The organism is Rhizobium sp. WYCCWR 11146 (genome assembly GCF_013591995.1).
GTDB lineage: Bacteria > Pseudomonadota > Alphaproteobacteria > Rhizobiales > Rhizobiaceae > Rhizobium > Rhizobium indicum.
In genome coordinates this window covers 222916-280586 of the sequence record NZ_JACCEY010000037.1, presented here as the reverse complement: position 1 = coordinate 280586, position 57671 = coordinate 222916, and the positions used below count along the sequence as shown (strand labels likewise).

Below are 57671 nucleotides of genomic sequence, written 5' to 3'. Positions count from 1 at the left end.
CAGGCTGGCGACCAGATCGAGTTGCTCGTAAGGCAGATCCTCCTTCATCAGCGATGCGGTATAATCGCGAATGTCACGGCTGAGGATATCGGTGGCAAGATAGTGTTCGCCCGGATCTGATGGCGCCGACTTGGCGGATCGGGCAATATCCAGGAACATTGCGCCGGCCTGCAGATGACGCGCGGTCTCCTGCTGGACGGCCGGAACGGCCCGCGCGAAGTCGCTTGTGAGCCTGCGATCGAGGAATTTCGGGGTCGAATAATCTTCCACATCCTCGGCGTCGATACGGCCGATGCGCGACAAGACACGTTCGAAGACGCTGACGAAGGGAAACAGCAGCGCCGTGTTGAAGACGTTGAAGAAGGTCGAATAGAGACCGACAGCGACCGGAACCAGCGGAAATGTCTCCTTGCCCTCGACCACGACCGGAACGCCGGGATCGCCGCCGAACCACTGCATCGCCCATGCCAGAACGTCGATCGAGACGAAGAACAAGGGCACAGTGATGCAGACGCCGATAATATTGAAGGACATATGGGCATAGGCAGCGCGTTTGGCGTTCTTCGACAGATTGAGCGAGGCAATCCAGGAGGTGATCGTGGTTCCGAGATCCGCACCCAGCGAGAAGGCAACCGCCGTCGTCCAGTCAAGGACACCGGCCGCTCCGAGCCCCATGACGATACCGATCGTCGCCGACGAGGAGTGGATCATCGCAGTGACGCCGGCGGCGATCAGCACGCATTTGATCAGGTTATAATAGGAGTCGGCGGTCAGCGTCGACAGAACGTCCATGACCTCCGGAATGTTGCGCAGCGGCCGAAGGCCGCCGGTCATCAAATTGAGACCGTAGAAAATCAGCGCGAAGCCCATGCAGGCAAGTGCGACGTTGCGGATTCGCTCGCTCTTGGCAAAGCAGTAGACCAGCGAAAAAACGCCCGCAAAGATCAGGCCAAGAGGACCGAGCGGCAAGGCGATCAGGCCGTTTCCGAGCGTCGTCCCGATGTTGGCACCCATGATGACGCTGATCGCCGGACGCAATCCGACAACGCCGGCATTGACGAGGCCGACGACCATGACCGTCATTGCCGTCGATGACTGGATGACACCGGTGATGAGCGTTCCCGCGATGACGCCCTTGATCGGCGTGCCTGCGGCTCTCGCGAGAAATGCGCGCATCTTGTTGACGGAGAGTGCCTGGATGCCGTTCGACATGAACTCCAGACCGAGCATGAATATCCCCAGCCCGCCGATAACAGGCACAAGAATATCCTTGAAAATGTCGATGTTCATTACGCCTTACCCCCTTGGCGCCAAAATGGCGCGCTTTCAACGACGCCCCCGCGTCTCACATGTCCGATTTCATACGGTCGGGGATGTCCCGACCGCGTATGCGCGCGAAGGAATTACTGGCTCGCGGATGCATCCTGCTTCAGCCAGTATTTGACGATCTGACTGACGAGCTGCGGCGGCAAAGGCACATAGCCCAGCACCTCGGCATCCTTGCTGCCTGTCTCGAACGCCAGACGGAAAAAATCATGCACGCGGCGATAGCGATTGGGCGCCTGTCCCGTCATTGGAACGACAGCATATGTCGCCCCGCTGATCGGATAGGCCGCCTCTCCCGGTTGATCCGTGAGCGACACCGAAAAATCTTTCGCTTCATCCCATGAGGCGGTGCTGGCCGCAGCCCGCACGCCATCCGGTCCCGGTTTTACGAACTGGCCGGATTTGTTCTGAACAGCGGCATAGGGCAGGTTTGCACGCTCGACCTGGCCAAAATCGGCATAGGCGATCGCCCCCTTCGTTGCCTGCACCGCGCGAATGAGATCCCCGGTTCCCTCGACACTGGTCCCCACCGGCCAGGCCATCAACGTATCCGCTCCATGTGTCGCCTTCCATTCCGGGCTTGCCGAGGACAGGAATTCGGTGAACATGAAGGTGGTGCCTGATCCGTCCTTGCGGGTAACCGGGCTGATTTTCTGATCGGGAAGGCTGATCTCCGGGTTGATCGCCTTGATGGCAGGATCGGCCCATGACTGGATCTTGCCAAGATAGATATTCGCAAGCAGCGGGCCAGTCAGGTTGATACGGCCCTTGTCGATACCGTCAAGGTTGACGGCAATCGCCACGCTGCCGAGCACGATCGGAAACTGCTGGCGGCCATGCTTTAAAAGCTCGTCGTGGGAGACAGGCACATCGGTCGCAGCGAAATCCAGCTCCGGCTGATCAAGGCGCATCAGACCTGCGAGCGAACCAACGAGCTCGTAGTCGACCGTCCAGTCGGGTGAGCTGAAGTCGCCGTCATCCATCCGCGCCTTCTCGTAGATTTCCGCCCACTTCGCGATGATGGGTGCCGCGAAAGTGGAGCCGGCGCCGCGAATGGGCTCGGCCCTGGCTGCAGGAGCGTTGAAGAGTGATGCCACAACTGCCGCAAGTCCGGCAAAGCCGGCGGCGGCGGTCGTCACTCTGTGGACTTGCCGAAAAAAACGTTCCATCGGCGCTTCCCCTCGCAACCGTTGACTGCGCACTTCGATCAGAATTCAAACCAGATCGGCTCAGGACCCGCTGTACGAACCCGTGGTCCAGCCGACAGGAATTCCTGCCACCACTAAGTATTTCCATTCATTAACATTTTAATGACAGTTTAGTTTTGCGGGTTTCTGATTCTCGCCGCAGGACATTCTTTGGTTGATCGATGTCGCTCTAAAAATTCCAAATAAAACCGTCACTCAACTGACACATCGGCAGCATTTACAATGGTAAAACAACGCAGCGCGCGCCACGGCCAGACCGACGGTGCGGATTGCTTCTGCGTTCGAGGTGAAAGAGGATGCGGCGGCGCTAAAGCGGCAATACCTCGGCTGCGAGTTCCTCCGCCGTCAGCCCTTTGCCGGCGCGTTGGCCGGCCTCTCCGTGCAGCCAGACGCCGGCAGCCGCGGCCTCGAAGGCTGGCAGGCCTTGGGCGAGCAAGCCGCCGATGATGCCGGCAAGCACGTCGCCGGAACCGGCGGTGGCAAGCCAGACGGGAGCGTTGGTATTGATGAGCGCACGCCCATCAGGCGCGGCGATGACGGTATCGGCCCCCTTGTAGATAATCGCGGCATTGGCGCGGCGGGCGGCGGCCACAGCCTTGTCCACCTTGCCGAGCCCATCGTCGCCGCCGATATCGGGAAAGAGCCGCGCGAATTCGCCCTCGTGCGGTGTCAGCACCAGACGCGGCTCCCCCCGGAAAAGATCAAACAGCTGTTGCGGATCGTCCTTGAACGAGGAGATGCCGTCGGCATCGAGCACCAGATGGCGATCGGCAAGGGCCGAGACGAAGCTGCGCGCTTTGGCGCTAATGCCGAAACCGGGGCCGAGGACGAAGGTCTGCAGCCGCTTGTCGGATAGCCAGTCGCCGAGGCCGGCCTCGTCGTCGATGGCATGTAGCATGACGGCGGTCAGATGCGCGGCATTGGCGGCCATCGCCGCGCGGGGGGCGGCGATCGTCACCAGGCCGGCGCCGGCCTTCAGGCCCGAGATCGCCGACATGCGCGCCGCACCCGTCTTGTCGGCCTCACCTGAGAAGACGACCAGATGACCGCGCTTGTATTTGTGGGTTTCCAGTTGCTCGGCCGGCAGCGCACCCTTCCAGGCATCCGGCGTGTTCTCGGCGATGACGCCGCTTGCCTCAGCCCTGACGATGCGGGCGGGGATACCGATGTCGAAGACCTCCAATTCACCGCAAAGCTCCCTGCCCGGCATCAGCAGATGGCCGGGCTTGCGAGTCATGAAGGTGATGGTGTTGCAGGCCCGGAAGGCGGCACCCAGCACCTTGCCGGTGCGACCATCAAGACCGGAGGGCAGATCGATGGCAAGCACGGGGATACCGGCCTCGGTGACGCGCTCGATCAGCGCGTGCACATCGGCCGACACCGCGCGGCCAAGCCCCGCCCCGAACAAGCCATCGATGACGACGTCGCCGGGTTCCGGCCGATAGAAATCAAGTTCCTGTCCCTTGAGCGCGCAGCCCATGCGGGCGCGGGCGGCATCACCCTTCAGCCGCATGGGATCGCCGAGGTGGAAGAGCGCCACCCTCGCCCCGCTCTGCTGCAGATGACGTGCGGCGACATAGGCGTCGCCGCCATTGTTGCCGGGTCCACAGAAGACGACGAAGCGCAATGCTCCGGGATGAAGGCGCAGCGCAGCGGCCGCGACCGCGGCACCTGCCCTCTCCATCAGGCCGAAGGAGTCGATGCCGCATGCGGCCGCAGCCGCGTCGACGGCGGCCATTTCGGCAGGCGTGAGAAGAAGATCGGACAGATGTTTGATCATCACGCTATTCAATCAAAAAACGCCTAAAAAACAACCGCCTGAAACACCAAAGAGAAGGACGCAATTTAGGCATTTGCCTATATTTTCATCCTCACGAGATGTGTATTCGCACTTGCGAAAATACATGAGTTTTTCGGTTTCGGATGTGATTTTGATCGGAGACAATGTTTTTCCAGCTGTTCCGCCACCAAAACCACATAGAATTCCCCGCAAACGCGCCGGTTTTGGCAGAATCGGCGCCTTTTTTCGATAAGATGGATTTCAAACTGGCACGATATCTGCATCATATCCGGCGAGCGGGAAAATTCCTGCCATAACAAGAGAAGCGGAGAGACATTTTCTCATGAAAAAGATCGAAGCGATCATTAAGCCTTTCAAGCTGGACGAAGTGAAGGAAGCCCTTCAGGAAGTTGGCCTGCAGGGTATCACGGTCACGGAAGCCAAGGGTTTCGGCCGTCAGAAGGGCCACACGGAACTCTACCGCGGAGCTGAATACGTCGTCGATTTCCTGCCGAAGGTCAAAGTCGAGGTCGTACTGGCCGACGAGAACGCGGAGGCCGTTATCGATGCGATCCGCAAGGCGGCGCAGACCGGCCGCATCGGCGATGGAAAGATCTTCGTCTCCAACGTCGAAGAGGTTATCCGCATCCGCACCGGCGAGACCGGCATCGATGCCATCTGACCACTTTGCCAATCGCGCAAAGTCCGTTACCGTCACCGCCGACCTACACCGTCATCGCAAATCGGAGGAAACTCATTAATGGCGACCGCAAGCGAAATTCTGAAGCAGATCAAGGAGAACGACGTAAAGTTCGTCGATCTGCGTTTCACCGACCCGAAGGGCAAGCTGCAGCATGTGACGATGGACGTTGTCTGCGTCGACGAAGACATGTTCGCTGACGGCGTGATGTTCGACGGCTCCTCGATCGGCGGCTGGAAGGCCATCAACGAGTCCGACATGGTGCTGATGCCCGATACCGAAACGGTGCATATGGACCCGTTTTTCGCCCAGTCGACCATGGTCATCGTCTGCGACATCCTCGATCCGGTCTCCGGCGAGGCCTATAACCGCGATCCGCGCGGCACCGCCAAGAAGGCCGAAGCCTACCTCAAGGCATCCGGCATCGGCGATACGGTCTTCGTCGGCCCCGAAGCCGAATTCTTCGTCTTCGACGACGTCAAGTACAAGGCCGATCCCTACAATACCGGCTTCAAGCTCGATTCGACCGAACTGCCGTCGAACGACGATACCGATTACGAGACCGGCAACCTCGGCCATCGCCCGCGCGTCAAGGGCGGCTATTTCCCGGTTCCCCCCGTCGACAGCGCCCAGGACATGCGTTCGGAAATGCTGACGGTGCTCTCCGAAATGGGCGTCGTCGTCGAAAAGCATCACCATGAAGTCGCCGCCGCCCAGCACGAACTCGGAATCAAGTTCGATACGCTGGTGCGCAACGCCGACAAGATGCAGATCTACAAATATGTCGTGCACCAGGTGGCCAACGCCTACGGCAAGACGGCGACCTTCATGCCGAAGCCGATCTTCGGCGACAACGGCTCGGGCATGCATGTGCACCAGTCGATCTGGAAGGGCGGCAAGCCGACCTTTGCCGGCGACGAATATGCCGGCCTTTCCGAGAGCTGCCTGTTCTACATCGGCGGCATCATCAAGCATGCCAAGGCGATCAACGCCTTCACCAATCCGTCGACGAACTCCTACAAGCGCCTCGTCCCGGGTTACGAAGCCCCTGTGCTGCTTGCCTATTCGGCCCGCAACCGTTCGGCTTCCTGCCGCATTCCGTTCGGCTCCAACCCGAAGGCCAAGCGCGTCGAAGTCCGCTTCCCGGATCCGACCGCCAATCCCTATCTCGCCTTTGCCGCCATGCTGATGGCCGGTCTCGACGGCATCAAGAACAAGATCCATCCCGGCAAGGCCATGGACAAGGACCTCTACGACCTGCCGCCGAAGGAATTGAAGAAGATCCCGACCGTCTGCGGCTCGTTGCGCGAAGCGCTCGAAAGCCTCGACAAGGACCGCAAGTTCCTGACAGCCGGCGGCGTCTTCGACGACGACCAGATCGATGCGTTCATCGAGCTGAAGATGGCTGAGGTAATGCGTTTCGAAATGACGCCGCATCCGGTCGAATACGACATGTACTATTCGGCCTGATCGGGCTCAGAACACAGAAAGTCCCGGCCCGCCGGGGCTTTCGCCTCCCAGGTCATGAACGGCAAATGGCGAGGATATGACGTTCATGTGACGAACGGCGTGCAAAATCTTGATTTGCGCGGCACCAATCACCAAATTTGGTGATGAAAGGAAGTCGTACCATGAAAGAAAGAGTAGCAAAGTTCAGTATCGGCGAAGTGGTTCGGCACAAGGTTTTTCCGTTTCGCGGCGTCATCTTCGACGTTGATCCGGAGTTCGCGAATACGGAGGAATGGTGGAATTCCATTCCCGCCGAGGTGCGCCCGAGCAGGGACCAGCCCTTCTATCACCTGCTCGCCGAGAATGACGAAAGCGAATATGTCGCCTACGTTTCCGAGCAGAACCTGATGAACGACGAAAGCGGCACGCCGCTTCGCAACCCACAGATCTACCAGATTTTCGATCAGGCCCCGTCAGGACAGTTCAAACCCAAGATGAGCTTCGCCCACTAAGTCACTCGTGCCGATCGTTGAATCAAGGCCTCGCTTCTCCCGGCGAGGCCTTTTCTTTGTGCAACAAAAAACCCGGCGCGAAGCCGGGTTTTGTTTCAAAGAAGGTGGCAGGATTACTGCGCCTTGGCTGCCTTCTGGGCATCTTCCAGCTTCTTGCGGGCTTCCTCGGCCTTCTTCTGCATGCTGTCCTGCAGGCTGCGCTGGCTTTCAGCGAGCTTGGATTCGGAAACCGGTTCGCCGTCATAAGCGCCGGTGAAGCCTTCAAGCGAAATCTTGATCGGGTTCGGGGCGCGGCGGAAGTTGATCGACGTGAAGATCACGTCGCTGCCCTTCTTGAGGCTGGCGATCATCGCGTCGGTCAGCGGAATTTCGGCGGTGCACTTGTCCGGCAGGCAGACGGCGTAGTCGAGCTTCTGGCCCTTGCCGCCATCGATCTGCATGATGACGCCGGGAGGAACGAGGCGTGCCGTGGGAACCGAGACCTGCAGGAGCTTGCGGTTGATCTTGCCGGAAACCGAGATCAGGCCGACGGCCGTGACGAGCTGACCGCCATTGGCGAGGATCAGGTTCTGGACAACACAGATGTCGTTGTCTTCCTGCTTGCTGCAGGTCTTGTACCAGCCGAGCTTCGGCGCTCCTGCGGCCTGTGCCGGGGCATCGGCCGGAGCCTGTGCCGCCGCATCCTGTGCGAAGGCGGAGACCGGAGCCGAAGCGCCGAACACCAATGCCAGAACGGACAGCGCTGCCCGCATTTTCTTTTCAGACTTGAACATCATAACGAATTCCGTCTCCTGATATCCGTTCGGGGCAGCGGTTTGCCGCCCCAACCATCGGGTCGTTCGGCACTCCACCTCTTAAAAAAATAAGGCAAATGCATGACCCCGAAACTTCGGGTTCACCTGTTACATCGCAGCGTTCAAGATATCCAGCATTTCTTTGGCAATTTGAGGTGCATTTCGTCGCGATGCCAAAGAAATCGCCGCTCCGTGTTGGAATCGGTCGACCCCATGATAATCTCCGCGGTGAATCATGCCCGTTTTCGCGGATCAAGGATTGCCGAATGCTCCGGATTGTCGTCCCCCTCGTTCTCTCGCTGCTGTGTGGCACTGTTGCCGCAGAGGCGTTGCACGGCATCGCGATGCACGGCGAGCCGGCCTTGCCGGCGGACTACAAACACTTCCCTTACGTCAATCCCGACGTGAAAAAGGGCGGCAAGATCACCTATGGCGTCGTCGGCACCTTCGACAGCCTCAACCCGTTCATCCTGAAGAGCATGCGCACGACGGCGCGCGGCATGTGGGATCCGGATTATGGCAATCTCGTCTACGAATCGCTGATGCAGCGCTCCAGGGACGAGCCCTTCACACTCTACGGCCTGCTTGCCGAAACGGTGGAATGGGACGATGATCGGAGCTTCATCCAGTTCAACCTCAATCCGAAGGCGAAATGGGCCGATGGCCAGTCGGTGACGCCCGAGGATGTGATGTTCACCTTCGAGCTGATGCGCGACAAGGGCCGCGTGCCCTTCGCCAACCGCCTCAACGTCGTCGCCAAGATGGAAAAGGTCGGCGAGCGCAGTGTGCGTTTCACCTTTAACGACAAGGCCGACCGTGAGACGCCGCTGATCTTCGGTCTTTTCCCGGTGCTGCCGAAACATGCGATCGATCCCGAGACTTTCGACCGTTCTTCGCTGATGCCGCCGGTCGGCTCCGGTCCCTACAAGGTGAAGACGGTGAAGCCCGGCGAGAGCATCACCTATGAGCGCGATCCGAACTACTGGGGCAAGGACATTCCCGCCAAGGTCGGCACCGACAATTACGACCAGATCACCGTCCAGTATTTCCTGCAGGATACGACGCTGTTCGAGGCCTTCAAGAAGGGCGATGTCGACATCTATCCCGACGGCAATCCCGGTCATTGGGCCAATGCCTATAATTTCCCCGCCGTCACCTCGGGGGCTGTGGTCAAGGACGTGTTCACACCGAAACTGCCGAGCGGCATGCTCGGCTTCGTGTTCAACACGCGCCGGCCGATCTTTGCCGATCCCAAGGTGCGCGAAGGCCTGTCGCTGGTGTTCGATTTCGAATGGGCGAACAAGAACCTTTATTCCGGCGCCTACAAACGCACCCAGAGCTTCTGGCAGAATTCCGAGCTGTCGAGTTTCGGGGTTCCCGCCAATGCCGCCGAGCTTGCCCTGCTCGGGCCGATCAAGGACAAGATCGCGCCGGAGATTCTCGACGGCACCTACAAGCTGCCGGTCACCGACGGCTCCGGCCGCGACCGCAATGTTCTGAAGCAGGCCGTCGAGCAATTGAAACAGGGCGGCTATACGATCCAGGGCGGCAAGATGCTCGATGGCTCCGGCCGCCAACTCGCCTTCGAGATCATGACGCAGAATGCCGACCAGGAGAAGCTAGCCGTCGCCTATCAGCGCTCGCTGCAGACGATCGGCATTGCCGCCTCGATCCGCACTGTCGACGATTCGCAGTACCAGAGCCGGACGAACAGCTTCGACTACGACATGATCATGAAGTCCTACACCTCCTCGCTATCGCCTGGAAACGAACAGCTTGGCCGCTGGTCTTCAGCCGCGAAGACCCGCGAGGGCAGCGACAGCTTCGCGGGCGCTGCCGACCCCGATCTCGATGCCTTGATCGATCACCTGCTCCGGGCGCGCTCGGCCGAGGATTTCACCGCGGCGGTGCGCTCCTACGACCGGCTGCTGCTGTCCAGCCATTACGTGCTGCCGCTCTATCATATGGGCCAGCAATGGGTGGCGCGCAGCAAACGCATCGGCCATCCCGACGCGGTGCCGCTCTATGGCTATCAGCTGCCGCTATGGTGGGATACGAGCGCCCAATAAGAGCAGCCGAACCGCCTCGGCTTAAATGTCTCCCTTGGAGACGCACAGAATAAGGAAAATCATCATGGAGCGTATCACCATCGACGTCGTCTCGGATGTCGTCTGCCCCTGGTGCTATCTCGGCAAGGCGCGGCTGGAACTCGCCATCGCCGAGGTGCAGGACCAAATCGGCGTCGACATCAACTGGCGGCCGTACCAGCTCAATCCCGACTATCCCAAGGAAGGCGTCGACCAGAAGAAGGCGCTGGCGGAAAAGCTCGGCGGCGAGGAGCGCGTGGCGCAGGCGCACAAGATGCTCAGCGATTACGGCCGCGAGGTCGGCATTGCCTTCAATTTCGAGGCGATCAAGATCGGCCCGAACACGCTCGATGCGCATCGGCTGATCCACTGGGCGATGATCGAAGGCCGCGAGAAGCAGGACAAGGTCGTTGCCGCGCTGTTCAAGGCGAATTTCGAGGAAGGCCACAATGTCGGGGACCATGCGGTGCTGCTCGATATCGCCGAAAAATCAGGCCTCGACCGCTCTGTCATCGCCTCGCTGCTTGCCTCCGATGCCGATAGCAACCTGATCGTCGCCGAGATCAAAGCGGCCCAGGAGATGGGCGTCAACGGCGTGCCGTTCTTCATCTTCGATCAGCAATACGCCGTCAGCGGCGCACAGACGCCTGACGTGCTGGCAAACGCGCTGCGCGATATCGCCAAGGCGAAGGCCGAGGCGCGGTCGGGCCTCAACTGAGGCTACCTATGCGAATCGAGATCGAACAGCAGCGGCAAAGCCGTCCGCGTGAGCCAACTATACCGTCTATATTTTCAAGCATGACTTGGAACGAAGCATGAGTGGCGCCAGAGCGAAGCCTAAAGGAATTTATATGCTTCATTCACAAGGGACTCACGGCTGGGAGTTCGCAAACTGGGATAGGCTACAGCCCGATGGTGAAGGCATCGGCCTCCATTTTCGTGAGAGCCCGTGGCCGGATAGCATGCTCGATTTGCCTCGCGGCCCGTGGCGAATACCGGACTATGCCGAAACGCCAAAGCTGATCTTTGATTCAAAGCGGAAAGTGCAAGACATTTATGCGGTAGAGTACTTCCTTTTCACCTCCGACAAAATGAAGAGCTTGCTTGAGGAGTTCGCTCCAAAGTCATGTGAATACTTGCTTTGCGAGACCGAGTTTTCGAACGGAAAACCCGGACCGAAAATCTGGCTGTGCAGCGTTGTCGATTCATACCGCAAGGCAGTGGATGTCGAGAATTCCCCCTTAATTCGCGTCACTCAATGGGGCGGCTATATGATATCGGGCGGAGCTGACTGGTGTTTTCTGCCTGCTGTCCTCAAGGACGCGCAGCTCTTCCGCTTGGTTGAGTATGCGGTGGCAATTTTTTGCGATCAATCGTTCAAGGACATATGCAAAGACAGGGGTATTAAAGGTACTTCTTTCCAACAAGTTGGCTTTTTACCGAAATAGTAAGAGACGTTTCGATGAGCAGCGCATTCCAACTTCGTTGTAGAGCGAAGCTGCAGGAATCTAGCCCGGAACCGGAACGCAGCGCACCTCGGTCTTCACCGAATTGGCGATGAAACATTCGTCGTGGGCGCGATGATGCAGGGCTTCGAGTTCGCTGAGTGAGGGCTGTTTTTCGCCGCTGAAGACGACATGCGGACGCAGCGTCACGACGGTCATGGCAAAGCGGCCCTCGGCATTCTTCTCCATGGTGCCCTCGGCGGCATCGGTGTAGCTGTCGACGCAAAGGCGCTGTTTGGCGGCGAGCGACAGGAACCAGAGCATGTGGCAGCTGGAGAGCGAGGCGACGAAAGCCTCTTCCGGATCAACGGCATCCTCGGCCGAATAGGGCAGCGGGACGACATGCGCGGACGAGGACGCCCTCACCTCGATGCCGCCGTCGAAGGTCCAGCGGTGAGCGCGGCTATAGCGGTTGTCGGTGAAGGTCTCACCGTTGCGCTGCCAGGCAATCGTTGCGCCGTATGTCGCCATCTCCATCTCCCTTTTCCACGCAATTCCGGACGCAAAACCGCGGTACACTTTTGCTGGAATTGCTCTATTTCGCGAACTCCGCCAGTTGCGTCATGATGACCGCCGCACCCTGCAGGCGTTTTTCCGGCGTCGGCAGGTCGCGGGTCAGGAACAGGCTGTGATCGGGGCGGATCTTCGCCATGGTACCCTGCTTGCCGATATAACCGACGAGGTTTGCCGGATTGGGGAATTCCTTGTTGCGGAACTGCACGACGACACCCTTCGGGCCGGCATCGAGCTTTTCGACATTGGCGGTGCGGCAGAGCGACTTGATGTAAACGATCTTCAAGAGATGCTGGACTTCGATCGGCATCGGCCCGAAGCGGTCGATCATCTCGGCGCCGAAGCCGTCGATCTCCTTGAGCTCTGTGATTTCGCCGAGACGGCGGTAGAGCGCCATGCGCAGGTGCAGGTCGGGAACGTAGCCTTCCGGGATCATCACCGTCGTGCCGACCGAGATCTGCGGTGACCAGCCGGTATCGTGGATCTCGTCGACACCCTTGACCTCGGCGACCGCCTCTTCCAGCATCTGCTGGTAAAGCTCGAAGCCGACCTCCTTGATATGGCCGGACTGCTCCTCGCCGAGCAGGTTTCCGGCGCCGCGAATATCGAGATCGTGGCTCGCCAGCTGGAAACCGGCGCCAAGCGTATCCAGCGACTGCAGCACCTTGAGACGACGCTCAGCGGTTGCCGTCAGCACCTTGTTGACCGGCAGGGTGAAGAGCGCGAAGGCGCGCACCTTCGAGCGGCCGACGCGGCCGCGCAGCTGATAGAGCTGGGCAAGGCCGAACATATCAGCACGGTGGACGATCAGCGTATTGGCCGTGGGCACGTCGAGGCCGGATTCGACAATGGTGGTCGACAACAGCACGTCGTAGCGGCCTTCATAAAAGGCGTTCATGATGTCTTCGAGTTCGCCGGCCGGCATCTGGCCATGGGCGACGGCGACCTTCAGCTCCGGCACATCCGACTGCAGGAAGGCATGCACGTCCTCGAGATCGGCAAGCCTGGGGCAGACATAGAAGCTCTGGCCGCCGCGATAATGCTCGCGCATCAGCGTCTCGCGGATCACCAGGCTGTCGAAGGGCGAGATGAAAGTGCGCACCGCCATGCGGTCGACCGGCGGCGTGGTGATCAGCGACAGTTCGCGCACGCCGGTCATGGCAAGCTGCAGCGTGCGCGGGATCGGTGTCGCCGACAGCGTCAGAACGTGCACGTCGCTTTTCAGCTCCTTCAGCCGCTCCTTGTGCTTGACGCCGAAATGCTGTTCCTCGTCGATGACGAGCAGGCCGAGATTGGCGAATTTGATGCCGGCGCCGAGCAGCGCATGGGTGCCGACGACGATATCGGTCTTGCCTTCCGCCACTTCCTTCTTGGTCAGCGCCAGCTCCTTGGCGCCCACGAGGCGCGAGGCCTGCTGGATGCGCACCGGCAAACCACGGAAGCGATCGGAAAAGGTCTTGAAATGCTGGCGGGAAAGCAGTGTCGTCGGCACGACGATGGCGACCTGGGCGCCGTTCATCGCGGCGACGAAGGCGGCGCGCAGCGCCACTTCCGTCTTGCCGAAACCGACGTCGCCGCAGACGAGGCGGTCCATCGGCCGGCCGGCGCCGAGGTCGGAGCGCACCGCCTCGATGGCGTTTTCCTGGTCCTCGGTCTCGTCATAGGGGAAGCGGGCGGCGAATTCGTCGTAGAGACCTTCCGGCGTCGTCAGCATCGGCGCATGGCGCGTCAGGCGCTCGGCGGCGATGCGGATCAGCGCATCGGCCATGTCGAGCAGGCGCTTCTTGAGCTTGGCCTTGCGCATCTGCCAGGCGCCGCCGCCGAGCTTGTCGAGCTGCGCTTCGGTCCCCTCGCCGCCATAGCGCGAAAGCAGATCGATGTTTTCGACCGGCAGGAACAGCTTGGCCTCGTCGGCATATTGCAGTTCGAGGCAGGCATGCGGGGCGCCTGCCGCCTCGATGGTCCTCAGCCCGATGAAGCGCCCGATGCCGTGTTCAGCGTGGACGACGATCGAGCCCTCGTCGAGGCCCGCGACTTCCGAGATGAAATCGGCTGCGCGCTTGCGACGCTTGGAGCGGCGCACCATGCGGTCGCCGAGGATGTCCTGCTCGCCGATGACGACGAGGTCACCGGCCTCGAAGCCGGCTTCGAGACTGAGCACGGCAGCCGCCGCCTCGCCTCTCGCCAGCGAACCGACATCCTTCAGCGCCTCGATCGACTTGACCTTTTCCAGGCCATGCTCGTTCAGCACCTGCAGCAGGCGTTCCAGCGAACCTTCGGTCCAGGCTGTGACGAGCACTTTCGCGCCGGCGGCGCGGCGGTCGGCAATATGCTTGACGACGACGTCGAAGATGTTGATGCGTTCGGCATCGCCGCCACCTTCGGCGTTCGAACGGGCCCAGCGCTGGCCCTGGCGGGCGTCGACATTGACGACCCGGCGCGCCTCGCCCTCATGCTCGTTGAAGGGGCTGATACGGATCGCGCCGAGTGCGTCGAGGGTTTTGACGAAAAGCTTGCTGTCGAGATAGAGCTGGCCCGGTGTCACCGGCTTGTAGGGCGTGCCCTGCGTCATCCCCTTGGCCGGCTGGCCGGAATTCAGGCGGGCGTCGTAATAGTCGAAAACGAGCTTGGAGCGCTCTTCGGCTGCTTCACGCACAGTATGGTCGATGACAATACGGAAGCCGCTCAAATAATCGAAGACGGTATCGAGCTTCTCGTAGAAAAGCGGCAGCCAGTGCTCCATGCCGGGGTAACGGCGGCCTTCGGAGACAGCGAGATAGAGCGCGTCGTCGCGTGTAGTCGCGCCGAAAGCGGAGAGGTAATTCTTGCGGAAGCGGCTGATCGTATCCGGGGTCAGCGTCACTTCGCTCATCGGGTTGAGATCGAGGGAGCGCACCTGCCCTGTCGTGCGCTGGCTGGCCGGATCGAAGCTGCGGATGCTCTCCAGCGTGTCGCCGAAGAAATCGAGGCGGACCGGCTCTTCGGAACCGGGCACGAAGACGTCGAGAATGCCGCCGCGCACGGCATATTCGCCGACCTCGCGAACGGTCGCGACGCGCTCGAAGCCATTGCGCTCCAGGCGACCGGCAAGATCGTCCATGCGCAGCTGGTTGCCGGGACGGGCCGAAAAAGTCAGGCTTTCGATGACATCCTGCGGCGCCACCTTCTGCAGCATGGCATTGGCGGTCACGAGCACGATTGCCGCATGCGGCTTCTTGCGATGGGCGATGAGGCCGCCGAGTGCCGCCAGCCGGCGGGCCGAGGTGTCGGCACTGGGCGAGACGCGGTCATAGGGCAGACAGTCCCAGGCCGGCAAGGTGAGAACCGGAATGTCGGGGGCGACGAAGCCCAGCATCTGCTCCAGATCGGCCATGCGGTGGCCGTCGGACATGACATAGGCGACCGGCTCTCCCGTTCGGGCGAGCTCGGCGAGCAGCAGCGTTTCAAGACCTGCTGGCACATTGCCGATCGTCAGCGGCTCGGCAATGGCCGCAAGCTTCTTCGCATCGAAACCAGGGATCATTCCGGCGTCCTGAGGGGCTTGTCAAAATCGGGCTTGTAGGCGGCGATGCGGGCAAACATCGGTGTCTGGAAACGCTCAGGCACCGGCCATGTTCCCATGACCCAGCGAACGAGATCATTGTCCTCTTCCGCCATGATCGTCTCGAACTCGTCGAGCTCGGCTTCCGACAGCCTGGCGATCTCAGATTCGGCGAACTGGCCGAAGACCAGATCCATTTCGCGGATGCCGCGATGCCAGCAGCGGAAAAGGATCCGGCGGCGGCGCGGGTCGAGACCGGCACTGGTGAGCGTGACACCTGTCATGGCATACCTTCCTGTTGATGCGCCTCTATAGACCCTGGAAAGCGCCTTGTCAGCCTTGCCAAGGCCGCATTGTTCATCGCATTTTGGCCGCATGCGCCCCGCCATTCTCGATCCTCTGTTTTCCCCTATTTCGGGCCTTCCGGGCGTCGGCCCGAAGATCGCCGACCTGCTGGTCAAGCTGCTCGGGCGCGAGACGCTGGAAGATTGCCGGGTCATCGACCTGCTCTTCCACGCGCCCTTCTCGCTGATCGACCGGCGCAACCAGCCAGGCATCGCCCGCGCGCCGCAAGGCGCGATCGTGACGATCACGGCGCGCGTCGACCGCCATCAGGTGCCGCCGGGCGGCAAAAGCAATATCCCCTACCGCGTCTTCCTGCATGACGAGACCGGCGAACTGACGCTGGTCTTCTTCCGCGGACAGGCGGCGTGGCTGGAAAAGCAGCTGCCTGTTGACGCGGAGGTGACGGTCAGCGGCAAGATCGACTGGTTCAACGGCCGCGCCTCGATGGTGCATCCCGACTATATCGTCAGGGCCGACGAGGCGGAGAGCCTGCCGCTCGTCGAGCCAATCTATCCGCTGACGGCGGGGCTTTCGCCGAAGACGCTCCGCAAGATCATCGACGCCGGCCTGCCGCGTTTTCCCGAACTGCCGGAATGGATCGACCTGGCGCTGACGGAGAAGCAAGGCCTGCCGTCGATCCGCGACAGTTTCCACATGCTGCATGAGCCGCGCGATCCCAGCGATATCGACCCGCAGGCCCCTGCCCGGCGGCGGCTTGCCTATGACGAGTTCCTCGCCGGCCAGCTGTCGCTGAGCCTGGTGCGGCAGAGGCTGCGCAAGGTGGCGGGCCAGCCGGTGCATGCCACCGGCGCCATCAGCGGCAAGATCCTGAAGACCTTGCCCTTCTCGCTTACCGGCAGCCAGAACGAGGCGATCGCCGAGGTTTTGAAGGATATGGCCGGCAACGAGCGCATGCTGCGGCTGCTGCAAGGCGATGTCGGTTCCGGCAAGACGCTGGTGGCACTGATGGCGATGGCGGCGGTGATCGAGAGCGGCGGCCAGGCCGTGCTGATGGCGCCGACCGAAATCCTGGCGCGGCAGCACCACGCGACGATTTCGAAATTCGCTGCTTCCGCCGGGCTCAGCATCGAGGTGCTGACCGGGCGCACAAAGGGGCGCGAAAGGGAGGAGATCCTGGAGCGCATCGCCTCGGGTGCTGCCCAGATTATCATCGGCACGCATGCGCTGTTCCAGGACAGCGTCGCCTACGCCAATCTGATGCTTGCCGTCGTCGACGAGCAGCACCGTTTCGGTGTGCATCAGCGCCTGCGGCTGACCGCCAAGGGCCTCTCGCCGCATATGCTGGTCATGACGGCGACGCCGATCCCGCGCACCCTGGTGCTCGCCGCCTTCGGCGACATGGACGTCTCCAAGCTCACCGAGAAACCGGCCGGCCGCAAACCGATCCAGACGATCACCGTGCCGATGGAACGGACCGGCGAAATCGTCGGCCGGCTGCAAAGCGCAATCGCCGAGGGCAAGAAGGCCTACTGGATCTGCCCGCTGGTCGAGGAGTCCGAGGAACTCGACCTGATGTCGGCCGAGGAGCGGCATGCGACGCTGGTCTCAGCACTCGGTCCGGGCATCGGCCTCATCCACGGCCGCATGAGCGGACCGGAGAAGGACGCGGCGATGATGGCGTTCAAGAACGGCGAGACCCGGCTGCTCGTCGCCACGACCGTCGTCGAGGTCGGCGTCGACGTGCCGGATGCGACGATCATGGTGATCGAACATGCCGAACGCTTCGGCCTGGCGCAATTGCATCAGCTGCGCGGCCGCGTCGGGCGTGGCGACGAGGCATCGACCTGCATCCTGCTCTATAAGGGGCCGCTCGGCGAGACCGGCCATGCCAGGCTTTCGATCATGCGGGAGACGGAAGACGGTTTCCGCATTGCCGAGGAGGATCTGAAGCTGCGCGGCGAAGGCGAATTGCTCGGCACAAGGCAATCCGGCACGCCGGGCTTTCGCATCGCCAGCCTCGAGGCGCATGCCGACCTGCTGGAGATCGCCCGCAAGGATGCCGCTTACCTCATCGAGCGGGATCCGGAGCTGACCAGCGAAAGGGGAGCGGCGATCCGCACCCTGCTCTATCTCTTCCGCCGCGACGAGGCGATCCGTTTTCTTAGAGCGGGTTAAAGCGCACCGAGGCGCGCTTTAAGTCTTTGTTCTATGCATGTCGTTACCCCAAAACCGCTGAACACTTTTGGGCGACATGCATCATTCAGCCTTGGAAACCGCCACCGGCTTCGGCCGCGGCAAATGCTTCTGCTTCGGATCGGCCGGCTTGTGTTCGGGCGCCACAAGCCCGCCTGAAATCAGGAACTTGGCGGCGTCTTCCGGCGACATATCGAGCATGACGATCTTCTCGCGCGGCACGAAGATGAGGAAGCCGGCTGTCGGCACCGGCGTCGGCGGCAGGAAGACGGCGACCATGTCCTGGCCCATGGCATTGAACTTCGAAGCGATTTCGCCCTTGGCGTCGGTGGCGATGAAGATCAGTGCCCAGAGGCCGGGACCCGGATATTCGATGAGGCCGACCTTCTTGAAGGAGTTCGCCTGTTCCTTCAGCACGGTTTCGAAAATCTGCTTCACGCTTCTGTAGATCGTGCGCACCAGCGGCATGCGCTGGACGATCGATTCGCCGAAACGGACGATGCTCTGGCCGATGAGGTTCTTGCCGAGAAAGCCGACGACGGTGATCAGAACGACGGCGATCAGCAGGCCGAAACCGGGAATGGCGAAATTGAGATAGCTTTCCGGATTCCAGCGCGCCGGAATATAGGGCCGGACCCAGCTGTCCGACCAATGGATGAAGGTCCAGGTCAGCCAGATGGTAATCGCGATCGGCGCGCAGATGATCAGCCCTGCGAGAAAATTATTTCTCAGCCGGGTCGCGACCGGCATTCTGGGGATGTTGTCGGTCATCGTTTCCTGATGATCTCCATCTCAGTCGTGGACAGGCCGGAACGCCGGCCCTTCCCCCTTGTCCGCAGACCAAAATTGCCAGAATTCGGGGTCCCGCACAATATGTTTCGAAGCGAAGGTCGCAGCGTTACAGGCTTACTCCACGGTCACGGATTTCGCCAGGTTGCGCGGCTGGTCGACATCGGTGCCCATGAAGACGGCGGTGTGATAGGCGAGCAGTTGGATCGGCAGCGAGAAGATCATCGGCGCGATGATTTCGTCGACCACAGGCAGGGTGATCGTCGCCATGGTCGGCAGTTTCGAGGCCGCCGCGCCGGCCTCGTCGGTGATGAAGATGATGCGGCCGCCGCGGGCTGCGACCTCCTGCATGTTCGAGATGGTCTTTTCGAAGAACCGGTCGTAAGGGGCGATGACGATGACAGGCATGTTCTCGTCGATCAGCGCGATCGGTCCGTGCTTCAATTCGCCGGCGGCGTAACCTTCGGCGTGGATATAGGAAATTTCCTTGAGCTTCAGCGCGCCTTCCATGGCGAGCGGGAAGCTGGTGCCGCGGCCGAGATAGAGCACGTCCTTGCACTTCGACAGCTCGCGCGACAGGCTTTCCATCTGCGGCTGGATGAGGTTCAACACCCGGCTCATGATGCGCGGCATTTCGGCGAGATGGCGCACCAGCGCCCTCTCCTCGTCTGCACTCACCGTGCCGCGCGCCTTGCCGGCGCCGATCGCCAGCGCTGCCAGCACGGCAAGCTGGCAGGTGAAGGCCTTGGTCGAGGCGACGCCGATTTCGGGGCCGGCCATGATCGGGAAGACGGCGTCGGATTCGCGGGCAATCGTCGATTCGCGGACATTGACGACGGCGCCGATCTTCAACCCGTTATCGCGGCAATAGCGCAGCGATGCCAGCGTATCGGCAGTCTCGCCTGACTGCGAGATGAAGAGGGCGGCCTGCGACGGCGACAGCGGCATTTCGCGGTAGCGGAATTCGGAGGCGACGTCGATCTCGACCGGCAGGCGGGCATAACGCTCGAACCAGTATTTGCCGACGAGGCCGGCGAGATAGGCGGTGCCGCAGGCCGAGATCGCCAGGCCGGTCGCCGCCTTGAAGTCGATCGCGGCGGCATTGGCGCCGATCGTATTCTCGGCGAAATCGACATAGTGGCTGAGCGCGTGAGAGATCACCTCCGGCTGCTCGTAGATTTCCTTTTCCATGAAGTGGCGGTGGTTGCCCTTGTCGACGACATAGGCGGTCGCCTGCGAGATCTGCCGGGCGCGTTTGACCGGCTTGCCGGCGAAATCGAGCACCGCGACGCTGTCGCGGGTCAGGATGGCGCAATCGCCGTCGACGAGATAGGTGATCTCGTTGGTGAAGGGCGAGAGCGCGATCGCGTCCGAGCCGAGGAACATCTCGCCGCGGCCGTAGCCGACGGCGAGCGGCGGGCCGGAACGGGCGGCCATGATCGTGCCGGGATCGGCCTTGAGCATGATGGCCAGCGCATAAGCGCCGGTTACCCGGTTCAGCATCTTCAGCATCGCAGCGCGCGGCTCCAGGCCTTCGCGCAGGTATTTCGCCATCAGATGGGCGACCACCTCGGTGTCGGTCTGGGTTTGGAAGACCGAACCCTCTTCGGTTAGTTCGTCGCGAAGCTCGGAGAAATTCTCGATGATGCCGTTGTGGACGACGGCGACGCCTTCGACGAAATGCGGATGGGCATTGGTCTCGTTCGGAATGCCGTGGGTCGCCCAGCGCGTGTGGGCGATGCCGACGGTGCCAGGCAGCGGTTCGCTGTCCAGGCGCTTTTCCAAATTGAACAGCTTGCCCTCGGCGCGGCGGCGATCCATCACGCCGTCATGAATAGTGGCGACACCGGCGGAATCGTAACCGCGATATTCGAGACGCTTCAGCGCATCGACCAGGCGCCCGGCAACAGGCGCAGTCCCGACGATCCCCACAATTCCACACATGCAACATTCCCCACTAGGCCTCAACAATGAGGCCAGTCCTAACGATTCCTGCTTATTTCTCAATCACCTCGGCGGTCACTTTCAATTTCCGCCGGTTACGCACGGCCTGTCAGGCTTTCGCCTTCTTCGCCGTCTTGATGGCGAGCGCACGCTCGCGAAGCAGCGTCGCGCGGCCGGGCTTGATCTCCTGCCGGGCACGGCCGAGCGCCAGCGCGTCGGCCGGCACGTTGACGGTGATCACGCTGCCGGAGGCGATATAGGCGCCGTCGCCGATCGTCACCGGCGCGACCAGCGAGGAATTGGAACCGATGAAGGCGTTTTCGCCGATCACCGTCTCGCTCTTGTTGACGCCATCATAGTTGCAGGTGATCGTGCCGGCGCCAATATTGCTGCCGGCGCCGATGACGGCATCGCCGATATAGGTGAGGTGATTGACCTTGGCGCCTTCGCCCAGCCGGCCGTTCTTGACCTCGCAGAAATTGCCGACCTTCGAACCGGTACCGAGATCCGCACCCGGCCGCAGCCGCGCAAAGGGGCCGACCGTCGCGCCCTGACTGACATGGGCGCCTTCGATATGCGAGAAGGCATGAATGACGGCGCCGCTGTCGATCACCGCGCCGGGACCGAAGACGACGTTCGGCTCGATCAGCGCATCCTGGCCGATGGTGGTATCGTAGGACAGAAAGACCGTTTCCGGCGCGATCATGGTGACGCCTGAAAGCATCATCTGGTGACGGCGACGCTCCTGCCAGAAGCGCTCGATGACGGCGAGTTCGGCACGGGTGTTGCAGCCGGTCATCTCGATCTCAGGAGCATCGACCGCGGTCACGCGTCCGCCGAGCGAACGGGCGATCTCGACGAGATCGGTCAGATAGAATTCACCCTTGGCATTGGCATTGCCGATGCGCGTGAGAAGATCGAGCGCCTTGCGGCCATTGACCGCCATCAGCCCGCTGTTGCACCAGGTGACGGTGCGCTCGGCATCGGTCGCATCTTTCTCCTCGCGGATGGCGATGAGTTCGCCGTCCTTGACGAGCAGGCGGCCATAGCCGGTCGGGCGGTCGGTGTGGAAGCCGATGACGACGACATCGCTGCCATCGGCAAGGCCCTGGCGGGCGGCTTTGAGCGGCCCGTCGGTCTGGAGCGGCACGTCGCCATAGGTGACGAGGATATCGTCATAACCCTTGGAGATCGCGTCGCGGGCCGCCAACACTGCGTGGCCGGTGCCGAGGCGTTCCTTCTGCAGACAGGATTCGATGCTGACGCCGCCGATGCTCGCCGCCTTTGCCACATCCTCAGCATCGCGGCCGACGACAAGGGCGACGGACGAGATGCCGGCGGAGGCAACCGCCTCGACCACATGGGCGATCATCGGCCGTCCGGCGACAGGATGCAGCACCTTCGATTTCGAGGATTTCATCCGCGTGCTGTCACCGGCGGCAAGGATGACGGCAAGACAAGTGCGTTCCATGATTAGCTCCGCGAATCCGCGCCACGAGGCGGCTTTATCGCCTCATACTGCAAAATTCCCCAAATCGGAATCGATTTGAGGATAAATTATACAGCCATTCAAAGTGCTGCAGCGTCCTTTGCGGCTCCGAAAAGACGCGTGGCGCTGTCGATAAGCAAAGCCTTCACAAAGGTGAAATTGCGGCCGAAATCGACCCTATTACCGCCTCGGAACCGCGGGCCACGAAGGCTTCGTGCACATGATGGCGGCCGTCCAGGATGACGTCCTCCATCGCGCGGCGCGCAGCACTGCTATCGCCGGAAACGATCGCGTCGACGATGCGCATATGGGTGTCGGCGATATTGGCGAAGCCGTTTTCGGATGGCGGCGTGCTGATGCGGAACATGCCGACGAGAGCCGCTTCGATGAGGCTGCCCAGCGTCCGCATGAAGGGATTGTGCGAGGCTTCGGCGATCGCCAGGTGAAAACGAAGGTCGGCGAGTGCGAGGCTGTCGGCCGTATGACCAGCCGCTGCCATTTCGAGCGCCAGCCCACGCAGCATCTCGATATCCTCGGCATTCGCCCGCTCGGTGACGAGACCGGCGGCGAAGGGTTCGAAGGCGAGGCGAATATCGTAGAGCTGCAGCAGAAACTCTTCCGTCACACCGTTGTCGAAGTGCCAGGCGATGATCTCGCTGTCGAACATGTTCCAGAGGTTCTTTTCGGTCACACGCGTGCCGACCCGCGCCTTGGCGACGACCATGCCCTTGGCGGCGAGCGTCTTCATCGTCTCGCGCAAAACGGTTCGGGACACTTTGAAACGCTGCGCCAGTTCCGTATCGCCTGGCAGGATCGAGCCAACGGGATAGGTGCCGGCGACGATCGCCTTGCCGAGTTCGTCGACGACCTGGGCATGGCTCGTACGGGTTCTGCGCCCCGTCTTGCGTGTCTCGTCCAATTTGTAGCGCAAGCGATCCGTCTCCCCCTCAGGCGTACCTCTTGTTCAGACTGGAAACGAACAGGATGGCTTTCTGCATCAGGATGAATGCAAATAGCAGAAGGCCAATCAGGATCTTGGTCCACCAGCTCGACAGCGTGCCGTCGAAGGTGATGTAGGTCTGAATGAGCCCCTGGATCAGGATACCGATCAAGGTTCCCGCCACGAATCCCGCTCCTCCGGTCAGCAGCGTCCCCCCAATGACCACCGCCGCGATGGCATCGAGTTCGACGCCGACTGCTGCAAGAGAATATCCGGCAGAGGTGTACAGCGAAAAAACGATCCCGGATAGGCCCGCCAGAAAGCCCGACAGCGCATAGATCTGGATTGTCGTGCGGCCGACCGGCACGCCCATCAGCCGCGCCGTCTGCGTGCCGCCCCCGAGTGCATAGACGTTGGTGCCGAAGCGGGTGCGCTGGGCGATGAAGATGCCGACGGCAAAGACCAGAAGCATGATGCCGCCGATCAACGTCAGCCGCCCGCCGCCCGGCAGACGATAATAGAGGCTTGTCAGCGTCGAATAATATTCATGGTTGATCGGGATGCTGTCGATCGAGAGCACGAAAGCCATGCCGCGCGCCAGGAACATGCCTGCAAGGGTGACGATGAAGGCCGGCATTTCGAGATAGTGGATGATCGCGCCCATGATACCGCCAAAGGCAGTGGTGATGACGAGCACGATCGCGAAGGCGAGCAGCGGATGGATCGAGGTGTTCTGCAGGATCACCGCAAGGAAGACGCCGGTAAAGGCGATGACCGAGCCGATCGACAGATCGATGCCGCCCGAAATGATGACGAAGGTCATGCCGACGGCAGCGATGCCGAGAAAGGCATTGTCGGTCAAAAGATTGCCGATGACGCGCGTCGACAGAATGTTCGGATATTGCAACGCGCAGCCGGCATAGGCGAGCACGAAGATGACGATGGTCGCAAGCAGCGGCAGGTATTTGGAGTTCATTTCGGCTGCTCCCTACCGCCCTGCCGGCGGCTGGCGAAGATGGCGAGCGATTGTACCGCCGGCGACTGGATGACGAGGATTATGATAATGATGACGGCCTTGATGATCAGGTTGAATTCAGGCGGGAAGCCGGCGGACAGGATGCCGGTATTCACCGCCTGGATGATCATCGCGCCGATCAGCGACCCGAGAATGCTGAACCGGCCGCCAAGCAGCGAATTGCCGCCGACGACGACGGCCAGGATCGCGTCCAATTCCAGCCATAGGCCGGCATTGTTGGCATCGGCGCCCTTGATGTCGGCTGCGACGATGATGCCCGCGATCGAGGCGCAGATCCCGCTCAGCATATAGACCGCCATCAGCAGCACCGGCGTTTGAATGCCGGAGAGCGTGCTGGCGCGGCGATTGATGCCGACGGCCTCGATCAGCATGCCGAGCGCCGTGCGGCGGACGAGCAGGATGACCAGCAGGCCGACGAGAAGCCAGATGACGACAGGCATCGGCAGGAGAGCCAGCGAACCGCTGCCGAAGAAGGTCAGCCCATCATCGTTGAAGGTCAGGATGGCGCCTTCGGTGATCAGCTGGGCGATGCCGCGGCCGGCCACCATCAGCACCAGTGTGGCGATGATCGGCTGGATATTGAGGACTGCCACCAGGAACCCGTTCCAGACGCCGCAGGCAAGCCCGATAGCAAGCGTTAAGATAATGGTGTAGGTAACTGAATTTCCTGAAACAATCGACGATGCTGCGATGGCGCCGCAGATGGCGATGACCGCACCGACGGACAGGTCGATACCCTTGGTGGCGATGACCAGCGTCATGCCGATCGCCAGCAGCGCCACCGGCGCGCCGCGGTTCAGCACGTCGATCAGGCTGCCATAGAGGCGGTCATTCTGAACCACGACATTAAAAAACTGCGGCGACGTGATGAAATTCAACAAAAGAATGACAACGAGCGCGATCAATTGCGGCGCCAGGCGATATGCCAGCGCTTTCAGCGAGGACCTCATGCATCCTCCATCTTGTGTTCGGCCGCAGCGATGGCTTCGACGATGCCGGCAGCGGTGATACGCTCGCCTGTCAGTTCGGCGATATGCTGTCTGTCGCGCAGTACGATGACACGTGAACTATAGGCGACAAGCTCTTCAAGTTCCGAGGAAATCACGATCAGCGACATGCCGCCGGCACAGAGCTCTTCGATCAGCCGGATGATCTCGGCATGGGCGCCGACATCGATGCCGCGGGTCGGCTCGTCGAGGATCAGAAACTTCGGATTGGTCGCCAGCCAGCGGGCGAGAATCGCCTTCTGCTGATTGCCGCCTGACAGTAGCCGGATCGGTTTTTCGCGATCGGTGGTGCGGATATCGAGCGCCTTGATGTAGCGGTCGGCAAGCGTGTTCTGCTCGGCGCGCGACAGCGGCCGCGTCCAGCCGCGGCGGGCCTGCAGCGCCAGTGCGATGTTCTCCCTGATCGACAGGTCGCCGATGATGCCATCGGTCTTGCGGTCCTCGGGGCAGAAGCCGAAGCCCTTTGCGATCGCCGCGCGCGGGCTCGAAAGCGTCACCGGCTGGCCGTCGATCGTGGCGCTGCCGCTATCGGCATGCTCGATACCGAAGAGCAGTTCGGCGGTTTCGGTGCGGCCGGAACCGAGCAGCCCGGCGACGCCGACCACTTCTCCGGCGCGCACCTCAAGATCGAAAGGCTTGACCTTGCCGCGTTTGCCGTAGCCTGAAAAACGGTATCGGACGTCGCCGGCTGCAAGGCTGCGTTCCCGCACCGTCTCTTCGACATGGGCCAGTTCGCGGCCGAGCATCATGGCGATCAGGCCCTGGCGCGGCAGATCGGCGACGTCGCGGGTACCGACGAGCTTGCCGTTGCGCAGCACGGTAATGCGGTCGCTGATCGCATAGACCTGTTCGAGAAAATGGGTGATGAAGACGATGCCCAGGCCGCGCTTCTTGAGGTCTTCGATGATGCGGAAGAGCAGCGCCACTTCCTGATTGTCGAGACTTGCGGTGGGCTCGTCGAGGATCAGCACCTTTCCGGAGAGATCGACGGCACGGGCGATGGCAACCACCTGCTGGACGGCGACGGAGAAACGGCCGAGCTCGGCGGTGACGTCGATATCGACGCCGTAGCCGGTGAGCAGGTCGCGCGCCTTGCGGTTCATCGCACGCACGTCGGTCATGCCGAAGCGCCGTGGCTGGCGGCCGAGAAAGAGATTTTCGGCAACGCTCAGATTGGAAAGGAGGTTGACCTCCTGGTAGACCGTGCCGATGCCGAGCTTCTGGGCGGCGAGCGTATTGGCCGGATTGATTTCCTGGCCGTCCAGCATCAGGCTGCCCTCGTCACGATGATAGGCGCCGGTGATGCACTTGATCAGCGTCGACTTGCCAGCACCGTTCTCGCCCAGCAATGCATGCACCTCGCCTCTGCGGAGCGTGAAATCGACCTTATCCAGCGCCACTGCGCCGGGAAAGAATTTCGATATTCCGGAGGCCGCGAGAACGTTCTCGAAATCGTGAATCATAAGGGTTTGTTTTCCTGATATTGACGGCAAAAGCCGCGCCGCGGCCGGACATGACGTCCCAAGGCGGCAAAGGCAGTTCCGCACCGGCCCATGACGGGCCGGTGCGGTTCTACAGCGCCGCCTGGTCTTTTCAGACGCGTAGAGGACGCTGTAGCGCTTTGAATTGCTGCATGATTTTGTCCGGAAATCGAATTCCGATTTCAGGAATTATGCAGCGGCGTCACATCAGATCAGTAGCCCTGACCCTTCTTCTCTTCGTAGACCTTCATCGGTTCGTCGGCCGGCGTGTAGAGCTTCGATTCGGTCTGGATCCACTTGGCCGGAGCCTTCTTGTCCTTCAGATAGGCTTCGAGCGCATCGAAGGCCGGACCTGCCATATTCGGCGTCAGCTCGACCGTGGCATTGGCCTCGCCTTCGGACATCGCCTTGAAGATATCGGGCACGGCGTCGATGGAAACGACGAGGATATCCTTGCCTGGCTTCAGGCCGGCTTCCTTGATCGCCTGGATGGCGCCGACAGCCATGTCGTCGTTATGGGCGTAGAGAGCGCAGATATCCTTGCCGCCATTCTCGGCCTTCAGGAAGCTTTCCATGACTTCCTTGCCCTTGGTGCGGGTGAAGTCACCAGTCTGGCTGCGAACGATCTTGAGGTTGTCGTGGCCGGCAAGAGCCTCTTCGAAGCCCTTCTTGCGGGCGATGGCCGGCGACGAACCGGTGGTGCCCTGAAGCTCGACGACATTGCACTTCTTGTCGCCGACGGTCTTGACCAGGAAGTCACCTGCAACCTTGCCTTCATGGACCAGGTCCGACGTCACTGCCGTCAGGTAGAGATCGTCGGGAGCCTTGATGGTACGGTCGAGAAGGATGACCGGGATTTCGGCTTCCTTGGCTTCCTTGAGAACGTCGTCCCAGCCGGTTTCGACGACCGGAGCAATGAGAATGGCATCGACGCCCTGAGCAATGAAGGAGCGCAGAGCCTTGATCTGGTTTTCCTGCTTCTGCTGCGCATCGGCAAACTTCAGATCGATGCCGCGCTTCTTGGCCTGTTCCTTGGTCACGGTCGTTTCAGCCGCACGCCAGCCCGATTCCGAGCCGATCTGCGAGAAGCCGACAGTCAACCCGGCGGCCGAAGCCGAACCGAACATGCAGGCAGCCAGAATCGTGGCACTCAAAAGTGCAGTCTTCAATTTCATGATTTCCTCCCAATGCCGCATCTCGCGGCGCAGGGTCAAAAAATCATATAGTATTACTTTTGTAAATCGGAATCTTGGGATGCATTGCAGCAAAAAAAGAGCGCCCAAAAGGGCGCTCTTCGCATCCGCGAGATGGCTTGCGGGATTATTTACCCGGCAGCTTGTCGTCCACACCTTCGACATAGAAGTTCATGCCGAGCAGCGTGCCGTCATCGGCCTTCTCGCCGGCCTTCAACCAGGGCGTGCCGTCCTGCTTGTTGATCGGGCCGGTGAAGGGGTGCAGTTCGCCTGATTTGATCTTGGCTTCGGTCTCCTCGGCGAGTTTCTTCACGTCGTCGGGCATGTTGGTATAGGGCGCCATCGTCAGGATGCCGTCCTTGAGGCCATCCCAGCTCTGCTCTGACTTCCAGGTGCCGTCGAGAAGCGCCTTGACGCGCTTGACGTAATAATTGCCCCAGGTGTCGATGATCGCGGTCAGCTGGACGTTCGGACCAGCCTTGATCATGTCGGAAGCCTGGCCGAAGGCCTTGACGCCGCGCTGCTCGGCGACCTGCATTGGAGCCGTCGTGTCGGTGTGCTGGGTGAGGATATCGACGCCCTGGTCGATCAGCGCCTTGGCGGCATCAGCTTCCTTGCCCGGGTCGAACCAGGTGTTGACCCAGATAACCTTCATCTTGAAGTTCGGATTGACCGACTTGGCGCCAGTTTCGAAGGCATTGATGCCCATCACCACTTCGGGGATCGGGAAGGAGGCGATATAGCCGGCCGTGCCGGTTTTCGAGAGCTTGCCGGCGATAATGCCACTGATGTAGCGGCCTTCATAGAAGCGGGAATTGTAGGTCGCGACATTGTCGGCGGCCTTGAAGCCTGTCGCATGCTCGAACTTCACTTTCGGGAACTTCTTGGCGACGGCAATAGTCGGGTCCATGAAACCGAAGGACGTGGTGAAAATCAGCGAGCAACCGGAGCGGGCCATGCGCTCGATGGCGCGTTCGGCATCCGGGCCTTCCGGGACGCTTTCGAGGTAGGGCGTCTCGATCTTGTCGCCGAATTCCTTCTCGACCTGGAGGCGGCCGTTCTCATGGGCCTGCGTCCAGCCGCCGTCGGTGCGGGTGCCGACATAAACGAAGCAGACCTTGGTCTTGTCAGCCGCCTCGGCAGCCGAACCGATGCTCAGGACGAGGGCAGCTGTCGCTGCGAGAGCAAGTGCAAGTTTTTTCATATTGATCCCTGTTGGTTGGAAGTTTCGAAACCCGTCTTGTTGTTGTTGCTCACCGGTCCGGCACGAAGGCTTTGCCGAGCGAGGCCGGCGTATTGATCAACGTCGTGCGCCGATTATGCGAGATGATGATGAGGACCACAACCGTCGCCGCATAGGGCAGCATCGAGAGGAACTGCGAGGGAATGCCGATGCCGAAGGCCTGCGCGTGCAGTTGCAGGATCGTTACCGCCCCAAAGAGATAACCGCCGGCCAGCAGGCGCCAAGGCCGCCATGAGGAGAAGACGACGAGCGCCAGCGCGATCCAGCCGCGCCCGCCGGACATGTTCTCTGTCCATTGCGGTGTATAGATCAGCGAAAGCTGCGCGCCGGCAAGGCCGGCGCAGGCGCCACCGAACATCACGGCGAGGTAACGCATGCGGATGACGTCGATACCGAGCGCATGCGCCGAGGCGTGATTATCGCCGATGGCGCGGATCTTCAGGCCGGTGCGACTCTTGAAGAGGAACCAGTTGACGGCGATAACAAGCAGGATCGACAGGTAGAAGATCAGATCCTGCTTGAAGAGGACCGTTCCGATATAGGGAATGGCCGAAAGCACCGGGATTTCGATTGGCAGCAAACGGACGCCGGGCGCGCCGACGAAAGCCTCGCCGAGCATGCCGGAGGCGCCGAGGCCAAGGATCGTCAGCGCAAGGCCTGTCGCCACCTGATTGGCGACGAGCGTCAACGTCAGGAAGGCGAAGAACAGCGAAAACAGCGCGCCGCTGACGACGCCGCCGACAATGCCGATATAGGCCGAGCCGGTGAGCTGTGCCGTGGCAAAGGCACCGACCGCGCCCATGATCATCATGCCCTCGACACCGAGATTGAGAACGCCGGAGCGCTCGGTCACGAGTTCGCCGAGTGCGGCGATGACGAGCGGTGTGGAGGCGGTGATGACGGTCAGCAGAATCGCTTCGAAGATGCTCATGCCGCCCTGCCCCTTACCCGCGACCAGACCAGGCGGATTTTGTAATAGATCAGCGTATCGCAGGAGAGCACGAAGAAGAGCAGCAGCCCCTGGAAGACGCGGGTGACCTTGTCGGAAACGCCGAGCGAAAGCTGTGCTGCCTCGCCGCCGAGATAAGTCAGCGCCAGCACCAGGCCCGATGCGATGATGCCGAGCGGATTGAGGCGGCCGAGAAAGGCGACGATGATGGCGGTGAAGCCGTAGCCCGGCGAGATCGCCGGCTGCAGGTGGCCGATCGAGCCGGAAACCTCGCTGATGCCAGCAAGGCCGGCAAGAGCGCCCGAGAAGAGAAAGCTGAACCAGATCATCTTCTTCGACGAGAATCCGGCAAAGCGCCCTGCCCGCTCCGATTGGCCGAGTACGACGATCTCGAAGCCTTTCAACGTATAGCGCAGCATGAACCAGGCGCCGACCGCCGCAATGATGGCGAAGATGAAGGCCCAATGGGCGCGGCCCGACTCTTCCCAGATCGCCGGCAGCACCGCTTCCGGCGCGAAATCACGCGAGACTGGAAAGTTGAAGCCCTGCGGATCGCGCCAGGCGCCACGAATCAGCCAGTCGAGGAAGAGCTGGGCGATATAGACCAGCATCAGCGATGTCAGGATTTCATTGGTGTTGAAATGCGCTTTCAACAGCGCCGGAATGGCGGCGAAGAGCGCACCGCCGAGCGCGCCCAATATCAGCATCAGCGGCAGCACCAGCGGAGAATGCCAGTCGTAGAAGATGATCGGCAGATAGGAGCCGGTGATGGCGCCGATGGTGAACTGGCCTTCGGCGCCGATATTCCAGTTGTTCGAGCGATAACAAACGGCCAAGCCGACGGCGATCAGGATCAGCGGCGCGGCCTTGATCGCCAGTTCGTGCAGCGACCAAACCTCGAGCAGCGGCTCGATGAAGAAGGCGTCGAGTGCTTCGACCGGATCCTTGCCGAGCATGGCGAACATGATGGCGCCGAATACCAGCGTCAGGACAAGGGCAAGCAGCGGCGAGACGAAGGCGAAAAGCTTCGAGACGTCGGGCCGTTTTTCAAGTTCAATGCGCATGGGGCGCCTCCGGGGCGGAGCTGCTCTCGTGCAGTCCGCCCATCAGCAAGCCGATCCTTTCCCGCGTCAGTTCGCCCGCCGGAAACGGGCGGGAAAGACGGCCTTCGCAGATGACGGCAATATCGGTCGCCACTTCGAAGATCTCGTCGAGATCCTGGCTGATGACGACGACGGCCGAACCGCTTCTTGCGAGATCAACGAGCGCCTGGCGGATGCGGCTCGCCGCCCCGGCATCGACGCCCCAGGTCGGCTGGTTGACGACGAGCACCGCCGGCTGGCGGTCGAGCTCGCGGCCGACGATAAATTTCTGCAAGTTGCCGCCCGACAGCGAGCCAGCGGCCGGGTCATCGCCGCTCTTGCGGACATCCATGGCCTCGGAAATGCGCCTTGCGGCGGATTTCACTGCCGCGTGGCGGATGATGCCGAGCAGGCCCAGAAACGCCTTGCGATCCGATTGATTGCGGGCAAGGACGAGATTGTCCGACAGTTTCATGGCGGAGACGGCGGCATGGCCATGGCGCTCCTCCGGCACGAAGCCGGCGCCGAGAAGACGGCGGGCGGTAATACCCTGGTTGCCGACCGGCTTTTTGCGGATGACGATCGCCTCGGCCGTGGCGACCGGATATTCGCCGGAGAGAGCATCGAAGAGCTCGCTCTGGCCGTTGCCCGCGACACCGGCAATGGCGAGGATCTCGCCGGAGCGCACCGCCATCGACACATCGCGCAGCGGCATGGCAAAAGGGGTGCGCGCGGCGACGGAAAGACTGGCGACGGCAAGCTGCACCTCGCCTCTGTCACTACGCTCCGGATGCGTGACAACAGCCACTTCACTGCCGACCATCATGCGGGCGAGCGAGGCCGGCGTTTCCTGTTTCGGATCGCAGGCGCCGGTCACGCGACCATGGCGCAAGACGGTGGCGCGATCGCAGATACGCTGCACCTCTTCCAGGCGGTGGCTGATATAGAGAACCGAGCGCCCTTCGGCGCGGAGCTTGAACAGCGTCTCGAACAGCCTGTCCGCCTCCTGCGGGGTCAGCACAGAGGTCGGCTCGTCGAGGATGATCAGCTTCGGGTTCTGCAGCAGCGCGCGGACGATCTCGATGCGCTGGCGCTCGCCGACTGAGAGATCGGCAACATGGGCATGCGGATCGAGCGGCAGGCCGTAGGCGACCGACAGCGCCCTCGCCTCCTCGGCGATTTTGTCGATCGGGATGGCGTGATCGAGCGACAGGGCAATGTTTTCGGCAACCGTCAGCGCCTCGAACAGCGAAAAATGCTGGAAGACCATGCCGATGCCGAGCTTGCGGGCTTCACCGGGCGACGCGATCGCGACCGGCTGGCCCTGCCAGAGGATATGCCCGCCCGTCGGTTCGAGAACGCCGAACAGCATCTTCACCAGGGTGGATTTGCCTGCACCATTTTCGCCGAGAAGCGCATGAATTTCGCCCGGCGCGATATCGAGATCGATTTCATTGCAGGCTGCAAAGCCACCGAAGAACTTCGTCAGCTTCTGGACCGATAATAACGCACCGGAATCCGGCACATTCAATGGCGACACGTTCCCCTCATTTCTTCTGCCAACCGGTCCGTTCGGATCTCATGGAATCAGCAGCGTCGTTCCTGTTGTTTTTCTTGTTTCCAGATCCGCGTGAGCCTGCCCAACCTCACGCAGCGGATATGTTTGATTGATATTGATACGCACTTTGTTGCTTTGCACAATATCAAATAGCGCTTTCGCACTGTCGATCAGTTCCTGACGCGCGGCGATATAGGTGAAGAGCGTCGGCCGCGTCGCAAAGAGCGAGCCCCTCTGCGCCAGCATTGCGAGGGTGAAATTCTCGATCGGACCGGAGGATTGGCCGAAGGAGGCAAAAAGGCCACGCGGTTTCAGACAATCGAGCGACTGTGGAAAAGTATCCCGGCCGATCGAATCGTAGACAACATCCACGCCCTTGCCGCCGGTGATGTCGCGGACACGGTCGACGAAGCTGTCACTCTTGTAGTTGATCACATGGTCGTAGCCATGGGTGAGCGCCAGCTCGATCTTGTCTTGCGACCCCGCCGTCCCGATAACGGTGGCGCCGAGCGCCTTTGCCCATTGGCCAGCGATCAAGCCGACGCCGCCGGCAGCGGCGTGGAACAGCAGGACCGTCTGCGGGCCGACCTTGAAGGTGCGGTTCAAGAGATATTCGGCGGTCATGCCCTTCAGCATCATCGCCGCTGCCGTTTCGAGCTCGATTCCCTCGGGCACATGCACCAGATGCCGCGTCTCGACATTGCGCTCGGCGCTATAGGCGCCGTCGGCACTGGCGTAGGCGACACGGTCGCCGACCTTGAAACCCTCGACGCCGGGGCCGACCGATGTCACGGTGCCGGCGCCCTCCTTGCCGGTGACGAAGGGCAGATGCGGCGTCTTGTAGGTGCCGTTGCGGAAATAGACATCGATGAAATTAAGCCCGACCGCCGCCTGCCTGATCTGCACTTCGCCCGCCGAGGGTGAGGGAAGATCGATCTCGACATAGTCGAAAACCTCCGGCCCGCCCGTCCTCGAGAATGAAACCGCCTGCGTTTTGGTCATCTGCCTATCCTAAGCTTCGCGTCCAAGGGCGGGGAAGAATTGCAGCACCGCGCCGATGACGTAAAGATAGGCGCCGGTCACGATGAAGAGAATGAGCGCCCATTCGGGCGTGTCGAAATGCATCAGCAGCGAAAAAATGCCGAGCGCCGACCATAGGAAAAAGACGCCGAGGTTGAACGGGCGCAGCCTTTTGACCCGAACCGGGTGGAGGAAATTGATCGGCAGAAAGGTCAGCACCACCGAAACGATAACAACGGTGAGCGCCGTCGTGGCGCTGGCATCGATGACGAACAGCGTGAAGACGATCATGTTCCAGACGACGGGGAAGCCGGAGAAGAAATACTCATCCGTCTTCATGCCCATATCGGCATAGTAGATGGCGCTGGAGACGACGATCATGCCGGCGGCGACGAAGGACCAGGGCTCGCCGATCATGCCGCTCTGATAAAGCGCGAAGGCCGGCAGAAGCACATAGGTGACGTAATCGATGATATTGTCGAGCGTATCGCCCGACCAGTTCGGCAGCACTTCCTTGACGCGCACCTTGCGGGCAATCGGCCCGTCTATGCCGTCGACGAGAAGCGCAAGTCCCAGCCACCAGAACATGTCGATGAAGCGGTGCTCGGCGGCGGCAACGACACCGAGAAAGGCAAGGAAGGAGCCGGATGCCGTCAGGATATGGACGGAAAAGGCGCGCATCTCCGCGTAAGGAACACGCTTGTAGTTGAAAATCTTCATATTCCCCCGACCGCCCTATCGCGCTCGCCCCGGCAAGCATCTTTTTTTTCGCCACCATCGCCGAACCCTGTTGCTGAATCGGGTTCGACGCCGTAGGTCTTTGTTGTCGCACCGTTTTTGCCGAAAATCGGCATCCGTTTCCGGCGTGCTGCTCTAATATGCATCCTTTGCCCGGCTTCGCCAGCGGGAAATACGACATTCCCCGCCAGCCATTGAATCCTGACAATGACATGCATATTTCCCTTTAGAAGCGTCGCGTGGAATGGAATGCCTTTAATTCCGGCCCGATATGTAATATCTCGCTCGCATCCGACAGTTCATCCGACGAAAACGGGATCCGCTACCGAAATGAACGCGCCTGCAAAGACCGAAGACTTCGCCTTGTCCATCCCCGCCGGCGTCTATGCCGAGACGGTGCTCGATGTCACGCACTATACCGACCGGCTCTTCCGCTTCACGATGACCCGGCCGCAGGGCTTCCGTTTCCGTTCCGGCGAATTCGCGATGATCGGCCTGATGGTCGAGGGCAAGCCGGTGTTCCGCGCCTATTCGATCGCCAGCCCCGCCTGGGCCGAAGAGCTTGAATTCTTCTCGATCAAGGTGCCGGACGGCCCACTCACCTCCCATTTGCAGGCGATCAAGCCGGGCGACCAGGTGCTGATGCGCAAGAAGCCGACGGGCACGCTGGTGCTCGATGCGCTGACGCCCGGCCGTCGTCTCTACATGTTCTCGACGGGAACGGGCATTGCGCCTTTCGCCAGCCTGATCCGTGATCCCGAGACCTATGAGAAGTTCGAGGAAGTCATCCTCACCCATACGACGCGTGATGTCGCCGAGCTGAAATACGGCTTCGACCTCGTGCATGAGATTCAGAACGACGAGTTGCTGAAGGAAGTCGTCGGCGACAAGCTGCGCCACTATCCGACAGTCACGCGCGAGGATTTCGAATATCGCGGCCGCATCACCGACCTGATCTCCTCCGGCAAGCTGTTCACCGATCTCGGCGTACCGCCGCTCGACCCGGCAATCGACCGCGGTATGATCTGCGGTTCCTCGGCCATGCTGAAGGATACCAAGGAACTGCTCGAGAAGGCCGGCCTCGATGAAGGCGCCAACAGCAAGCCCGCCGAATTCGTCATCGAGCGCGCTTTCGTCGGCTAAAGCATTTCTGACAATCAGACCTATGGCGGCTCCGGAAACGGGGCCGTTTCTACAGCGCCGCGCGTCTTTCAGACGCGCAAAGGACGCTGTAGCGCTTTGAATGCTGCATAATTCCTTAAACCGATTTCGATTTAAGGAATTATGTAGGGGTCTGGCTGAGGTAGTCGATCAACACCGCCATGGTGCTGCGCGCCTCATCCCGCCTGCCCTGATGGATGGCGCGGATGACGGCGACGTGCAACGCGATGGCGCGATCCATGCGCTCCGGGCTTGCCTTGGAGTACCAGAGGCGACGTGAATGCGTCTGCACCGGGCCGAGTGCTGCCGTGATGAAGCCGTTCGGGCAGGCATCTTCCAGGATTTCGTCGAAGGCCTTGTCGGCGGCGAAGAAGCCGGCGAGATCACCGGTGACGGCGCATTCCTCCATCGCGCGGGCGCAATCGATGAGGCGCGCGCGCTGTTCGTCGCTCGCATGTTCGGCGACAAGGCTTGCCGCGATCGGCTCCAGTTCGCGGCGCACCTGCATGACATTGCCATGATCCTCAGGCGCGATCTCGGTGACCTGCAGCCCGACGCGCGGCTTCACCAGGATCAGCGCCTGCCAGGCGAGCTTCTGGATCGCCTCCCGCACCGGTGTACGCCCGTGGCCCGCCATATCGATCAGCTGCTTTTCAGTGACAAGCGCGCCTGGCTTCAACGCCAGCGTCACGATCAGATGCTCCAGCGCCAGATAGGCAAGATGGCTCTGAGAAGTCTGCAATAAGGAGCTCCGTCGCCAAGTCTGATATATCACATAGTGACATGGTCAAAAACCGAAGGCAAGTCGGCATTGAAATATCAGAATAGAGACAGATAGATAACATTCGCGAGCCTGCTGACAATCGGCGAATGGCATTGCAGGCGCGGGCATCTACTCCGTGAATGGCTCCTGCCGACCACCCCACTCTCCGTAGTGCTCGGGCTTGAGCCGAGCATCCACTACGCATCCATCAGCAGCGGCGGCATGGATCCTCGGCTCAAGGCCGAGGAGGACGGAGAGTGCGGTTGGCTTTCTCGCCAACCTCGCCCTCGCCTATAGAGGCAAACCGCGTCGGCTGTTTCCTCAGGCCGGCACCTTCCCTCGATCACCCCTTGCGAAACGCCCGGCTGGAAACCGAGATCGAATTTTGACATGGGTCTTTTGCATTGGCGAACTGATAGCCATCGGCCTTATGGATGGCACCGAACTCCAGGCCATTCTCCGCGCATCGACTGCAAAAGGCCTCGACATCCTCCACGTCGAAGACCAGCTTGACCGTGGATTGGCCGCTCCGCTGCCCCTTGGCGGCCTGGTGCAGCATGATATTCGCACCGCCGTCCTGAGCGATGAGTTCAATGATCCTGTCGCCCGGCAGGCTGGTCGCCTTAAAACCGAAGTGCCTCTCATAAAAGCGCGCCGTTTCCTCGACATTCCCAGCATAGATCACCAGCCTATTGAGCGGCATGATGCTTGGCCTCCGATAGCGGTTGCGTTCGATTGACAACAGTAGAGAGACATCATGCGTTTTGCCACGGCGCATTATTCGTGCCGCAGCGCCTCGATGGGATTGAGTTGCGCTGCCCTTCTCGCTGGGAAATAGCCGAAGATCATGCCGATCGCGGCAGAGAAGAGGAAGGCGACGGCGACCATGAGCGGGCTGAAGACGAAGGGCACCTTCAGGAGCGTCACGGCGCCGAAGCCGAGGCTCAGGCCGAGCACGATGCCGGTGATGCCGCCGAACAGCGACAGCGCCACCGCCTCGACCAGGAACTGGGTAAGAACCTGGCTTTCGAGCGCGCCGATCGCCAGCCGGATGCCGATCTCGCGGGTTCGCTCGGTAACGGAGACCAGCATGATGTTCATGATGCCGATGCCGCCGACGAGCAGGCTGATCGCGGCAACGGCGCCGAGCAGGCCGGTCAGCAGCGTCGTCGTGCCGGTCATCGCCTCGGCGATCTGGGTCATATCGTTGACATTGAAATCGTCCTGGCGGCCGGGCACGATCTTACGGCGCTCGCGCAGGAGACTTTCGACATCGGACTGCACCTTGGCCGTGGAGACGCCGTCGCGCGCCGAGATGATGATCTGCGGCACGTTGCTGCTGCCGCTGATGCGCCGCTGGAACACCTTGACCGGCATGATGACGACATCGTCCTGGTCATTGCCCATGCCGGACTGGCCGCGCTTGGCAAGCACGCCGATGACGGGGCATGAGACCTTGCCGACGCGGATCTGCTGGCCGGTGGGGTCGGCGCTGCCGAAGAGCTGCGAGCGCACCGTTTCGCCGATGATGCAGCGCGCCTGGCCGCGTTCCTCGGCGGGGAGGAAATTGCGGCCCAGCGCCAGGTTCCAGTCCTGTGCGATGAAATAGTCGTTGGTGGTGCCGGAGACGCTGGTCGAATGGTTCTGGCCGCCGAAAATCACGGTCGCCGTCGACTGGTTGAGCGGCGCCACGGCCCTGAGGCCGCCGATCTGGTCGCGGATGGCCGCGACGTCCTTGACGCTGAAGCGCTTGGCCTCGGAGCTCGCCCGGCCGGGGCCGAACTGGCCGGGACGGACGAACAGCATGTTGGTGCCGAGCCGCGACAACTCGGTCGAGACCTGCGCGGTGGTGCCGTTGCCGATCGTCACCAGCGCGATGACGGCGGCAACACCAATGACGACGCCGAGCACGGTCAGGAACGAGCGCAGCATGTTGCGGCTGATGGCCCGCAGCGCCAGCTTCAGCGTCTCAAAGAACATGATCCGCCCTCCTCCGGTGCTCGACCTCGGTCTCCAGCTTGCCGTCGACGAAACGCAGCAGCCGCTGGGCATAGGCGGCGATATCGGGCTCGTGGGTGACCATGACGATGGTGATGCCTTGCTCGCGGTTCAGCCGCGTCATCAGATCCATGATCTCGACGCTGGTCTTCGTGTCGAGATTGCCGGTGGGTTCGTCGGCCAGCAGCAGCGCCGGCTCGGTGACGATGGCGCGGGCGATGGCGACACGCTGCTGCTGACCGCCTGACAGTTCCTGTGTTTTGTGATGTTCGCGCCCGGTGAGACCGACCAGCGCCAGCGCTTCGCGGGCCCGCTCGCGCCGCTCGCGCACCGCCATGCCGCGATAGATCAGCGGCAGTTCGACATTTTCGACGGCCGAGGTGCGCGACAGGAGGTTGAAGCCCTGGAAGACGAAGCCGAGCATGTGGCGGCGCAGCAGCGTCAGTTGGCTGCGGTCGAAGCCGCTGGTCGGAATGCCTTCGAAGATGTAGTCGCCGGCACTCGGCACATCGAGGCAGCCGAGAATGTTCATCGCCGTCGATTTGCCGGAGCCAGACGGCCCCATGATCGCGACGAATTCATGGGCGTTGATCGCAAGGTCGACGTGGTCGAGCGCGCGGATCGCCGCCTCGCCCTCGCCGTAGATTTTCGAGACCTGTCTGAATTCGATGAGCGGCGGGCTTGCCATCCGTCTCTCCGCCTAGTTCGCACGCGTCGTGGCGTCGGTCACCAGTGCGTCGTTTTCCTTGATGTCGCCGGAGACGACCTGGGTAAACTGGCCGTCGGATGAACCGACCTGGATGACAACAGGCGCCGGGCGGCCGTTGCGCAGCACCCAGACGCGGCGCTCAGCGCCCTTCAGCGCCGGACCGGCATTGTTGCGCTGGCGCGGCGGGCCGAAGATGCCGAAAATGCCGCGGCCGCGCCTTTCCGCCTGCGCCGGGGCGTAGCGCAGCGCAGCGTTCGGCACCATCAGCGTATCCTTGACGGCCTCGACGGTGACGTCGGCGGTCGCCGTCATGCCGGGGCGCAGCAGCAGATCGGCATTGTCGACGGAAAGAACCGCCTTATAGGTCACGACATTGTTGACCACTTCGGAGGCGAAGCGGATCTGCTCGATCTCGGCGGGAAAGGTCTGGTCGGGATAGGCGTCGACGGTAAACTTCGCCTTCTGGCCGACGGCGATCTGGCCGACATCGGCCTCGTCGACATCGACCTGCAGCTCCATCTTCTTCAGGTCGCCGGCGATGGTGAAAAGGATCGGCGCCGAAAGCGAGGCTGCGACCGTGGCGCCCGGATTGACGGAGCGGGTGAGGATGACGCCGTCGATCGGCGATATGATCTTCGCCTTGGCGAGATTGACTTCGGCAAGCTGCAGGTCGGCCTCCGAGGCCAGGACCTCGGCCTCATTGATCTGTTTGGCGGCGACGGCGGAATCATATTTGTAGCTGGCGTCATCGAGGCTCTGCTGGGTGGAGACGTTGCTCCTGACCAGGCTTTTCAGCCGCTCGAGAGAGGTGCCTGCCGATTGCATATCGGCATTGGCCTTGACGACATTCGCCTTGGCCGAATTGAGCTTGGCGCGCGAGCTCTTCACATCGGCCTCGAGCTTGTTCGTATCGAGGAGAGCGAGCACTTCGCCTGATTTGACCGTGCTGTTGTAATCAACATTGACGTCGCGAACCGTGCCGGAAAGCTCGCTCGATATATCCACCTGCTCGGTCGGCTGCACGGAGCCGGTGGCGGTGACGAGCACCGTCAGGTCTCCGCGTTTTGCCGGCTGGGTGGCATAGCTCACTTCGCTCTGCCCGCGGCCCATATAGAAATAAGCGGCGACGGCTGCGGCAGCGATGAGGATCAGCAGGATGAGCAGGCGTCCGCGCCAGCGACTGCGCTTGCCCTGCCGTCCCGATGCAGCAAGGACCGCGGCGAGATCGGATGCTGCGCCTGTCTTTGCTCCAGTCTCGCTGCCGCTTACGATTTTGTTCATGGCGTCCTCAATCCGTCAGTGGCCGCCTGCGGCCTCTGCAGTGAAATAATCACAACGCAGATGAACCGGCGATTAGCGTGCCGCCGAACTGGCACGGAATTGCGGATGGGTGAAATGAAATCTTGGTAAGGAAAGGCTGGTTCAGGCGCCCGAAGCGTCTATCAATCCGCGTCCTCGGCATATTGGCCCGCGCCCGGCAACGAATGCAACCAAGGCTCGCGCCGCTTGATCCAGACTTCATAACCAGGCGCAAGGTCGGTCGGCGGAGTGTCGAGCGAGCCCAGGCGGAGTTCCGCCTCATCTTCCCTGAGGCAGAAAAGCCTGCCGCCGCAGACGGGGCAGAAGCTGCGGCCGGCAAAGGTGGCGATCTCGCCGCTGTGGGAAAAAGCCTGGCGCGGCCAGACCGCAAAGAAGACGAAGGCGGAGCCGCTCGATTTGCGGCAATCGGCGCAGTCGCAGAGGCCGGTGCGAAGCGGCTCCCCTTCCACCCTGTATGCCACCGCCCCGCAAAGGCAACTTCCGGTTCGGATCCCCATGGCGCCCGTCAGGCGTCGAGATTGGTCGGCAGGCCCGGCGGGCGCCGCTTTGCTGCCATCAACAGGTCGAGTTCGGTGGCCGACGGGCCGAACTTGTCGTAGAGGCGCTTTGCCTCCTTGTCGTCCAACCGGTATTTCCTGGCAAATTCACCAATGCTGTAGGGGCGGCCACGCAACACTCTCCGCGCCGGGGTCGCCGTATTCGGTGCGTCGGTCATGGTTTTCTCCTTTTCGTCACGTCCCCTTTAAGCTAGTGCGACCCGTCGATTTGGAAAGAGCCGGCGCGCCGCATCGAGGCTTCCGGCATGGGGGAATGCGGTTGTTTTCCTGGAACCTTTTCGCCGATATGTGGGTTGTCGGACCGAGGTTGCGGGCCGCGCCAAGCGGACGCGGCGGTGCTGGAGAACATCGGGATTTTTCCGCTTTCTGCGCGTCCTCATCCCGCTCTGTTCGTACGGAAAACCGCTGCCGACTTTTGCGCGACATTCGTTAAGACAGGCGCCGGCCGTCCTCGTCGAAGAGGTGCAGTACATCGGGATCGAGATGCAGCGGCAGGCTGTCACCGGATTTCATCCGCTGTTGGCCGGCAAAGACCGCGATCAGTTTCTTCCCGGCCGCCTCGGCGTGGACGACGGTCTCCGAGCCCAGTTCCTCGACAAGGGTGACGCGGGTATCCAGCCTGCCCGCTGAGCCCGCGTCGGCAAGGGTGATATGCTGCGGCCGGATGCCGATGCTGACCCTTTCGCCCGCTGGGCGTGCCTCCTTGGCAATCACGGAAAGACGATGGCCGCCGACGGTTTCGACCTCAGCGAAACCGCCCTCGTGACCGACAATCGCACCTTCGAGAAAATTCATGTGCGGCGCGCCGATGAAGCCGGCGACGAAGCGGTTGGCCGGCTTGTTGTAGAGTTCCAGCGGTGTTCCGACCTGCTCGATCCTGCCGCCTCTCAGCACGACGATGCGGTCGGCCAGCGTCATTGCCTCGACCTGATCGTGGGTGACATAGATCATCGTCGCCTTCAGGCGGGCGTGAAGGGCCGCCAGTTCGGCGCGCATGCTGACCCTGAGTTCGGCGTCGAGATTGGATAGCGGCTCGTCGAGCAGGAAGGCATCCGGCCGCCGCACGATGGCGCGGCCTATCGCGACGCGCTGGCGCTGGCCGCCGGAGAGCTGGCCCGGGCGGCGCTGCAGGAAAGGCTCGATCTCCAGCATGCGCGCGGCGTCGGTGATGCGCGCTTCGATCTCGGCTTTCGCCACCTTGGTGTTCTCAAGACCAAAGGCGAGGTTTTCGCGGACACTCATATGCGGATAGAGCGCATAGGACTGGAAGACCATGGCCAGGCCGCGATCGGCGGCGCTGATAGCGGTAACATCCTTGCCGTCGATGGCGATGCTGCCGCCAGTCGGCTTATCGAGGCCGGCGATGAGGCGCAGCAGCGTCGATTTTCCGCAACCGGAAGGGCCGACGAAAGCGACGAACTCGCCGTCGTTGACATGAAGCGAGACATCGCGAATGACCTCGACGGCGCCGAAATTCTTGACGATGTTCCTGAGCTCGAGCCCGCTCATGCACTCTCCTGTTTCAAATCGAGCATGATGCCGAAAAGTGTAAGCGGTTTTCGGACAACATCATGCTTCCTGTTCTAAGGCTGGCCTATTTGAGCCCCGAGCCGGCAATGCCCGTCGTGATGAAGCGCTGCAGGAAGACGAAGATCAGCACGACCGGGATCATCGAGACGACGGTCATGGCGAGGATGTAATGCCATTGCACATTGAGCTCGCCGGCATAAACGTTGAGGCCGACCTGCAGCGTATAGAGTTCCTTGCGCGACAGCACGATCAGCGGCCAGAGGAAGTCGTTCCAGCGCCAGACGACCGAGAAGATCGCCAGCACTGCGAGAGCCGGCGCCGACAGCGGCAGGATGATGCGCCAGTAGATCTGCCATTCGCTGGCCTTGTCCATACGCGCGGCGTCGAGCAATTCGTCGGGGATCGTCAGCATGTATTGCCTGAGCAGGAATACCCCCGTCGGGGTGGCGACCGTCGGCAGAATGACGCCCCAGAGGCTGTCGAAGAGGTTCAGCGTGCCGATGACGGAATAAAGCGGCACGACGATAACCGAAAGCGGCACCATCAGCGTCGCCAGGATCATCAGCATGACGGCGGTGCGGCCGGGGAACTGGTATTTCGACAGGGCGAAAGCGGCCATAGAATTGACGAGCAGCGTAATCGCCGTCGCCACGACGGTGACGAAGACGGAGTTGCGCAGGAACAGGAAGAAATCGAAGCGCTGGAACGGTTCGGTGTAGTTGCCGCCGGCGAATTCGACCTGGCGCACCGGCGTGCGGTCCTTGATATTCGCCTTGACGATTTCGCCGGGCTGTTTCGGATCGACCATCTGGCCGATGATGCCGATGCGGCGCACTTCGGCAAGCACACGTGTGCTGCCATCCGGCATTGCGACATTATAGAGCGGCAACGGCTTGTCGTAGCCCGGCACCACTGCCTGTTCGGTGACATAGGGCAGGAAGGAGGGCGGGAACTCGGCAAGGGCCGCCGGCGTCTTGAAGGAAGAGAAGACCAGCCAGACGGCCGGGCCGAACATCAGGAAGACGCCGGAGATCAGCCAGATCCAGGTGACCACATCCGTCCAGTGCCAGCCTCGTCCTCGGCGGCGGAGCAGAAAGGCAGAGACAGCGCTCATTGGCGTGCTCCCTTCTTCTCATTGCGGCTACTGACGCCGAGCTGGACCAGCGTCAGGATGACGAGGACGATACCCATCAGGATCGAGGCGGCCGACGCCAGTCCCGGATTGCGCAGCGAACTCGCAAAGCCGGTCTCATAGATATATTGGGTGATGTACATGGTGCTGGTGCCCGGGCCGCCGCCGGTCAAAACGAAGACCTCGTCGAAGATCTGCACGGCGCGGATCAGCGCCAAGACCAGCACGACGATGAGGTTCGGCATCAGCAGCGGCAGGGTGATGCGTCGGAAGATGCGGATCGGACGGGCGCTGTCCATCGCCGCCGCCTCGTAGAGATCGCGCGGGATTGCCTGCAGGCCGGCGAGCAGGATCAGCGCATAAAAGCCCATATGCGCCCAGACCGAGACGAAGACGGCGAAGAAGAAGGCCCAGAAACGATCGCTGAGCCAGGAGAAGGGCTCGAAGCCGAAGGGGCTCAGCGCATAGTTCAACAGGCCTTCGCGCTGCAGGATCCATTTCCAGATCAGGCCGACGACGACGGGCGACAGCAGCACCGGGAAGAAGAAGACAGCGCGCCAGAAGCCGCGATTGGAAAGCTCGCGGTTGAGGATCAGCGCCGTTGCGAGCGCTGCGATCAGCATCACTGTGACCTGGAAGACGACGAAGACGGCGGTGTTGCGCACCGCCGCCCAGAAGGTGTCGGCAGCACAGGTCGAAGGATCGAGATAGCTGCGGCAATCGAAGAGGATGCGGTACTGGTCGGCGCCGACATAGGTCCTGTTCTGCAGGAAGATGGCGCTGCCGCTCGTCGTCGAATAGATGAAGTTGATGACCAGCGGCAGCAGCACGAAGACGGTGAAGATCAGCATGTTGGGCGCCAGGAAGACGCCCGCCATGCCGTTCAGCCCGGTCAGTTTCTGCCAGCCACGCATGGGAATGTCGACGATCCCCATGGCAAGCCGGACAGGCGCCAAGAGCGCCTGCCGCAGACCGGTTCTCGCCGGTGGTTCAGAAGAAACCGTCTTCGCCGTCATCTGTTCTTCCGTCAGTTGCCGGCGACCTTGGCCTTGATATCCTCGTCGATGCGGGCATAGGCGTCGTCGAGCTTCATTTCGCCGGCGATCACCTGGCTGATGCGGGCAACGATGGCGCTGTAATAGGCATCCGACCACTTCCAGCCGGGCAGCTTCATGGCGGGTGCCGCCGTCTGGCCGGCCGCTTCGACAAAGGCCTTCAGCGCCGCCTGCACATGCGGATTGTCGGTCTTGAAGTCCATCTGGCCGGCGGCAACACCCTTATGCGCGGGAATGAACAGGCTGCGTTCGGCAAATTCCTTCTGCACGTCGGCACCTGCCAGGTAATCCATCACCTTGGCGACGTCCTTCGGGTTCTTGGTGTATTTGACGGCAACCAGACCGGCGCCGCCCTGCATGCCGGAGCAAGCGGCCGAACCGCAGGGACTGCCCGCCATCACCCAGTCGAAATTGTCGCCAATCTTCTGGGCGAAGCCCGAAACCTGCCAACTGCCCGAATAAAGATAGGCAAGGCCGCCATTGATGAAGTCCTCGGCGGCGGAGCGGTAGGTGGTGCCGGCAGCACTGACCCAGACATCCTTGTTGATGGTACCGTCCTCGTTCCACTTGACGAAGCGGCCGAGGAAGTCCTTGGCGCCCTGATCGATCGGCGCCGGCTTGCCGTCGGCGGCGATGTAGTTGGCGCCGTAGGAGATGTTCGGGCCGGAGACACGGTGCCCGGAGCGGTCGATCGCCATGGCGAAGACCTTCTGGCTGTCGGCAACCTTCTTGGCGGCCGCCGCCCAATCGTCCCAGGTGGCTTTCGGGCCGGGGATCTCGACGCCGGCCTGCTCGAACAGCGTCTTGTTGACGAAGCCACCGGTCAGCGTCAGCTGCGTCATGAAGCCGGTGATGGCGTTCGAGCCGTCCGGGCGCATCCAGTCGGCCTGGGCGCCGAAATTATCCTCCCAATATTTCGCGTCGGTGAGATAGGGGCGAAGATCGAGCCAGTGCTGGGCCGGCGCCTTCAGATTGGTGAGGCGGGCGATATCCGGCCCCTGCCCGGCTTCGAGCTGCACCGGCAGCTGTTCCTTGACGACGTCGTAGGAGACTTCGTCGAGGATGACGTTGACGTCGGGATTGGCCTTGGAGAAGCGCGAGAGCAGGTCCTTGATCACCTCGCCTTCGCCGCCGTCGGAATACCACATGATGCGCACGTCACCGGCATGGGCGGCAACGGAACTCAACAGAACTGCAGCAAAAGCTGCGCCGATCGATTTCATTCTGGTCATTTTTTCCTCCTCTTGATCGATCAATTCCTGCGTCCGGCCGGTCCTCCACCTGCCGGACACGTCGTCTACGAGGCCGCGCGCCGAGGCTGCCTGCCCGGTATCTTCAGATGTACCGCGTCTCCCCGCACCGACCAGTCCGCCGGGCGAAGAATACGGCCTTCGGCGCGCACGGTGCCGTCCTCTTCGAAGAGGACCCGGCCATAATCCGGATCGATAACGATCAACGCGCCCTCGTCGTCGCGGCGGGCCGAAAGCGTTGCGAAACGCGCCTGCATGCCGTCAAGGCCACCCTCGCGCCCGAGATCCGAGAGACGGACGATCCAGCGGCCGTTGCGGCCGGCCAGACGCAGCTCGATATCCGTCGTCGGGCCGTGTTTTACCGGCTCCAGCGCGCCGTTGCCGATCAGCATCGCAATGCCGTTGCCGGAGCGGGCGAGCGCCAGATTGCCGTCGGCCACCGTGTCGTCGAAGGCCTCGAGCGGGAACCAGGCATGGGTGAAATCCGGCTGGCCCTCATGGATCTCGAAATCGAGGATGGCCAGATCGCGATATTGATGCACGCGCGGCAATGTCCCGCAGCCGCCCCAGAAGCTCGGCCGGCCATAACCGAACTGGATGGTTTCGCCGGGATGGTTGATCCAGATCTGCGCTTCCGGCCGGCTGCCCAGACGCAGGTGCAGCACTGTCTCCTGGTAGCCCCAGGCGCCGGGACGATAATGGGCGATGGTGCCGAGTGCAGTGTCACGGGTCTTATAGTGATAGAGGGCGGCGAAACGGTTCTCGCCCTGGGAAAAGGTCCATTCCTGCGCGTCGTCGGACTGGTGCGCGGCAATTTCGGCAAGCGCTTCTGGAAAACGCAGGCCATGATCGCGAATGCAGACGGCAAGCTGCGGCAAAGCGTGAACGCGCCGGCCGTACCAGCCGCGGCCCCAGAGCAGCCGGGCGATGGCGGAGAGTTCGACCGAGCGGCCTGGGCGCAGCGTATGTTCGTAGGAGCGGCCCTGGCTACCGGTCAGCATGCCGTGATGGGCCGAGCGGGCGACGATCTCCATCAGGCGGACGATGCTGGCGGCCGCCCGGTTGCGGATCGTCTCATCCGGCGCGCAGGCGGCGAGCGCCGTCAGCCCCTTGAGATCGATCGGGAAATAGGGGACGGAATTCCACTCGGCCATTTCCCAGCGCTCGAAATGATCGAGCCAGGCGCGGACACGCTGCTCGCCGACCTGCATCTGCTCAGCGCCGGTGCGGCCGGAACGGACGAAGACGGCATCCGGGAACAGCCTGCCGCCGAGATAGGCGGCGGTATGGAAGAGAAGCGCGTGGTTTTCCGAAAAGTACCACTGAACGTCGTTGCCGGGCTCATCCATCCAGAAGCGGTAATTGAGGACAGCGTGCTCGATCCTCTCGCGCAGCGCAGGCGACAGCAGATCGCTCCAGCGCGTATAGGCAAAGAGCAGCGGCACCAGCACGAAATCGGCGCAGTCGTGACAATCCTCGATGACCGGCAGCATGGCCGAGATCATCGCTTCGGTTTCCTCGCCACCCTGCCCCAGCGCAAGACGCGCGAAAGCGCAGACCGTGTCGGGCTCCGAATGGGCAGCGACCTCGGCCAGCGCCTCGGCGACGCGGTCCTCAGGGGTGGCGGGTGCCTCCCCCTGTCGCTCAGGATGACAGATCTCGACGCCGAGCGTGCGACCGAGCGAAAGCGAGCCTGTTTTGAAGGTGATGCGGAAATGGCGGAAATCGGCGGGCATATCCGCCGAGGTGCCGAGTTCCAGCTTGGTTGCTCCGGCTTCCAGATCGAAATCATAATCGAAGCGCTCGATCGACATGAAGTCGCCTTCGATCTCGACATGGCAGCTCAGCGCCACCGGCAGCGGCGCGGGAAAAAGGATCGTCACATCTTCGCCGAGATAGGCGGTGCGGTCGAAGCGCATGCCTTCGAGGATCGTCTCCAGCGCATCCGCATCGCCGGCGGCGATGGGAACGGGAACTGATGTTTCGACCTCAGGCCCTTCGACATAATCCAGCTGGAAATAGAAACGGGCGTCGCGCTCGGCGAGATCGTCGAAATAGACGCGGATCTCGTTGAGGCCGGCCGCCAGCTCGACCTCGAACATCTGCTCGGCTTCGAGATTGCGCTGGTAAGGCGCCATGAAGCCCTGCTCGCAGCCATTGACGAAGAGGATCGCGCCGCCGCAGGTCGACAGGCGAAGCGTCGCACGCCCCACTGAGCGGGCATCGAGGAAGGTGCGCGCCCAGCAGCCGATGCGCGTCGGGCGAAACCAGAAGCCGGAGAGATCGACACGCGGGGAAGCAAAGGGAAGCCACCAGCGAACGGCCTCGAATTCGGCAGCCGGCTGCGGTCGCCTGTCCGAAAAGGCCTTCTTGAATTCGGTGCGGCAGGGATATTCATGCGGGATGAAATTCTTCGTCTTGGTGACGAAGAAAAACGGATCCATGCTGCCTTCCATCGGACGGTCGGCGACGTCATAGCGCTCCTGCCACAGATTGGCGAGCTGCCAGTAGACGATCGGGCTGTCCTTCGCCGTTGCACGGAGGAGATGGGATTGCTGCTCAGCGGTCATGCTTCAGCCCGCCCCAGAACAGCTAGAGCATGATGTCGTCCGAAAACCGCTCACACTTTTCGGCATCATGCTCGATCCTTGAGACCCCGGGTAAAACGCCGACGCATGGACTGGCCGTCTAGCCGCATCTTCAAAGCCTCCCTGCTCTGCCGCTTGTCGCGGACTCCTCAGGCAACAATTGTGCATAGGCATTCCATTTGCGCAATCTGAAAGATTTTTGCATAGTGGCTGGAAGCGAGGAGACAACATGGCGGCGGAAGAGAAAAAAGGCAGGCGCACGCGCCTCGACGACATTGCCGCCCGATGCGGCGTCTCGATCAGCACGGTGTCGCGTGCGCTGGCCGGTGAAAAGGGCGTCAGGCCGGAGATTCGCAAGCTGGTGCTGGAAACGGCAAGTGCGGTCAGCTACGCCCTGCCGGCCAGCGTTGCCGGCAAGAAGGTCATGCTCGTCGCCTCCGGCGCAGCGATGATCGACTATGTCCGCAACCAGTTTACACTCTATGTGCTCGAAGGATTGAATGCGCGTGCCGCCGCCCTCGGCATCGAACTGGCGATGCGCCCGGTCGCCGACAAGGGAGATGAAGCCCGCGTCGTCGCCGAGATGCGTGATGATCCGAGCTTCGGCGGCATGCTGATCCTGACCGTCGACGAAGAGGAGATGCTGGCGGCGGCGGCCGATCTCGGAAAGCCCGTCGTGCTGGTCAACAGCGACGATCCCTATATGCGGCTTTCGAGTGTGACGCCCTGCAACCGCTCGGCCGCCTTCATCGCCGCCGAGCGGCTGATCAAGGCCGGGCATCAACGCATCCTGTTCATGCTGAGGCCGGGTCGGCGGACGATCGAGCGGCGCCTTGAGGGTTGGCGCGATGCCCTGCAGCATCATGGGCTGACCGCGGATGCCGATCTGGTGCTCGAGGTCGACGACTGGCTGCCGGAACTCGGCGCCGAGGCGGTTACCCGTCTTGTCCGCGAGAAAGGCCTCTCCTTCACCGCCATCCTGACGGCGGGCGACAGTCTTGCCAATGGCGCGGTGCGCGGCTTGCAGGCGATGGGGTATGCCGTACCGCAGGACATCTCGGTCATGGGCATAGACGACCTGCCACAGTCGGCTTTTCTCAATCCGCCGCTGTCGACGGTGCATATTCCGATGCGCGAACTCGGTGCCACCGCGCTCGATCTGCTGCGCGACATGATGCTCGGCCTTGCGGCCCCGCGGCGGCGGGTCGAGCTTGCCTGCCATCTCGTCGAAAGGGGCAGCGTCGCAGCGGTCAACCGCGTCCATGTCGCAACAGAGGATCGCTGAACCCACACCGCGATCGAGAATATCAAGCCTCGATAAAACTCGCTTCGAACAGTTCTCGCGCATAGGCATCATGCGTGGTGCCGGCTTGCAGATCCGCTTTGGTGAGTTCGTCGACGAAGCAACCATTCTTCATGATCAACACCCGGTCGCACATATGGCCGATGACCGCGAGGTCGTGGCTGACAAGCAGATAGGTCAGGCCCTTTTCCTCGCGCTGATCGGCCAGCAGGTTGAGGATTTCGGCCTGGACCGAGACGTCGAGCGCCGATGTCGGCTCGTCGAGCAACAGGATGGGCGGTGACAGGATCAGTGCCCGGGCGATTGCCACCCTCTGCCGCTGGCCACCGGAAAGCTCGTGCGGAAAACGGTTTGCGAAGCTCGCCGGCAAACCCACCTGGATTAACGCCCTCTCGACCTTCGACCAGATGTCCGAATGGCCCATGGCGCGTAGCGGCTCGGCCAAGGCGGTGCCGATGCGATGGCGCGGATGCAGGGATCCGTAAGGGTCCTGAAACACCATCTGAGCGAATTTCAGCTCCTCGCGGGAGCGCTTCTTGCCGATCGGTTTGCCGCCAAGCTCGATGTGACCGGTCCAACCAGACTCCATGCCGGCGAGGCAACGCAGCACCGTCGATTTACCGCATCCGGATTCACCGACAATACCCAGCGTCTCCCCCTGGCCAACCTGAAAACTGATGCCTCTGACGACATGGTTGCTTGATTTGCCGGAGGCAAAGACGACATCGAGGTCACGCACATTGATCATTGCGCCGTCTCCAGATCGAGTTTCGTCCTGTCGAGAACAGCAAGCCGGCGAACCGGGTTCCTGGGGTCGGGCAGCGCAGCGATCAGCCCGCGGGTATAGGGATGGCGAGCATCCTCGAGACGGGTCAGGGTCTCGACGATCCGGCCGGCATACATGACGATGATGCGCTCACAAAAGGCTGCCACCATGCGAATGTCGTGGCTGATCAACAGCAGTCCGGAATTATTCTCGCGCACCAACTCATCGAGCAGCAGCAGCACGTCCTTTCGGACGCTGACATCAAGCGCCGAGGTCGGCTCGTCGGCGATGACAAGCTTCGGCCGCGCCAACAGCATCATGGCGATCATCACGCGCTGGCCCATGCCGCCCGATATCTGGTGCGGATAAAGCGCCATGACCCGCTCCGCATCGCTGATGCGCACGCGCTCCAGCATGGCGCGGGCAGCCTCATGCGCCTGTTTCTTGTGAAGACCGAGGTGAAGGCGCGCGGCTTCGGCGATCTGCTTGCCGATCGAGAGCACCGGATTCAGCGAATAGCGCGGATCCTGCATGATCAGCGCGATGTCCTTGCCGCGTAGCGCTCCCATCTGACGCTCGCTCTTTGAAAGCAACGGATCGCCGCCGAGATCCATGCGTTCGGCCGAGACCACCGCGGCCGGCGGCAAAAGGCGCATGATGGCGCGACCCGTCGTCGATTTGCCGGAACCGGATTCTCCGACGATCCCGACGCGTTCGCGCCCGACGTCGAAACTGACGTTGGAAACGGCGGGCACGGCGCCTCGGCCGAAACGGACGGTCAATCCTTCGACGGAAAGAACGGGCTGCAGATCACGATCTTGCATTTCACGATCTGGCATGGCGAGGATCCAATAGGTCGCGCAGAGCATCTCCGGCGATGTTGAAGGCAAGGCTGGTGAGGAGGATGGCGATACCCGGCATGACGGCAACCCACCAATAATCCAGCATGAACTTGCGGCCGCTGGAGATCATCGCGCCCCATTCCGGCGCCGGCGGCTGGGCGCCAAGGCCGAGGAAGCCAAGCGAAGCCGCCGTTAGAATGATACCCGCCATGTTGAGCGTCAGGCGAACAATGACGGAGGGAACGCACATCGGCGCGATATAGAGAAGAAGGATGCGCATCGGCGAGGCGCCATAAAGGCGGGCGGCAACCACATAGTCGGCGTTTCTGACGACAAGGGCCTCGGCGCGCGCGAGTCTCGCAATCGGCGGCCATGCAGTCAGCGAGATCGCGATGATGGCCGTGGTCAAGCCGGCCCCGAGTGCCGCAGCAAAAGCCAGAGCCAGGATCAGCGACGGGAACGACAGAACGATATCTGTGGCGCGCATCAACAGCGCATCGGTGCGGCCTCCGAAGAAGCCGGCAACGACGCCGATCAACAGGCCGATCGGCCCGACGATCAAGGAGATCGACAGCACGGTCTGGATGGTGATGCGCGTGCCGAAGATGAGGCGGCTCAAGATGTCACGGCCGAATTCGTCCGTGCCTGCCAGGTGCGCGAGGCTCGGCGGCTGCAAGGCCTCGCCCAGCGACTGTATGGCCGGATCGTAGGGCGCCAGGAGCGGCGCGAAGATCGCGACAATGCAAAGTAGACCGAGGATGACGAAACCGGCAAGACCGAGCGGCTCGTGGGCCAATTTGCGGCCGGCGCGCGCAAACGACGCCGCGATACGGGTCGACACACTTGGCGGGCGGATATGAATCTCGCTGCGGATAACATCGCTCATCGGGCGGCCTCCCGCATACGCGGATCAAAGACGGCGTAAGCGACGTCGGCCAGGAAGTTCAACAACATGAAAATGAATCCCACAATGATGGTGCCGGCGACGATGGCGTTCATGTCGCCGATCATCAGCGCGTTGGTCATGTACTGGCCAATGCCCGGCCAGGAGAAAACGATCTCGGTCACGACAGCGCCTTCGAGCAGACCGCCATAGGAAATGGCAAGGATGGTGATCAGCTGCACCGCAATGTTCGGCAGGACGTGGTGCCAGATCGTGCCGAGCGGGCTCACACCCTTGGCTCGGGCCGCAATGACATAATCCTGGCTCAACTGCTCCAGGGTGAAGCTGCGTGTCATGCGGGTGATGTAGGCCATCGCCGCATAGGCGAGGATGACGGCCGGCAGAATGATATGGCCGAGCGCATTCCAGAAGATTTCCGTCTCGCCCTGCAGCAGGCTGTCGACCAACAACAGCCCGGTTTGCGGCGTGACGAGGCCTTCGTAAAAGACATCGATCCTGCCCGGCCCGCCGACCCAGTTGAGGCCGGCGTAGAAGATGACAAGGCCGACGATGCCGAACCAGAAAACCGGGATCGAATGACCGACGAGTGCGACCACCCGGGCCGTCTTGTCAATGAAGCTGTCGCGAAACAGCGCCGCGACCAGCCCGAGCGGAACTCCGACGAAGGTCGAAATGATCACCGCCAGCGTCGCGAGTTCGAACGTCGCCGGAAACGCCTGGGCAAGATCCGAAGAAACCGGATTGCCGGTGAGGACGGCCGTGCCGAAATCACCATGCGCCAGGCCGTTCAGATAGAGGAAAAACTGCTGGTAGATCGGCAGATCGAGCCCCAGACGCGCCCGCATCGCCGCATAGGCAGCGGGATCGGCGAGCTCGCCGACAATCGCGCCGACCGGATCGGTGGGCAGGATACGGCCGATCACGAAGGTCACACATAAGAGGATGAACAGGCTGACCAGCAAATGCGCCAGGCGTCGGCCAAATTCGGCTACGGAGAGTTCCTTCATGATCGGCTGTCCTGGGAAGTATTACTGGGTTTCGACCTTGGTCACGTTCTCGAGACGCGTCAGCTGAGACGGATGTCCCACATATCCCTCGACCTTGCTTGACAGGACGATCGGCTCAAAGCGCTCGAAGAGCGGAAGCACCGCCGGCTTCTGTTCGACGAACATCTTCTGCATCTGAACGTAGATTTCGCCACGCTTCTTGGCGTCCGGCTCCATCGATGCCTTGGCCGTCAGGGCCGTGAGTTCCGGGATGTCCCAGGCCGAGCGCCAGACGAAATTGCCGGCATTGTTGGCTTCCTTCGAGTTGTCGGGATTGGAGGAGAACTGCTCCATCGAGCCGAGGACGTTCGGCATATAGGCGCTGGTCTGCGGGATCAGCAGATCGAAATCCCTGGCGCGATGGGCGGCGATGATTTCCGAGCCGTTGCCCTGCTGGATGTCGACCTTGATGCCGATCTGGGCAAGCGATGCCTGGATGGCGGTGGCCAGATCGATGCGCGGCGTTTGCGCGATGGTCTTCAGCGACAGCGAGAAGCCGTCCTTGAAACCTGCCTCGCTCAGCAGCTGCTTGGACTTTTCGACGTCGAGATGCCAATCGGGGTTCGGGATGGCATATTCGAAATTCTCCGGAACGGGAACGTTTCTGGCCCGGCCATAAGGGCCCATGATCGTCTTTTCGATGCCCTTGTAGTCGATGCCATAGGCAATGGCTTCGCGAACCTTCGGGTTGGCGAGGTATTTGTTGCCGGCATTCATCGACAGCACGTAGAAACCGCCCGTCGGAATACGCTGGATGGCAAAGCCCTTCTTGTCCTGGAACGTCGCGAGATCCGAGGCGGTCAGCGCGCTGGCAATATCGATATCGCCGCGTTCGAGCATCAGCCGTTCGACCTGGCTTTCAGGCACATGCCGGACGATGACACGGCGCATTTTCGGCGCGCCGGCCATATAGTCCTTATTCGCATCGAGGATCACCAGTTCGTTCGGAGACCAGCGATTGAGGGTGAACGGACCGGAGCCGGCCGAATGGGTTCGCATCCAGGCGTTGCCATAGTCGTTATCGACGGCGTGGCTCTCGACCTCGACGCTGTCGACGACGCTGGTGGTGGTCGTCGTCAGCCGGTAGAGCAGAAGCTCTGCCGTCACCTGCTCGGAGAGATCGATCCGCACCGTCTGGTCGTCGACGGCCTTGACGAGCTTTTCGACATTGTCCTTGTCGTAGCCGACGCGCTTGAGGTTGGCGGCGGCGGCCTGGTCCATCTTCAGGAGCCGCGCCAGCGAGTAGACGACATCCTTCGAGGTGACCGGGTTGCCGGAGGCGAAATTGGCCTTGCGCAGCGTAAAGGTGATGCCCTTGTCGTCAACCTTCCAGCTTTCCGCCAGCTGCGGAAGGATCTTGCCGTCCGCGGTGCTGGCGACCAGCCGATCATACAGATTCGACATGATCTCGACCGCCTTGCCTTCGGTCGCCTGCTGCGGATCCAGCGACAGAACCTGCGCCAGCGATGTGCCGACCACCAGTTGGTCCTGCGGTGTGGCGGCCTGCGAGAGCGGTGCAGCGATCGTCAGGGCGCCGATCACGGCGCCGACGAACAAGCCCTTAGAAAAATGCTTCATTGTCAGTCCTCCCTAGACTACTATAAAAGACATATTATGTCGCCCGTATGTCGTATTATGATTTATCGAAGTCTGATATGATTTGCAAGACCCGAGCGGGAGACTTGATGCAAAGGGATGGGGGAGCGGACAATGACGACACTCGGCGGTGGCCGGCAGAGACTGGCGCAGCAGGTCATCGATCAGTTGCGGGCGCAGATCGAGACGGGGAAGCTACGGGTCGGCGACCAGCTGCCGACCGAGCCGCAGCTTGAAGCGACATTTGGCGTCAGCCGCACCGTGGTGCGCGAGGCCATTGCCGATCTGAGGTCTGCAGGCTTCGTCAAGCCGATCCAGGGCAAAGGCGTCTTCGTCGCGGATCCGAAGGCGCATTCGGTCCTGTCGCTGACGCCGGTGGAAATCAAGAGCATTCCAGAAACCCTGGAATTGCTGGAGTTTCGCATGGCGGCAGAGGGTGAAGCGGCGGCAATTGCCGCCTATCGCCGCACAGCCGAGCAGGAGGCGGCAATCCGTGAGGCCAACCGCAGAATGGCGCACCTGATCGAAACCGGACAGCAAACGGTGGAGGCGGATTATGCCTTCCACATGGCGATTGCCGCCGCCACGAACAACCGATTCTATGTCGATGTCCTGCGCCATTTCGGCCCCAGAGCCATCCCCCGCGGCCAGTTTCCGACACTGCCTGAGGCCAATGACCGCAGCTATCTTCAGAAGGTCTATGCCGAACATGTCGAAATCCTCTCGGCAATTGCCGATCAGGATCCAGAACGCGCCCGCCAGGCAATGCGCGCCCATATGCTGGCCAGCCAGCGCCGCTACCGCATGCTTGCCGAGCAGCAATAGGGCTCGACACCCTTCGAAATTCATATTATGTCATATGACATTGTGTAATTTCGAAAGAGACTCAAATGTATCTGGGAACGCAGGTCGCAGCGCGGGATGACGACGATTATCGTATCTTCGCGCAACTGGGTGTGAAGCATATCAACGCCGACCCGCCGGGAAAGCCGAGCAGCTGGACGCTCTCCGATCTCGAGCGGCATCGTGACAAGGTCGAAAGCTTCGGCCTGATCCTCGATATGATCCAGTTGCCCCTGCCCTCGCAGCCGATCGAGAAGGCTTCCTATCCCGATATCCTGCTTGCCGGCCCCGAGCGCGACAGACAGATCGACGCCGTCTGCAAGCTGATCGAGAATGCCGCAGCCGCAGGCATTCCTGCGGTGAAGTACAATCTCAACCTGATCGGCATTCCCCGCACGCCGGATGAACCGGGACGCGGCGGATCGCTGAATGCCAGCTTCCGCTGGGACAAGACGGACCAGCAGGCCGAGCCCGGTCTTGCCGGCGTGCTTTCCGAGGACGAAAACTGGGAGCGGATCGACTATTTCCTGGAACGCGTCGTTCCCGTTGCTGCAAGCAACCGCGTCCGGCTCGCCTGCCATCCGCACGATCCCTATACGCCGCCAGGTTATCGCGGCGTCACGCGGGTGCTGGGCACGGTGGAAGGCCTGAAGAAATTCGTGCTGATGCACGAAAACCCGTATCACGGCCTCAATTTCTGCCAGGGTTCGATCGGCGAGATGCTGGAAAATCCCGGCAAGGAAATCGACGATGTCATCCGCTGGTTCGGCCAGCGCGGCAAGATCTTCAATGTTCACTTCCGCAACATTCGCGGCGGCAAGCTGTCCTTCATGGAGACCTTCCCTGAAGAAGGCGACATGGACATGGTCCGCTCGGCCAGGATCTATAAGGAGGTGGGCTTCAAATACATGCTGATGCCCGACCATGTGCCGACGGTCAGCGGCAAGGATCCAACCGCCACCGCATTTGCCTTCTGCTACGGCTATATCGCCGCACTTCTGCAAGTGCTCGAGAGCGAGTGACCCGGTTTTCAACACCTAAGAAGTAGGACTTCATGATGAACCCGATTGAATTGAAGAAGGCCGTCGGTAGTGGTCTCCTGTCGTTTCCGGTGACCCATTTCGACGATCAACTCAAATTCGACGAAGCCAAGTACCGCCGTCATGTCGAGTGGCTTGCAGGTTACGACGCTGCTGCACTGTTTGCCGCCGGCGGCACCGGTGAATTTTTCTCGCTTAATCCGGCCGAGATTCCGCAGGTGATCCGAGCCGCCAAAGCGTCGGCGGGCAAGACGCCGATCATTTCGGGAACCGGCTACGGCACGTCGCTCGCCATCGAGATCGCAGTCGCGGCCGAGAAGGCCGGCGCGGACGGACTGCTGCTGTTGCCGCCCTATCTGATGTTTGCGGAACAGGCGGGTCTCATCGCCCATGTCAAGGCAGTCTGCCAATCGGTCGGCATCGGCGTCATCGTTTATAATCGCGACAACGCCATCCTGACCGCCGATAGCATCGCGCGCCTGGCGGAGGAATGCCCGAACCTGATCGGCTTCAAGGACGGCGTCGGCGATGTCGACAAGGTGATCGAGATCACCACCCTGCTTGGCGACCGTCTGGTCTATGTCGGCGGCATGCCGACCCACGAGGTTTATGCCCAGGCCTATTTTGCCGCAGGCGTAACGACCTATTCATCGGCCGTTTTCAACTTCGTGCCCGCCCTCGCCCAGCGCTTTTACGGCGCTTTGCGCACCGGCGATCAGGCAACCGTCGACGAGATCCTCAAGAGCTTCTTCTTCCCCTTCGTCGCCTTGCGCAACCGCAAGAAGGGATATGCCGTCTCGATCATCAAGGCCGGCCTTCGCGTCCTCGGGCAGAACCCAGGCCCCGTGCGCCCGCCTCTGACGGATCTTACCCAGGAAGAACTCG

Annotated in this window: 50 protein-coding genes (1 of these 50 running past the window's edge); 12 read left to right on the top strand and 38 right to left on the bottom strand. The window is 61.5% G+C overall.

Annotated elements, in window-relative coordinates:
• The 3 genes from HX899_RS28985 to HX899_RS28975 all read right to left on the bottom strand — a co-directional run.
• Positions 1–1290: the 5' portion of a Na/Pi cotransporter family protein gene (locus HX899_RS28985; RefSeq protein WP_029875192.1), read on the bottom strand. 444 nt of this gene lie to the left of the window's left edge; only the first 1290 of its 1734 coding nucleotides appear in the window; it begins with the start codon at positions 1288–1290; the stop codon falls past the left edge of the window.
• A 113-nt stretch (positions 1291–1403) separates the two neighbouring features.
• Positions 1404–2495 (bottom strand): phosphate ABC transporter substrate-binding protein PstS, encoded by a 1092-nt coding sequence (gene pstS / locus HX899_RS28980; protein WP_181293987.1) that lies wholly within the window; start codon positions 2493–2495, stop codon positions 1404–1406.
• A 346-nt stretch (positions 2496–2841) separates the two neighbouring features.
• Positions 2842–4314: an NAD(P)H-hydrate dehydratase gene (locus HX899_RS28975; protein ID WP_181293986.1), complete on the bottom strand. Its 1473-nt coding sequence runs from the start codon at positions 4312–4314 to the stop codon at positions 2842–2844.
• Positions 4315–4657: 343 nt separating this feature from the next.
• On the opposite strand from HX899_RS28975, the gene HX899_RS28970 reads away from it, so the two are divergent.
• From HX899_RS28970 to hspQ, 3 genes are all read left to right on the top strand, one after another.
• A complete protein-coding gene (locus HX899_RS28970) occupies positions 4658–4996 on the top strand; it encodes a P-II family nitrogen regulator (protein ID WP_003539626.1) in 339 nt (112 codons plus the stop codon).
• A 78-nt stretch (positions 4997–5074) separates the two neighbouring features.
• Positions 5075–6484, top strand: a complete 1410-nt coding sequence (gene glnA / locus HX899_RS28965) for a type I glutamate--ammonia ligase (RefSeq protein WP_011651961.1) — start codon at positions 5075–5077, stop codon at positions 6482–6484.
• A gap of 161 nt (positions 6485–6645) precedes the next feature.
• A complete protein-coding gene (gene hspQ, locus HX899_RS28960; protein ID WP_003539613.1) occupies positions 6646–6975 on the top strand; it encodes a heat shock protein HspQ in 330 nt (109 codons plus the stop codon).
• Between the two features lie 113 nt (positions 6976–7088).
• On the opposite strand, the gene HX899_RS28955 is transcribed toward hspQ, so the two are convergent.
• Positions 7089–7751 carry an invasion associated locus B family protein gene (locus HX899_RS28955; RefSeq protein ID WP_181293985.1) on the bottom strand — a complete coding sequence of 221 codons (663 nt, stop codon included), beginning with the start codon at positions 7749–7751 and terminating at the stop codon, positions 7089–7091.
• 284 nt (positions 7752–8035) lie between these two features.
• Between HX899_RS28955 and HX899_RS28950 the strand changes: the two genes are divergently transcribed.
• From HX899_RS28950 to HX899_RS28940, 3 genes are all read left to right on the top strand, one after another.
• Positions 8036–9838, top strand: coding sequence for an extracellular solute-binding protein (locus HX899_RS28950; RefSeq protein WP_181293984.1), 1803 nt, complete (start codon positions 8036–8038; stop codon positions 9836–9838).
• A gap of 64 nt (positions 9839–9902) precedes the next feature.
• Positions 9903–10574: a DsbA family oxidoreductase gene (locus tag HX899_RS28945; protein WP_064648034.1), complete on the top strand. Its 672-nt coding sequence runs from the start codon at positions 9903–9905 to the stop codon at positions 10572–10574.
• Positions 10575–10671: 97 nt separating this feature from the next.
• Positions 10672–11304: an imm11 family protein gene (locus HX899_RS28940; protein WP_181293983.1), complete on the top strand. Its 633-nt coding sequence runs from the start codon at positions 10672–10674 to the stop codon at positions 11302–11304.
• A 60-nt stretch (positions 11305–11364) separates the two neighbouring features.
• Here HX899_RS28940 and HX899_RS28935 read toward each other — a convergent pair whose 3' ends face one another.
• The 3 genes from HX899_RS28935 to HX899_RS28925 all read right to left on the bottom strand — a co-directional run bounded on the left by HX899_RS28935 (position 11365) and on the right by HX899_RS28925 (position 15699).
• Entirely contained in the window at positions 11365–11832 is a 468-nt protein-coding gene (locus tag HX899_RS28935; RefSeq protein WP_181293982.1) for an OsmC family protein, read from the bottom strand.
• 64 nt (positions 11833–11896) lie between these two features.
• Positions 11897–15397: a transcription-repair coupling factor gene (mfd, locus tag HX899_RS28930; protein WP_181293981.1), complete on the bottom strand. Its 3501-nt coding sequence runs from the start codon at positions 15395–15397 to the stop codon at positions 11897–11899.
• Entirely contained in the window at positions 15394–15699 is a 306-nt protein-coding gene (locus tag HX899_RS28925) for a succinate dehydrogenase assembly factor 2 (RefSeq protein ID WP_181293980.1), read from the bottom strand. Before HX899_RS28925 ends, mfd begins: the two co-directional genes overlap by 4 nt.
• Before the next feature lie 91 nt (positions 15700–15790).
• Here HX899_RS28925 and recG point away from each other — a divergent pair, with 91 nt between their 5' ends.
• Positions 15791–17896, top strand: coding sequence for an ATP-dependent DNA helicase RecG (gene recG / locus HX899_RS28920; protein ID WP_181293979.1), 2106 nt, complete (start codon positions 15791–15793; stop codon positions 17894–17896).
• A gap of 81 nt (positions 17897–17977) precedes the next feature.
• Here the strand turns inward: recG and HX899_RS28915 are convergent, their stop codons facing one another.
• The 14 genes from HX899_RS28915 to pcsA all read right to left on the bottom strand — a co-directional run bounded on the left by HX899_RS28915 (position 17978) and on the right by pcsA (position 34365).
• Positions 17978–18685: a DUF502 domain-containing protein gene (locus tag HX899_RS28915; protein ID WP_062943253.1), complete on the bottom strand. Its 708-nt coding sequence runs from the start codon at positions 18683–18685 to the stop codon at positions 17978–17980.
• A 135-nt stretch (positions 18686–18820) separates the two neighbouring features.
• Positions 18821–20647, bottom strand: coding sequence for a glutamine--fructose-6-phosphate transaminase (isomerizing) (glmS, locus tag HX899_RS28910; RefSeq protein ID WP_138389216.1), 1827 nt, complete (start codon positions 20645–20647; stop codon positions 18821–18823).
• A gap of 109 nt (positions 20648–20756) precedes the next feature.
• On the bottom strand, positions 20757–22118 hold the full coding sequence (gene glmU / locus HX899_RS28905) for a bifunctional UDP-N-acetylglucosamine diphosphorylase/glucosamine-1-phosphate N-acetyltransferase GlmU (protein ID WP_181293978.1): 1362 nt from the start codon (positions 22116–22118) through the stop codon (positions 20757–20759).
• Between the two features lie 163 nt (positions 22119–22281).
• Positions 22282–23067: a FadR/GntR family transcriptional regulator gene (locus HX899_RS28900; RefSeq protein ID WP_138329499.1), complete on the bottom strand. Its 786-nt coding sequence runs from the start codon at positions 23065–23067 to the stop codon at positions 22282–22284.
• A 16-nt stretch (positions 23068–23083) separates the two neighbouring features.
• Positions 23084–24052 carry a galactofuranose ABC transporter, permease protein YjfF gene (gene yjfF / locus HX899_RS28895; protein ID WP_064648021.1) on the bottom strand — a complete coding sequence of 323 codons (969 nt, stop codon included), beginning with the start codon at positions 24050–24052 and terminating at the stop codon, positions 23084–23086.
• Complete coding sequence (locus HX899_RS28890; RefSeq protein WP_181293977.1) at positions 24049–25062, bottom strand: ABC transporter permease; 1014 nt, start codon at positions 25060–25062, stop codon at positions 24049–24051. Before HX899_RS28890 ends, yjfF begins: the two co-directional genes overlap by 4 nt.
• A complete protein-coding gene (ytfR, locus tag HX899_RS28885; RefSeq protein ID WP_181293976.1) occupies positions 25059–26582 on the bottom strand; it encodes a galactofuranose ABC transporter, ATP-binding protein YtfR in 1524 nt (507 codons plus the stop codon). Before ytfR ends, HX899_RS28890 begins: the two co-directional genes overlap by 4 nt.
• 230 nt (positions 26583–26812) lie before the next feature.
• Complete coding sequence (ytfQ, locus tag HX899_RS28880) at positions 26813–27775, bottom strand: galactofuranose ABC transporter, galactofuranose-binding protein YtfQ (protein WP_003539585.1); 963 nt, start codon at positions 27773–27775, stop codon at positions 26813–26815.
• 145 nt (positions 27776–27920) lie between these two features.
• Entirely contained in the window at positions 27921–28997 is a 1077-nt protein-coding gene (locus HX899_RS28875) for a BMP family ABC transporter substrate-binding protein (protein ID WP_062943246.1), read from the bottom strand.
• A 49-nt stretch (positions 28998–29046) separates the two neighbouring features.
• Positions 29047–29967, bottom strand: a complete 921-nt coding sequence (locus HX899_RS28870; protein ID WP_181293975.1) for an ABC transporter permease — start codon at positions 29965–29967, stop codon at positions 29047–29049.
• Positions 29964–31049, bottom strand: coding sequence for an ABC transporter permease (locus HX899_RS28865; RefSeq protein ID WP_180194204.1), 1086 nt, complete (start codon positions 31047–31049; stop codon positions 29964–29966). Before HX899_RS28865 ends, HX899_RS28870 begins: the two co-directional genes overlap by 4 nt.
• Entirely contained in the window at positions 31039–32607 is a 1569-nt protein-coding gene (locus tag HX899_RS28860) for an ABC transporter ATP-binding protein (protein ID WP_181293974.1), read from the bottom strand. Before HX899_RS28860 ends, HX899_RS28865 begins: the two co-directional genes overlap by 11 nt.
• Positions 32608–32646: 39 nt before the next feature.
• Complete coding sequence (locus HX899_RS28855) at positions 32647–33627, bottom strand: quinone oxidoreductase (protein WP_138329506.1); 981 nt, start codon at positions 33625–33627, stop codon at positions 32647–32649.
• Between the two features lie 9 nt (positions 33628–33636).
• Positions 33637–34365 carry a phosphatidylcholine synthase gene (gene pcsA / locus HX899_RS28850; RefSeq protein ID WP_138389225.1) on the bottom strand — a complete coding sequence of 243 codons (729 nt, stop codon included), beginning with the start codon at positions 34363–34365 and terminating at the stop codon, positions 33637–33639.
• A gap of 348 nt (positions 34366–34713) precedes the next feature.
• On the opposite strand from pcsA, the gene HX899_RS28840 reads away from it, so the two are divergent.
• The gene (locus tag HX899_RS28840) at positions 34714–35526 is read left to right on the top strand and encodes a ferredoxin--NADP reductase (RefSeq protein WP_018069601.1); all 813 of its coding nucleotides are present in this window, start codon (positions 34714–34716) and stop codon (positions 35524–35526) included.
• Positions 35527–35665: 139 nt separating this feature from the next.
• Here HX899_RS28840 and HX899_RS28835 read toward each other — a convergent pair whose 3' ends face one another.
• From HX899_RS28835 to HX899_RS28780, 12 genes are all read right to left on the bottom strand, one after another.
• The gene (locus HX899_RS28835; protein WP_181293972.1) at positions 35666–36286 is read right to left on the bottom strand and encodes a GntR family transcriptional regulator; all 621 of its coding nucleotides are present in this window, start codon (positions 36284–36286) and stop codon (positions 35666–35668) included.
• A 364-nt stretch (positions 36287–36650) separates the two neighbouring features.
• A complete protein-coding gene (locus HX899_RS28830; RefSeq protein ID WP_138330053.1) occupies positions 36651–37010 on the bottom strand; it encodes a VOC family protein in 360 nt (119 codons plus the stop codon).
• A gap of 74 nt (positions 37011–37084) precedes the next feature.
• Complete coding sequence (locus HX899_RS28825) at positions 37085–38287, bottom strand: ABC transporter permease (RefSeq protein ID WP_181293971.1); 1203 nt, start codon at positions 38285–38287, stop codon at positions 37085–37087.
• A complete protein-coding gene (locus HX899_RS28820; protein ID WP_003539566.1) occupies positions 38277–38993 on the bottom strand; it encodes an ABC transporter ATP-binding protein in 717 nt (238 codons plus the stop codon). Before HX899_RS28820 ends, HX899_RS28825 begins: the two co-directional genes overlap by 11 nt.
• Before the next feature lie 12 nt (positions 38994–39005).
• On the bottom strand, positions 39006–40295 hold the full coding sequence (locus tag HX899_RS28815; protein WP_138329508.1) for an efflux RND transporter periplasmic adaptor subunit: 1290 nt from the start codon (positions 40293–40295) through the stop codon (positions 39006–39008).
• A 161-nt stretch (positions 40296–40456) separates the two neighbouring features.
• On the bottom strand, positions 40457–40831 hold the full coding sequence (locus HX899_RS28810; protein WP_181293970.1) for a GFA family protein: 375 nt from the start codon (positions 40829–40831) through the stop codon (positions 40457–40459).
• Positions 40832–40839: 8 nt separating this feature from the next.
• Positions 40840–41049 (bottom strand): hypothetical protein, encoded by a 210-nt coding sequence (locus HX899_RS28805; RefSeq protein ID WP_003539563.1) that lies wholly within the window; start codon positions 41047–41049, stop codon positions 40840–40842.
• A gap of 271 nt (positions 41050–41320) precedes the next feature.
• Entirely contained in the window at positions 41321–42400 is a 1080-nt protein-coding gene (locus tag HX899_RS28800; RefSeq protein ID WP_138329510.1) for an ABC transporter ATP-binding protein, read from the bottom strand.
• An 85-nt stretch (positions 42401–42485) separates the two neighbouring features.
• Positions 42486–43535, bottom strand: coding sequence for a carbohydrate ABC transporter permease (locus HX899_RS28795; protein WP_003539547.1), 1050 nt, complete (start codon positions 43533–43535; stop codon positions 42486–42488).
• Positions 43532–44569, bottom strand: a complete 1038-nt coding sequence (locus tag HX899_RS28790; protein WP_138329511.1) for a carbohydrate ABC transporter permease — start codon at positions 44567–44569, stop codon at positions 43532–43534. The genes HX899_RS28795 and HX899_RS28790 overlap by 4 nt, the downstream gene beginning before the upstream one ends.
• 11 nt (positions 44570–44580) lie before the next feature.
• Entirely contained in the window at positions 44581–45840 is a 1260-nt protein-coding gene (locus HX899_RS28785; protein WP_138329512.1) for an ABC transporter substrate-binding protein, read from the bottom strand.
• A gap of 65 nt (positions 45841–45905) precedes the next feature.
• Entirely contained in the window at positions 45906–48428 is a 2523-nt protein-coding gene (locus HX899_RS28780) for a hypothetical protein (protein ID WP_181293969.1), read from the bottom strand.
• A 247-nt stretch (positions 48429–48675) separates the two neighbouring features.
• On the opposite strand from HX899_RS28780, the gene HX899_RS28775 reads away from it, so the two are divergent.
• Complete coding sequence (locus HX899_RS28775) at positions 48676–49731, top strand: LacI family DNA-binding transcriptional regulator (RefSeq protein ID WP_171598812.1); 1056 nt, start codon at positions 48676–48678, stop codon at positions 49729–49731.
• Positions 49732–49753: 22 nt separating this feature from the next.
• Here HX899_RS28775 and HX899_RS28770 read toward each other — a convergent pair whose 3' ends face one another.
• From HX899_RS28770 to HX899_RS28750, 5 genes are read right to left on the bottom strand one after another with little or no spacing between them, the layout of a single operon-like run.
• Complete coding sequence (locus tag HX899_RS28770; RefSeq protein ID WP_138329515.1) at positions 49754–50497, bottom strand: ABC transporter ATP-binding protein; 744 nt, start codon at positions 50495–50497, stop codon at positions 49754–49756.
• A complete protein-coding gene (locus tag HX899_RS28765; protein WP_138330055.1) occupies positions 50494–51339 on the bottom strand; it encodes an ABC transporter ATP-binding protein in 846 nt (281 codons plus the stop codon). Before HX899_RS28765 ends, HX899_RS28770 begins: the two co-directional genes overlap by 4 nt.
• A 1-nt stretch (position 51340) precedes the next feature.
• Complete coding sequence (locus tag HX899_RS28760) at positions 51341–52243, bottom strand: ABC transporter permease (RefSeq protein ID WP_029873223.1); 903 nt, start codon at positions 52241–52243, stop codon at positions 51341–51343.
• On the bottom strand, positions 52240–53268 hold the full coding sequence (locus HX899_RS28755) for an ABC transporter permease (protein ID WP_029873222.1): 1029 nt from the start codon (positions 53266–53268) through the stop codon (positions 52240–52242). The genes HX899_RS28760 and HX899_RS28755 overlap by 4 nt, the downstream gene beginning before the upstream one ends.
• A 21-nt stretch (positions 53269–53289) precedes the next feature.
• Entirely contained in the window at positions 53290–54885 is a 1596-nt protein-coding gene (locus HX899_RS28750; RefSeq protein WP_181293968.1) for an ABC transporter substrate-binding protein, read from the bottom strand.
• Positions 54886–55017: 132 nt separating this feature from the next.
• Here HX899_RS28750 and HX899_RS28745 point away from each other — a divergent pair, with 132 nt between their 5' ends.
• From HX899_RS28745 to kdgD, 3 genes are all read left to right on the top strand, one after another.
• Positions 55018–55728: a FadR/GntR family transcriptional regulator gene (locus tag HX899_RS28745; protein WP_011651913.1), complete on the top strand. Its 711-nt coding sequence runs from the start codon at positions 55018–55020 to the stop codon at positions 55726–55728.
• A 65-nt stretch (positions 55729–55793) separates the two neighbouring features.
• Positions 55794–56768: a mannonate dehydratase gene (locus HX899_RS28740; protein WP_138329517.1), complete on the top strand. Its 975-nt coding sequence runs from the start codon at positions 55794–55796 to the stop codon at positions 56766–56768.
• A 32-nt stretch (positions 56769–56800) separates the two neighbouring features.
• On the top strand, positions 56801–57671 hold an 871-nt coding region (gene kdgD / locus HX899_RS28735), incomplete at its 3' end, for a 5-dehydro-4-deoxyglucarate dehydratase (RefSeq protein WP_181293967.1).

What these genes read in the sequence shown, in the direction of transcription:
- pstS (WP_181293987.1), bottom strand. Translation starts at nt 2,495, where the DNA reads ATGGAACGTTTTTTTCGGCAAGTCCACAGAGTGACGACCGCCGCCGCC.
- HX899_RS28975 (WP_181293986.1), bottom strand. Translation starts at nt 4,314, where the DNA reads ATGATCAAACATCTGTCCGATCTTCTTCTCACGCCTGCCGAAATGGCC.
- HX899_RS28970 (WP_003539626.1), top strand. Translation starts at nt 4,658, where the DNA reads ATGAAAAAGATCGAAGCGATCATTAAGCCTTTCAAGCTGGACGAAGTG.
- glnA (WP_011651961.1), top strand. Translation starts at nt 5,075, where the DNA reads ATGGCGACCGCAAGCGAAATTCTGAAGCAGATCAAGGAGAACGACGTA.
- hspQ (WP_003539613.1), top strand. Translation starts at nt 6,646, where the DNA reads ATGAAAGAAAGAGTAGCAAAGTTCAGTATCGGCGAAGTGGTTCGGCAC.
- HX899_RS28955 (WP_181293985.1), bottom strand. Translation starts at nt 7,751, where the DNA reads ATGATGTTCAAGTCTGAAAAGAAAATGCGGGCAGCGCTGTCCGTTCTG.
- HX899_RS28950 (WP_181293984.1), top strand. Translation starts at nt 8,036, where the DNA reads ATGCTCCGGATTGTCGTCCCCCTCGTTCTCTCGCTGCTGTGTGGCACT.
- HX899_RS28945 (WP_064648034.1), top strand. Translation starts at nt 9,903, where the DNA reads ATGGAGCGTATCACCATCGACGTCGTCTCGGATGTCGTCTGCCCCTGG.
- HX899_RS28940 (WP_181293983.1), top strand. Translation starts at nt 10,672, where the DNA reads ATGAGTGGCGCCAGAGCGAAGCCTAAAGGAATTTATATGCTTCATTCA.
- HX899_RS28935 (WP_181293982.1), bottom strand. Translation starts at nt 11,832, where the DNA reads ATGGCGACATACGGCGCAACGATTGCCTGGCAGCGCAACGGTGAGACC.
- mfd (WP_181293981.1), bottom strand. Translation starts at nt 15,397, where the DNA reads ATGATCCCTGGTTTCGATGCGAAGAAGCTTGCGGCCATTGCCGAGCCG.
- HX899_RS28925 (WP_181293980.1), bottom strand. Translation starts at nt 15,699, where the DNA reads ATGACAGGTGTCACGCTCACCAGTGCCGGTCTCGACCCGCGCCGCCGC.
- recG (WP_181293979.1), top strand. Translation starts at nt 15,791, where the DNA reads ATGCGCCCCGCCATTCTCGATCCTCTGTTTTCCCCTATTTCGGGCCTT.
- HX899_RS28915 (WP_062943253.1), bottom strand. Translation starts at nt 18,685, where the DNA reads ATGACCGACAACATCCCCAGAATGCCGGTCGCGACCCGGCTGAGAAAT.
- glmS (WP_138389216.1), bottom strand. Translation starts at nt 20,647, where the DNA reads ATGTGTGGAATTGTGGGGATCGTCGGGACTGCGCCTGTTGCCGGGCGC.
- glmU (WP_181293978.1), bottom strand. Translation starts at nt 22,118, where the DNA reads ATGGAACGCACTTGTCTTGCCGTCATCCTTGCCGCCGGTGACAGCACG.
- yjfF (WP_064648021.1), bottom strand. Translation starts at nt 24,052, where the DNA reads ATGAACTCCAAATACCTGCCGCTGCTTGCGACCATCGTCATCTTCGTG.
- HX899_RS28890 (WP_181293977.1), bottom strand. Translation starts at nt 25,062, where the DNA reads ATGAGGTCCTCGCTGAAAGCGCTGGCATATCGCCTGGCGCCGCAATTG.
- ytfR (WP_181293976.1), bottom strand. Translation starts at nt 26,582, where the DNA reads ATGATTCACGATTTCGAGAACGTTCTCGCGGCCTCCGGAATATCGAAA.
- ytfQ (WP_003539585.1), bottom strand. Translation starts at nt 27,775, where the DNA reads ATGAAATTGAAGACTGCACTTTTGAGTGCCACGATTCTGGCTGCCTGC.
- HX899_RS28875 (WP_062943246.1), bottom strand. Translation starts at nt 28,997, where the DNA reads ATGAAAAAACTTGCACTTGCTCTCGCAGCGACAGCTGCCCTCGTCCTG.
- HX899_RS28870 (WP_181293975.1), bottom strand. Translation starts at nt 29,967, where the DNA reads ATGAGCATCTTCGAAGCGATTCTGCTGACCGTCATCACCGCCTCCACA.
- HX899_RS28865 (WP_180194204.1), bottom strand. Translation starts at nt 31,049, where the DNA reads ATGCGCATTGAACTTGAAAAACGGCCCGACGTCTCGAAGCTTTTCGCC.
- HX899_RS28855 (WP_138329506.1), bottom strand. Translation starts at nt 33,627, where the DNA reads ATGACCAAAACGCAGGCGGTTTCATTCTCGAGGACGGGCGGGCCGGAG.
- pcsA (WP_138389225.1), bottom strand. Translation starts at nt 34,365, where the DNA reads ATGAAGATTTTCAACTACAAGCGTGTTCCTTACGCGGAGATGCGCGCC.
- HX899_RS28840 (WP_018069601.1), top strand. Translation starts at nt 34,714, where the DNA reads ATGAACGCGCCTGCAAAGACCGAAGACTTCGCCTTGTCCATCCCCGCC.
- HX899_RS28830 (WP_138330053.1), bottom strand. Translation starts at nt 37,010, where the DNA reads ATGCCGCTCAATAGGCTGGTGATCTATGCTGGGAATGTCGAGGAAACG.
- HX899_RS28825 (WP_181293971.1), bottom strand. Translation starts at nt 38,287, where the DNA reads ATGTTCTTTGAGACGCTGAAGCTGGCGCTGCGGGCCATCAGCCGCAAC.
- HX899_RS28820 (WP_003539566.1), bottom strand. Translation starts at nt 38,993, where the DNA reads ATGGCAAGCCCGCCGCTCATCGAATTCAGACAGGTCTCGAAAATCTAC.
- HX899_RS28815 (WP_138329508.1), bottom strand. Translation starts at nt 40,295, where the DNA reads ATGAACAAAATCGTAAGCGGCAGCGAGACTGGAGCAAAGACAGGCGCA.
- HX899_RS28810 (WP_181293970.1), bottom strand. Translation starts at nt 40,831, where the DNA reads ATGGGGATCCGAACCGGAAGTTGCCTTTGCGGGGCGGTGGCATACAGG.
- HX899_RS28805 (WP_003539563.1), bottom strand. Translation starts at nt 41,049, where the DNA reads ATGACCGACGCACCGAATACGGCGACCCCGGCGCGGAGAGTGTTGCGT.
- HX899_RS28800 (WP_138329510.1), bottom strand. Translation starts at nt 42,400, where the DNA reads ATGAGCGGGCTCGAGCTCAGGAACATCGTCAAGAATTTCGGCGCCGTC.
- HX899_RS28795 (WP_003539547.1), bottom strand. Translation starts at nt 43,535, where the DNA reads ATGAGCGCTGTCTCTGCCTTTCTGCTCCGCCGCCGAGGACGAGGCTGG.
- HX899_RS28790 (WP_138329511.1), bottom strand. Translation starts at nt 44,569, where the DNA reads ATGACGGCGAAGACGGTTTCTTCTGAACCACCGGCGAGAACCGGTCTG.
- HX899_RS28785 (WP_138329512.1), bottom strand. Translation starts at nt 45,840, where the DNA reads ATGACCAGAATGAAATCGATCGGCGCAGCTTTTGCTGCAGTTCTGTTG.
- HX899_RS28780 (WP_181293969.1), bottom strand. Translation starts at nt 48,428, where the DNA reads ATGACCGCTGAGCAGCAATCCCATCTCCTCCGTGCAACGGCGAAGGAC.
- HX899_RS28775 (WP_171598812.1), top strand. Translation starts at nt 48,676, where the DNA reads ATGGCGGCGGAAGAGAAAAAAGGCAGGCGCACGCGCCTCGACGACATT.
- HX899_RS28770 (WP_138329515.1), bottom strand. Translation starts at nt 50,497, where the DNA reads ATGATCAATGTGCGTGACCTCGATGTCGTCTTTGCCTCCGGCAAATCA.
- HX899_RS28765 (WP_138330055.1), bottom strand. Translation starts at nt 51,339, where the DNA reads ATGCAAGATCGTGATCTGCAGCCCGTTCTTTCCGTCGAAGGATTGACC.
- HX899_RS28760 (WP_029873223.1), bottom strand. Translation starts at nt 52,243, where the DNA reads ATGAGCGATGTTATCCGCAGCGAGATTCATATCCGCCCGCCAAGTGTG.
- HX899_RS28755 (WP_029873222.1), bottom strand. Translation starts at nt 53,268, where the DNA reads ATGAAGGAACTCTCCGTAGCCGAATTTGGCCGACGCCTGGCGCATTTG.
- HX899_RS28750 (WP_181293968.1), bottom strand. Translation starts at nt 54,885, where the DNA reads ATGAAGCATTTTTCTAAGGGCTTGTTCGTCGGCGCCGTGATCGGCGCC.
- HX899_RS28745 (WP_011651913.1), top strand. Translation starts at nt 55,018, where the DNA reads ATGACGACACTCGGCGGTGGCCGGCAGAGACTGGCGCAGCAGGTCATC.
- HX899_RS28740 (WP_138329517.1), top strand. Translation starts at nt 55,794, where the DNA reads ATGTATCTGGGAACGCAGGTCGCAGCGCGGGATGACGACGATTATCGT.